Consider the following 40,502-nt stretch of genomic DNA (forward strand, 5'->3'; position numbering starts at 1 on the left):
GCGATCTCGTCGGCGACCTCGGCCTCGACGGCGCGGCGCAGGGTGAGCAGGTCGTCGGCGAGCAGCCGCAGCCGGGCGTCGCGCAGTTCGGCCTGGATGCCCGCGGCGCGTCGGGCGATCTTCGCCTGGCGGCCCAACGGGCCGAGCTGGCGGCGCAGTTCGGAGACCAGGTCCTGGACGCGGTTGAGGTTGGTCTGCATCGCGTCGAGCTTCCGCAGCGCCTTCTCCTTGCGCTTGCGGTGCTTGAGGACGCCGGCCGCCTCCTCGATGAAGGCGCGCCGCCCCATCGGGTCGGCGTGCAGGACGGAGTCGAGCTGGCCCTGGCCGACGATGACGTGCATCTCGCGGCCGATGCCGGAGTCGGAGAGCAGTTCCTGGATGTCGAGCAGTCGGCAGACGGTGCCGTTGAGCGCGTACTCGCTGCCGCCGTTGCGGAACATCGTCCGGGTGATGGTGACTTCGGAGTAGTCGATCGGCAGGGCGCCGTCGGTGTTGTCGATGGTGAGGCTGACCTCGGCGCGGCCGAGCGGGGGGCGCCCGCTGGTGCCCGCGAAGATGACGTCCTCCATCTTGCCGCCGCGCAGCGACTTGGCGCCCTGTTCGCCCATCACCCAGGAGAGCGCGTCGACGACGTTGGACTTGCCGGAGCCGTTGGGGCCGACCACGCAGGTGATGCCGGGTTCGAAGCGCAGGGTGGTCGCCGAGGCGAAGGACTTGAACCCGCGCAGGGTCAGGCTCTTGAGGTGCACCCGACCGTCCTCCTCGCCGCGCCGCCGGCCGCCGCGCCGCGGCCACGCCACCTGCCGTCCCGCTCCGGGACGGCCCGCCGCCTGCGACTGTATCCGGCCGCACCGCCGACGGACTCCAGGCGGTGGTTTGGCCGTGCGGCGGGTCGGGCAGTCTCTGGGCAGCGGACCGGCGTGGACACGACGAAGGGACGTCCGCTCCGGACGTCCCTTGCAGGCTGCCATCCCCTCGCCGGGGGGAAGCTCAGCGCACGACTGCGTCGATCCTGACGGCCGCGAGCGATCAGGTCAGGGCCGGCTCGCGCTGGTCCAGGTCGATGCTGCTGAGCAGCGAGTGCTCGTCGGCGACGGCGGACAGGGCGTCGTTCTCGGCCTGGAGCTTCACGAGCTCGTTCTCCAGGTCCTGGACGCGCTGCTGCAACCGTCGCATCTCGGAGAGCATTCGCGGGTCGGGGCCGCCGACGTACCCGAGAAGCGCCTTTGCCATGATGTGTGGTCCTCCACGCTGAGTGACCGAACCGTGTACGGTGGGTCTTTGGGGGAAGGGATACGCACGCGTCTGCGCGCCGGACGTGCTGGCTGGGCACTACGAGGGCATCCGCTGGTGAGTGACACACTCACAGGCGTGGCCTCGCCGGTTAAACGCAAACCTGTGCGCGGGTTTCCAGCGTCTCACCAAAGACCGTACGGGTCAACACGATCACCGCACGCTACCGCGGCCCTGTCACCTGCATGGCGGGAACCTCACGCCATCGGCCGGGCTAGTGGATCACTACGTCTGCGGAGTCAACCACGAGTGCGCCACGATGGCAACCCCGTGACACCGGCAGTTGCCGGGGGCTCTCCTCCCGCCGGCAACTGCGGTGTGCTCATCGGATCGCGAAGCCCTCGTACCCGTCGCCCACGGCGGTCCAGATCTCGGTGACCCCGCTGACCTGACCAGGCGTTCCGGGCCCGCGCAGCGCGGCGAGCAGGCGCTCGCAGTCGGCGCGCGACCCCTCGGCGACGACCTGGACGCGGCCGTCCCCGAGGTTGCTCGTGTAACCCGTCAGCCCGATCTCCAGGGCCCTGGCCCTGGTCCACCAGCGGAACCCCACCTGCTGGACGCGCCCGCGCACCCAGATGGTGGCGCGGACGGATCGGTGGCTGTCGTGACCTTGCATGTGTCGACCATAGTCGGGCACTTCGGGGGCGCCCGGAACGGGTTTCACGCCCCTTCCACCGACCCTCCCCACCACCGCGCGACCCGTCACCCCACGCTCCCCACCGCACGGCCCGCCCACCGCACGACCGGGCGCACCGCGCGCGCCGCCCACCGCGCGGCCCGCCCTCAGCGGCGCGGCTCGGCCAGCGCGTGCAGCGTCCAGCCCCGGCCGGCCGGGTCCAGCGGGGCGGTGGCGGCGGTGAACAGCTCGGCCGCCCGCCGGTAGGAGAGGCGGCCGCGCCCGGTGAGCGGGCAGCGGTCGGCGGCGGGGGTGCCGGACGGGGCGCGCCGGTCGGTGAGGAACAGCGGGCCCGCGGTGCGCCCGGCCACCAGCAGCGGCAGCAGCCGGGCGGTGCCGCCGCGCCAGTGCAGCGGGGGCTGCCCGGGGGCGGCGCGGGCCTGCCGGTTCGGCAGGTCGAGCCGGTCCACGTCCAGCGCCAGCAGCCGTTCGATCGGTGCGCCGCTCTCCCGGACGAGGTGCCAGAGCACCTTCTCGCGCAGCGGGACCCGCAGGGCGAACACCGCCCGCAGCCGCTCCTCGTCGAGGCTCCCGGCCGGGTCGGCGGGGGTGGTCGGCAGCGGGCGCACCCCCGCGGCCGGGTCGGCGGCCAGCCAGCCGCACGCGCACCACCAGCGCAGGGCGGCCCGCAGCGCGGACAGTTCGCGGTTGGCGGTGCGCGCCCCGACCGCGGCGGCCCGTTCGGCGAACGCGGCGGCGACCCGCTCGGGCGCGTCGGGCCCGTCCAGCAGGGCGAGCGGCAGCACCGGCGGGGCGGCCCGCCGCCGCTCGGCGCCGGTCGGCGGGGTGCGGCCGACCAGCAGCCAGGCCCAGGTGTGCAGGGCGATCCGGTAGACCCGCCGGGAGCCCTCCGCGAGCGGGGCCCCCGCCAGGTAGTGCTCGGCGGCGACGGCGAACTCCACGGGTGTCATACCCGCAGTAAATCCGCTTTCCCATCGAGCCGTCAACATCCGCTCCGACTGCGGTAAATCCACTTATTTACTGCGTCAGATCCCCACCCCTGAAAAATTGATGCCGATCCGCTCAACTTTTCCGGCCGGACCTCTTGCCGGGCGGCCCGGCGACCGGGCAGCCTGCCGGTCATGCCACTGATCCCACGGCGCCTCGCCGTCCTGCGCGGGCGGCCCTTCCGCCTCTTCTTCACCGGGTACGCCGTCTCGCTGTTCGGCTCCTCCACCGCCTCCGTCGCGGTCGCCTTCGCGGTGCTGGACGGCGGGGGCGGCGGCTCCGGGCTCGGCGTGGTGATGGCGGCCCGGATCGTGCCGATCGTGCTGCTGCTGGTGCTCGGCGGGGCGGCCGCGGACCGGCTGGGCCCGCGCCGGACGATGCTCGGCTCGGACGGGCTGCGCTGCGCGACCCAGGCGGCCACCGCCGCGCTGCTGTTCGCCGGGCACGGGACGGTGTGGGCACTGGCGGCGCTGATGGTGCTGTGGGGGCTGGGCGAGGCGGTGTTCCTGCCCGCGCTGGACGCGCTGCTGCCGCGGCTCGTCCCGGCCGCCGAACTGGCCGACGCCAACGCGCTGCTGGGCATCGCCCGCAACGGCGCCGCGGTGGCCGGTCCGGCCCTGGCGGGCCTGCTGACCGCCACCGCCGGACCGGGCTGGGTGCTGCTGCTCGACGCCGCCTCCTACGCGGCGGGCCTGGCGGCGCTGGCCCCGCTGCGCGTCCCGGCCGCCCCCGGCGGCGCCGCCGGGCCCGGGCTGCTGGCCGAACTGCGGGACGGCTGGGGCGAGTTCCGCTCCCGGCGGTGGCTGTGGGCGAGCGTGCTGCAGGGCTGCCTGTTCAACCTGCTGGTGTGGGCGCCGTTCCTGGTGCTGGGCCCGGTGCTGGCCCGCGAGCACCTCGGCGGGGCGGGCGGCTGGGGCGCGGTGATGGGCGCGTACGGGGCGGGCGCGGTGCTGGGCGGGCTGGTGCTGCTCGGGCGGCAGCCGCGGCGGCCGCTGCGCACGGTGCTGGTGGTGACGGCCGGATGGGCGCTGCCCTCCGGGGCGCTGGCGCTCGGCGGTCCGCTGCCGCTGGTGATGGCGGCGGCGGCCGGGGCGGGGGTGACCTCGATCGTCTCCGGCAGCCTGTTCTCCACCCTGGTGCAGCGCCACGTCCCGCCGCGGGCGCTGGGCCGGGTCGGCGCGTACGTGACGCTGGGGGCGTTCGCGTTCGGGCCGGTGGGGCTGGCGCTGGCCGGCCCGCTCGCGGCGGCGGTCGGGGCGCGGACGGTGCTGGGCTGGGGCGCGGCCTGGCAGCTGGCCTCCTGCGCGGCGGTGCTGGCGCTGCTGGGCCGCCGGGAGCCGGTCGTCGCCGCCCCCGGTCCGGCCCCGGAGGTGCGGACGGCCCCCGTGCCGTCCGGGGACGGCGGCCGGGGGCCGTCGGGCGGGTGAGCGGGCGGCGGTCAGCCCCCGAAACCGCCGAAGTCGTCCCCGCCGAAGCCGCCGAAGTCGTCCCCGCCGAAGTCACTGCCGCCACCGTCGAAGCCGCCGCCGTCGAAGTCGCTGCCGCCGCCGTCGAAGTCGCTGCCGCCGCCGTCGGGGTCGAAATCGTCGCCCGGGTACTCGCCACCGCCGGAACCGTGGTCGTCCGCGTAGGCGTAGCCGGGGGTGGCGAGCGCCGAGCCGAGCACGGTGCCGACCAGCAGGCCGGGCAGCAGGCCGCCGCCGAAGTAGCCGCCCGCCCAGGGGCGGTAGGCGGGGCCCGCGTCCCAGTACGGCTGGTGGCCGTCCGCGGTCTCCACGGTGCGGACCTGCGGCTCCCCGCCGCCGGAGATCCGGGCCGCGTCGTCGGCGCAGGCCGGGACGGAGCGCGGGGCGCCACCGGGCGGGGCCCACTGCACGTCGGTGGTGGAGGGGCCGTGCCGCGGGTCGAAGAAGCACGGGACGCGGCGCTCGGGCAGCGGGCGGCCCTCGCGGCGGGCGGCCAGGGTGGCCAGCGCGAACCGGCCCTGCTCCAGCGCCTCGGTCACCGGGCGGACGTCCGCGGGCCGCTCCGCCGCGTCCATGGTCCGCTTGGCGCGGTCGTAGGCGTCCAGCGCGGCGGTGTAGTCGGTGCGCTGGGCGTCGTCCGCGTCGGGGGCGCCGGGGTCGAAGTCGAGCCGGTCGAGCTCCTCGCCGAACGCGGTGATGTCCTCGTCCACCACGGTGCGCAGCTGGGCGAGCTCGGCCCGGGCCTGCTCCTCCCGGCGCTTCCTGGTGCGGCGGACCAGCAGGAGGGCGCCCGCGCCGACCACCGCGACCAGCAGCACCGGGACGAGCACCCAGGCGATCGAGGTGCTGTGCTGCGGGCCGTCGCCCTTGACCTTCTCCGCGGCCCCGTCGACGAACTCGTTCAGGGTGGCGTCGATGTTCCCGCCGTTGGAGCGGTACGCGGCCCCGGCCAGGTTCCGGACCGTGGCCTGGTCCAGCACCTGGGGGCCGGTGGACTGGGCCTGGAACCGGTCGCCGCGCCAGATCGCGTAGACACCGGCGGCGCCGACCTTGGTGCGGAGGTCGACGAACAGGTTCTCCGTCGGGTAGGCGGGGCTGTCGGGCAGCACCGCGACGTAGATCGGCTTGTCGACGTCCTTGAGCTTCTTCGCCAGCGCGGCCGCCTGCTCCGGGGAGAAGCGGCTGCTCATCGACGGGTCGACGTAGAGCTGGACCCGCTTCATGGCGTCGGCCGCGTCGTTCAGGCCGGACGCCGACGCGGGCGCGGACGGCACGAGCGCCATCAGCAGGCCGAGCAGCGCCGACAGGAGGACGGCGGCGGGCCCGGTGGCGCGGGAGCGGCGGAGCACGGTTCTCATGTCCCGACCGTACCGGTCTCCCGCCCGGCGACACGCGCTCCTCCGACCGGACCCCGCTCCCGGTGCCACCCCCTACTCCAGGGCGAGGCGGACCGCCGGAACCCCCGCCGACCGGCCGGAGTTGGCGCCCGGCGTCCCGGTCGGGGCCCCGGAGCGGGCATAGTGGTGACGATCTTCCGCAGTTCCCGGCCCCCGCGCCGCCAAGCCCACCCCGACAGGAGACCCCTGGTGTTCCTCGGCCTCGTCACCGCCGTCGCGGCGTCCGCCTGCTACGGCACCGGGTCGGTGCTGCAGGCCCTCGGCGCCCGCCGCTCCGCCCGGCAGGAGGCGGCCTCCGGCACCGTCACCGAGCACGGCGGGCCGAGCCTGTCCTCGACCGCGAAGGCCGCCGTCACCTGGGAGTTCATCCTCGGCACGGTGCTGGACTTCATCGGCTTCGGCCTGGGCGCGCTGGCCGCCCGGCTGCTGCCGCTGTTCCTGTCGCAGACCATCATCAGCGCCAACCTGGTGATCACGGCGGTGCTGTCGGTGAAGCTGCTGGGCCTGCGGCTGCGCCAGTTGGAGTGGCTGTCGATCGGGATCCTGTGCGGCGCGCTGGTGCTGCTCGCGGTGGCCGCCGGCCCGGAGGGCGGGCACGAGGCGGCCCGGACCTTCCACTGGGCGCTGCTGATCGGCTCCGCGGTGCTGATCGCGGGCGGCTCGCTGGTGGTGCGCCGGCTCGGGGCGGGCGGGGCGATCGTGGCGGGCCTGCTCTCCGGCCTGGGCTTCGGCGCGCTGGGCATCGGCGTGCGGGTCCTGGACGGCGTGCAGCCGTTCGACCTCGGCGCGCTGCTCGCCGACCCCGCGCTGTACGCCGTGCTGGTCGGCGGCCTGGGCGGGATGTACCTGCACACGGTGGCCCTGCAGATCGGCTCGGTGAACGGCGCGACCGCCGCCCTGGTGGTCGGCGAGACCGTCGTCCCCGGCGCGGTGGGCGTGCTCTGGCTGGGCGACTCCTCCCGGGACGGCCTGGGCTGGCTGGCCGCCCTCGGCTTCGTGCTGGCGGTGGTCAGCGCCGTCGGCGTGGCCTACTTCGGCGAGGAGGGCGGCGCGCTGCACGCGGCCGCCGAGGAGGAGAGGGCGCCCGCCGGGAGGCCGAACTGACCGGGCGGCCGTGGAGCGGAGCGCCCGGGGCCGGGCGCGGACGGCCTCAGGCCCGGGGCGGGCGCTGGCAGCCGGGGCAGGAGTAGCTGGAGCGGTTCATCCAGGCGTCCCGGCGCATCGCGGTGCCGCAGCGGCGGCAGGGCTGCCCCTCGCGGCCGTACGCGTCGAGGTCGCGGGAGAAGTAGCCGCTCTCGCCGTTGACGTTGACGTACATCGAGTCGAAGCTCGTCCCGCCGACGGCCAGCGCCGCGGTCATGACGTCCCGGGCGTGGCCGAGGAGTTCGAGCGCGGCGGGGCGGGTGAGGGTGGCGGTGGGGCGGTCGTAGTGCAGGCGGCTGCGCCACAGCGCCTCGTCGGCGTAGATGTTGCCGACGCCGCTGACCAGGGTCTGGTCGAGCAGGGCCCGCTTGACGGTGGTGCGCCGGGCACGCAGCGCGCGGGCGAAGGCGTCGTCGTCGAAGCGGGCGTCGAGCGGGTCGCGGGCGATGTGGGCGAGCGAGACGGGGGTGGCCTCGGGGTCGTCGGCCTCGGCCTCCTCGACGGCCAGGCCGCCGAAGGTGCGCTGGTCGACGAAGCGCAGCTCGGTGCCGCCGTCGGCGAACCGGAGCCGGGCCCGCAGGTGCACGGAGTCGGCCATCTCCGGTTCCTGGACGAGGAGTTGGCCGCTCATGCCGAGGTGTCCGACCATCGAGAGGCCGTCGCCGAGCGGCACCCACAGGTACTTGCCGCGGCGCTGCGGTTCGCCGAGGGTGCGGCCGCGCAGCAGGGCGGCGAACTCGTCGGCGCCGCCGGGCTGGCGGCGCACGGCGCGCGGGTGCAGCACCTGGACGTCGGCGACGGTGCGTCCGGCGGCCCAGCGGGCCAGACCGCGGCGGACGACCTCGACCTCGGGCAGTTCGGGCACGGCGCTCCGCTCAGACCGTCGCGGCGGACTCGCCGACGGCGGCAGCGGGCTGCGCGGCCTCGTTCTCGGCCTTGATGGTGCGCCAGGCGGACTCGGCGGCCTTCTGCTCGGCCTCCTTCTTCGAGCGTCCGCTGCCGGAGCCGTAGTCCTGGCCGGCCACCCGGGCCGCGGCGGTGAAGGTCTTCTCGTGGTCCGGGCCGGACTCGGTGACCACGTACTCGGGGACGCCCAGGCCGACGGCGGCGGTGAGCTCCTGGAGGCTGGTCTTCCAGTCGAGTCCGGCGCCGAGCTGCGCGGATTCCGCGATCAGCGGGTCGAACAGCCGGTGGACGAACTCGGTGGCCGCTTCCAGGCCCTGGTCCAGGTAGATCGCGCCGATCACGGCCTCGACGGTGTCGGCGAGGATCGACGACTTGTCGCGGCCGCCGGTGCCCTCTTCGCCCTTGCCGAGCCGGATGAAGGCACCGAGGTCCAGGCCGCGGCCGACCTCGGCGAGCGCGCGGGAGTTGACCACCGCGGCGCGGAGTTTGGCGAGCGTGCCCTCGGCGACCTCCGGGTGGAGGCGGTAGAGGGTGTCGGTCACCACGAGGCCCAGCACCGAGTCGCCGAGGAACTCCAGGCGCTCGTTGGTGGGCAGCCCGCCGTTCTCGTACGCGTACGAGCGGTGGGTCAGGGCGCGTACCAGAAGGGCGCGCTCGAGCGGGTACCCGAGGCGCCCTTCCAGGACGTCGTATTCGGTCGAGGCCGGCCCACCGCCCTTGCCCCCGTTGGTCCCGGGGTTCGGCTTGCGGGAGGAACTACCAGCTTCCGACATCGATCCGTGCACCCCGCCGATCAGACCGAGAGGACCTGGCGACGGTTGTACGTGCCGCAGCTCGGGCACGCGATGTGCGAGAGCTTCGGCTCGTGGCAGCGGTCGCACGCGACGAGCGCGGGCGCGACGGCCTTCCAGTTGGAACGGCGGTGACGCGTGTTGCTGCGCGACATCTTCCGCTTCGGAACAGCCACGGTAAATCTCCTGGTTCTACGGCGGGGGCCCTCACGGGCACCGCTGTGTCTTATTCCTCGTCACCCTCGTCGCCGGGGGCGGCGGAGAGTCCCTGCAGAGCCGCCCACCGGGGGTCGGCGGCGTCGTGGTGGTGCGCCGGGTCGTCGCTCAGGCGGGCCCCGCACTCGGAGCACAGACCCAGGCAGTCGTCCTGGCACACCGGCTGCAGCGGCAGTGCGAGCACCACCGCGTCACGCAGCACCGGCTGGAGGTCGAACAGGTCGCCCTCCAGGCGGTAAGTCTCGTCCTCGGACTCCTCGTCGAAGTCGTCCCCCGCGACCGCGCGGTGACGCTCCTCGGACTCCGGGTAGTAGTACAGCTCCTGGAAGTCGACCTCCAGGTCGTCCTCCACCGGCTCCAGGCAGCGGGAGCACTCTCCGGTCACGTGGGCCTCGGCGGTGCCGGTGACCAGCACGCCCTCGACCACGGACTCCAGGCGGAGCTCCAGCTTGATCTCGCTCTTCTCGGGAACGCCGATCACGTCCGCGATGCCGAGCTCCGCCGGGGCCTCCAGGGTGCGGGAGACCTTGCGCAGCGAGCCGGGGCGACGTCCGAGCTCGTGCGTGTCGAACACGAGCGGGTCGCGGTGGTCGAGGCGGTTCAAGGTTTCCTGACTTCCTGGTGGCGGCACGCATCCCTGCGTGGCGCGGGTTTCGACGTTCCTGCGGTGCGGCGGCCCGGAAGCGGGCGCGCGGCGAACCCGGCGCGAACAGGCCGGAGCAGTCAGACTACCGGAGAGTCCACGCCGAACCCAACTCGCCCCTCAGCGGCCGCCCAGCTCCCGGAGCCTGGTCATGTCGATCATGCTGGTGTCGAAGAAGCTGGTCTCGTCCAGCCCGCCCTGCTGCTGCGGCAGCTGCGGCTGCTGCTGGGGCTGCTGCGGGTAGCCGTACGGGTCGGCGGGCAGCGGGTTGCCCCACTGGTCGAAGCCCTGCGGCTGCTGGTACTGCGGCTGCTGGTAGTACGGGTCGACCGGCTGCTGGTGCCCGTAGGGCTGGCCGTACGGGTCGGCCTGCGGGGCCGCCGCCGGGTCGTAGCCGCCGCCGTACGCCTCGGCGTACTGCGGGACCTGCGGCTGGGCGTACGGGTCCTCGCCGGGCTGCTGCCAGCCGGCCGCGGCCGGGGTCTGCTCGGGCCAGGACTGCTGCTGCGGGACGTCCCCGTACCAGTTCTGCGGCTGCTGCTCGTGCTCGGGCCCGTCGCCGGCGGCGAAGCCGGCCGCGACCGCCTCGGCGCGGTCCTTGAGCTGCTGGGCCTCGTCGGCGGCGGCCAGGTAGGCGCCCAGCTCGTCGATCGGGGCCTTGCCGAGCAGCTTGTCGCGGCCCTTGCCGACGGCCTCCAGGGTGGCGGAGAGCACCGCCTCCAGGGTGGCCAGCTTCACGTCGACGTACTCGTCGGCCTCCGGGCTGGGGCTGATCCGCGGGCGGAACTCCTCGCCGTCCTCGGCGCCGTCCGCCTCCGGCTCGTACACCCCGGACTCGCCGCGCAGCTTCTGCCGGCCGCGGCCGACCGCGCCGAGCGTCTTGGTGAGCACCACCTCGAAGTTGGCCAGCTTGGAGTCGACGTAGTCGTCGGCCTCGGCCCGCTTGGCCTGCACCTCGGCCCGCGCCTCGGCGAGGATCCGGTCCGCCTCGGCCTGGGCCTGCCGGACCACCTCGGTGTCGGAGATCAGCGAGCCGCGCTCGTCGTGCGCGCCGCGGATGATCCGGTCGGCCTGCTCCCGGGCGTCGGCCACCATCTGCTGGTGGTCGGCCACCACCGACTGGGCCTGGGCGAGTTCCGCGGGCATGGTCTCCCGCAGGTCGCGGAGGAGTCCGGTCAACTCGGCACGGTTGACCACGCAGGACGACGACATCGGCATCGCCTTGGCCTTCTCGACCACGGCGATGATCTCGTCGAGTTTCTGCTGCACGTCCACGGGCGCATTCAGTCTTTCCGTGTGCCGCCGAGGTGCGGCGGAGGCAGTGCCCGGAAGACCGCTGGGTGCGGCCCCGGGGCCGGGAGTACAGACTGTACGGCCACCCACCCCACCGCTCGCAACGCCCTGCTCAGTTGCGCCGTTCGGCGATCCGCTCGACCAGCCGCCGGTGCACCGTGGGGGGCAGCAGGTGCGAGACGTCCCCGCCCAGCGAGGCGACCTCCTTGACCAGGCTGGAGGACAGGAAGCTGTACGTCGGCGAGGTCGGCACGAAGAGCGTCTCCACGCCGGTCAGCCCGTGGTTCATCTGGGCCATCTGCAACTCGTAGTCGAAGTCGCCGGCCGCCCGCAGGCCCTTGATGATCGCCGGGATGCCGCGCTCGCGGCAGAAGTCCACCAGCAGGCCGCTGTGCGACTCCACCTCGATGTTGCCCAGGTGCGCGGTGGTCTCCGCGATCAGGCCGATCCGCTCCTCGATGGAGAACATGCCCTGCTTGTTGCGGTTGATCAGCACCGCGACGTGCACCACGTCGTACAGCTTGGAGGCCCGCTCGATGATGTCGAGGTGTCCGTTGGTGATGGGGTCGAAGGACCCCGGACAGACGGCGCGGCGCATGCGTGAGCTCCCTTGTGGGGCGGGGTGTCCTGCTACGAGTCTTGGTCAGTCCCGTCGGCGGCGCGACCGTACCAGAGCGTGCCCTCGCCGTACCTGCGCGAGCGCAGCCCCTCGAAGCCGTCCGGCCAGGCGAACTCGCCGCCGCGGGTGCTGCGTTCCACGGTGACGAGAACGTCGGCGGACAGCCAGCCCCCCGAGCGGAGTGTGACCAGCATCTCCCGCAGCACGGCGTCCTCCACCGCGTACGGCGGATCCAGGAACACCAGGTCGTACGGCTCGGCCGGGGGCGCGCCCGCGATCACCTTCTCGGCCCGGTCGGCCCGCACCTCGGCGCCAGGCAGGCCCAGCGTCCGGACGTTCTCCCGGACGGTGCGCACCGCGCTCGCGTCCGCCTCCACCAGCAGGGCGTGCGCCGCCCCGCGGGAGAGCGCCTCCAGCCCGACCGCGCCGCTGCCGGCGAACAGGTCGAGCATCCGGGCCCCGGTGACCGGACCGTGCAGCGCCTCGACGGTGGAGAACATCGCCTCCCGCGCCTTGTCGGAGGTCGGACGGGTGTTCCGGCCGGGCGGCACGGCGAGACGGCGGCCTCCGGCACGGCCGGCGATCACGCGAGGCATGGCGAGTCCTTATGACAGCAGGGGCGCGAGGAACTGCGCGCCCGACCATAGCCGACGAAACGGGCACGGCCGGGCGCGCGGCTCCTCACCTCCCCCGCGGACTCACTCGTTGGCGGCGGCGCCCAGCAGCGTCGGCGAGGCGTAGCGCGACCAGGACAGGCAGCCGTCGGGCGGGCAGTACTCGGGGCGGCGCGGGTCGTGGCCGAGCTCGCGCAGCTTGGTGCGGACGGAGTCGGGCGTGCGGCCGTAGCGGGCGGCGATCCGGGCGACGGTCTCGCCGTCGTGGAAGCGGCGGACCAGCTCCTCCTCGTGCTGCGGCACCCAGGGGGCGCCGTGGCCGGGGTAGAGCTCGCGGAGCACGTCCCGGTCGGGGATCGGCTCGGAGACGTCGGCGACGATGGCCAGCGCACGCAGGGCGCGGTTGAGCGCGATGCGCAGCGAGGCGACGTCCTCCACCGGGAGGCGGAGCTTGCCGGAGGCGACCGGGTTGGCGGAGTTGCCCTCGCGCCAGCCGGTCAGGGTGAGGGTGACTTCGCGGTCGTCCTCGCTGGCGACCTCGATCCGGAAGACCTTGTCGCCGAGCGGGAGCTCGTTGAGGTGACGGAATGCCATGCAATGACCCCCAATTCTGGCGCCGGGGACGCGACTTGGGGTGCGCCCCGAACAAGTACATCCTCTCGCGAGGCACTGACAACCGGGGTGTCCGAACGACCGGCCTCAGCCCTTCTCCAGGTACTCCGCGCGGTCCTCGTCGAGCAGGCTCTCCAGGGCGGTGCGCAGCTCCGGGTGGGCCTCCAGCGCGGGGTCGGCGGCGACCAGCCGGGTGGCCTCGGCGCGGGCGGTGGCGATGACCTCCTCGTCCTCCAGCACCGAGAGCACCTTGAGCGAGGACTTCACGCCGGACTGGGCCTGGCCGAGCACGTCGCCCTCGCGGCGCTGTTCGAGGTCGATCCGGGAGAGCGCGAAGCCGTCCAGGGTGCCGGCCACCGCGTCCAGCCGGGCCCGGGCGGCGCTGGCCGCGGGCATGTCGCTGACCAGCAGGCACAGCCCGGGGGCGGAGCCGCGGCCGACCCGGCCGCGCAGCTGGTGCAGCTGGGAGACGCCGAACCGGTCGGCGTCCATGATCACCATGACGGTGGAGTTCGGCACGTTGACGCCGACCTCGATGACGGTGGTGGCGACCAGCACGTCCACCTCACCGGCGGCGAAGCGGCGCATCACGTCGTCCTTGGCCTCGGGCGCCAGCCTGCCGTGCAGGACCTCCACCCGCAGCCCGGCCAGCGGCCCCTCGGCGAGCTTCTCCGCGGTCTCCACCACGGCCAGCGGCGGCCGCCGCTCCTCGCCGTCGGCGCCGCCGACCTCCTCGGGCTCCTCCTTGCGCTTCCTCCTGCCCTTCGCGGGCTCCTCCTCGTCCCCGATCCGCGGGCAGACCACGTACGCCTGGTGGCCCTTGCCGACCTCCTCGCGGACCCGCTCCCAGGCCCGGACGAGGAAGTTGGGCTTCTCCAGGGCCGGGACGACGTGGGTGGAGATCGGCGAGCGGCCGGAGGGCAGCTGGTCCAGGACGGAGGTCTCCAGGTCTCCGAAGACGGTCATCGCGACGGTGCGCGGGATCGGCGTGGCGGTCATCACCAGCAGGTGCGGGGGCTGCTCGCCCTTGGCGCGCAGCGCGTCGCGCTGCTCGACGCCGAAGCGGTGCTGCTCGTCGACCACGACCAGGCCGAGGTCGGCGAACTGCACCCGGTCCTCGATCAGGGCGTGGGTGCCGATGGTGATCCCGGCCTTGCCGGAGGCCATGTCCAGCAGCGCTCCGCGGCGGGCGGCGGCGCCCATCGAGCCGGTCAGCAGCGCGACCCGGGTGCCGATCTCGGAGCCGCCGATCATCCCGGCCTCGGCGAGGTCGCCCATCATCTCGACGATCGAACGGTGGTGCTGCTGGGCCAGCACCTCGGTCGGCGCCAGCAGCACGGCCTGCCCGCCGCTGTCGACCACGGTGAGCATGGCGCGCAGCGCCACCAGGGTCTTGCCCGAGCCGACCTCGCCCTGCAGCAGCCGGTGCATCGGGTGCTCGGTGGCCAGGTCGGCGAAGATCTCGGCGCAGACCCTGCGCTGGCCGTCGGTGAGGGTGAACGGCAGCCGCTCGTCGAAGGCGTCCAGCACCCCGCCGGGGACGGGGCGGCGCGGGACGGCGGGCAGCGCGGAGTCGGCGGCCCGGCGCTGGGCCAGGGCGACCTGCAGGACGAACGCCTCGTCCCAGCGCAGCCGGGCCTGGGCGCGCTCCTTCTCGGCCTGGTCGCGCGGGCGGTGGATCAGCTCCAGCGCCTCGGGCAGCGGGATCAGGCCGTGCTCGGCGCGCAGTTCGGCGGGCAGCGGTTCGCCGACGTCGGCGAGGTGCTTGGTGAGGGCCATCTCCACGCACAGGGCGAGCTTCCAGCTGGGCATCTGGGCGCTGGCCGGGTAGACCGGGATGAGCCGCCCCGCGAACTGCTTCGCCGCCGAGGAGCCCTCCTCGTCGTCGATCAACTGGTAGTCGGGCGAGGCGAGTTGGCGGGTGCGGTTGAACAGGCCGACCTTGCCCGCGAACAGGCCCTGCTGGCCGGGGCGGAGGTCCTTCTGCCGCCAGCCCTGGTTGAAGAACACCAGCGAGAGCTTCGAGCGGCCGTCGGTGACCACCACCTCCAGCCGGTCGCCCTTGCGGCCGCGGAACGGGATCAGCGTGACCTTCTCGATCCGGGCCAGCACCGTGACGTGCTCGTCCACCTCCAGCTCGTCCAGGCTGGTGAGCTGCCCGCGCTCGACGTACCGGCGCGGGTAGTGGTGCAGCAGGTCGCCGACCGTGCGCAGCTTGAGACCGTCGGCCAGCACCTTCGCGGTGCGGTCGCCGACCAGTTCCTTCAGCGGTTCATCGAGAGCGCCCATGGCGTCCCATTTCACACCACCGGACCGACGGCCCGGCTCACTCCACCCCGATGAGCAGCGGGGCGGACTCCTGCCCGCCCCGGTACGCGACGGTGTCGACCTCGGGGCGGGTGCGCCGGGCGTGCGCGATCAGGCGGTCGGCGAGGTCCTCGGGGGCCTCCTCGCCCAGCACCAGGGTGACCAGTTCGCCGCCGGCCGCGATCATCCGGTCGAGCACGGTCAGCGCGGTCTCGGTGAGGTCGGCGCCGATCACCGCGACGTCGCCGTCGATCAGGCCGAGCACGTCGCCCGCCTGGCAGACGCCCGCCATCGTCCAGGACTCGCCCTCGGCGACGGCCAGTTCGGCGTACCGGGTGGCGCCCGCCGCGGAGGTCATCGCCACCACGTCCTCGTCGAAGCGCCGCCCGGCGTCGTGCACGGCCAGCGCCGCCAGGCCCTGCACCGGGGAGCGGGTGGGCAGCACGGCGATCCGCACGCCCTCCTCGCGCAGCTGGTCGGCGGCCGCACCGGCGGCGGGCCGCAGCTCCGGGTCGTTGAGCAGCAGGACGACCTCGCGGGCCCCGCAGCGGTGCACCGCGGCGACCAGCTCGGCGCTCACCGGCGGACGGTCCGGATCGGCCTCCAGCACCACCGACCCGGCCTGCCCGCACAGCTGCGCCAGCCCGCTGCCGGTCACCACGCTGAGCACCGCCCGCCCGTGCGAGACGGTCTCCTCGCGCTCCCCGGCCCGGGCGGCGGCCTCGGCGAAGTGGGTGATCCTGATCCGGTACGGCCGCCCCGCCTCGACGCCCGCCTCGACGGCCGCGCCCGCGTCGTCCACGTGCACGTGCACGTTCCACAGGCCGTCCCCGCCGCCGATCACCAGCGAGTCGCCGAGCCGCCCCAGCCGTTCGCGCAGCAGCGGCAGCTGCTCGTCCCCGGCCTCCAGCAGGTAGATCACCTCGAACGCGGGGTGGCCCGAGCCGGGCGGCCGCTCGTAGCTCTCGCAGCCGTCCACCACCAGCGGGTCGACCTCGCGGCGCAGCGCGACCGGGCCCATCGGCTGCTGCCCGGAGACGGCGTCCACCAGCGCGCCCAGCACCGCGACCAGGCCGCGGCCGCCCGCGTCCACCACGCCCGCCTCGGCCAGCGCCGACAGCTGGTCGGGGGTCAGCAGCAGCGCCTGCCGGGCCGCCCGGTACGCCTCCTGGGCCTGTCCGGTCAGGCCGTCCGCGCCGCCCGCGGCCTTCGCGGCGGCGGCCGCGACCGTCAGCAGGGTGCCCTCCACCGGCTCGGCGACCGCCTGGTACGCGGAGCGGGCGCCGTGGTCGAGCGCACCGGCCAGCTCGCCGCCGTCCGACAGCTCCTCGGCGAAGCCGCGCAGCCACTGCGCCAGGATCACGCCCGAGTTCCCGCGCGCCCCGATCAGCGCGCCGCGGGCGGCGGCGGCCGCGGCGACCGACAGCTCGGGCTCCTCGGCGGCGGCGAACACCGCGTCCAGCGCCTCGGCCGCGGACTCCACCGTCAGGTACAGGTTCGTCCCGGTGTCCCCGTCCGGCACCGGGTACACGTTCAGCGCGTCGATCTCCTCGCGGGCCTGGCCGAGGGCCGCCAGCGCGAGCCGGCACCAGGTGCGGACGGCCGGGGCGTCGAGGGTGTCCAGCACCAGGTCTCCTCCGGATGAACGCCACGGGAACCCGACAGGACGCGGTGGCGAGGGGCGAGGGGCGATTGCTGGCAGGTTATCGGCCCCCGGGGCGCCCTCCGCCGCAGGCTCGTGCCCAGCTCGGGGGAACGATCACCCCGGCGATCGTGGTAGTTTCGTTGAGCGGGAGTCACCGTTGTATGCTCTCCCGGTTGCCTGGAGCACCCCGGGCTAGTGACAAGTACCTGATCTGAAGTCTTGGAGTGACTCCTGTGGCTGCCAACTGTGACGTCTGCGGCAAGGGCCCGGGCTTCGGCAACAGCATCTCCCACTCGCACCGCCGCACCCCCCGTCGTTGGAACCCCAACATCCAGACGGTGCGCGCTGTGATCGGGCGGACGCCGAAGCGGCTCAACGTCTGCACCTCGTGCATCAAGGCCGGTAAGGTCTCGCGCTGACGCGCAGACCGGTACGCCGGTCACCATCTTTTCCCGAAAGCCGACCACACCCCTCCGGGGACTGCGGTCGGCTTTCGGCTTTTCCACCCAGGGCTTCGGGGAAGTCCTCGGCAGACCAGCATGCCCCGTCAGGGGCTCGGGGAACGGCGAGTCCGAGCTGCTGACGGCCGGAGCCCACCGAGGTGTCCGTGCTGCTCCGGGCCGCAGGAACAGAGCCCGGAGCCACCGCACGCACCGCCGGCAGCCCCGGGCCCGCCGCTCCCGGGCCCCTGACGGCTAGCTCCGGGCCTGCCAGAAGTGGTCCACCGGCCCGATGCCGGAACCGAGCGCGAAGCCGTGCGCGATCGCGCCGGTGACGTACGCCTTGGCGCGGGCGACGGCGAGCGGCACCGGGTCGCCGAGGGCGAGCTGCGCGGCGATCGCGCTGGCGAGGGTGCAGCCGGTGCCGTGGGTGTGGCGGTTGTCGTGGCGGGGGGCGCGGTACCAGTGGGCCTCGCCGTCGGGGCCGAGCAGCAGGTCGGCGGCCTCGCCCTCCAGGTGGCCGCCCTTGACCAGGGCCCAGTCGGGCCCGAGCTCGCGCAGGGCCTTCGCGGCGTCGAGCATCCCGTCCTCGCCGGTGACGGTGATCCCGGTGAGCTGGGTCACCTCGTGCAGGTTGGGGGTGGCAAGGGTGGCGACCGGGAGGAGCCGCTCGCGGAGGGTGGTGACGGCGTCCGCGGCGAGCAGGGCGTCGCCGTGCTTGGAGACGCCGACCGGGTCGACGACGACGGGGGCGGGGGCGTCGGCGAGCAGCTCGGCGACGGTCTCGACGAGTTCGACGGAGGCGAGCATGCCGGTCTTGACGGCCTGGACGCCGATGTCGTCGACGACGCTGCGGTACTGGGCGCGGACGGCTTCGGCGGGCAGCTCCCAGTAGCCCTGGACGCCGAGCGAGTTCTGCGCGGTGACGGCGGTGATGACGCTCATGCCGTGGACGCCGAGGGCGAGCATGGCCTTGAGGTCGGCCTGGATGCCCGCACCGCCGCCGCTGTCGGAACCGGCGACGGTGAGGACTCGGGGCGGGGCGGCGGCGAAGGTGCTCATGCGCCCCAACCTACCGACCCCGCCCGGCGGGTCAGAGCACGGCCTCGGATTCCGTCCAGCGGTCCTGCGGGACGGTCTTGAGCTGGACGACGGCGTCGGCGATCGGGGTGAGGTGGATCTCGGTGCCGCGCAGCGCGGTGAAGTGCCCGTAGGCGCCCTTGTGGACGGCTTCGACGGCGTGCCAGCCGAAGCGGGTGGCGAGGACCCGGTCGAGGGCGGTGGGGGTGCCGCCGCGCTGGGTGTGGCCGAGGATGACCGGCCGGGCCTCCTTGCCGAGCAGGTTCTCCAGTTCGACGGCGAGCCGGGTGCCGATGCCGCCGAAGGTCTGGTGGCCGAACTGGTCGACCTGGCCGTGCTCGAAGCGCAGCGTGCCGGGCAGCGGCTGGGCGCCCTCGGCGACGGCGATGATGGCGAACTTCTTGCCGCGCCGGAAGCGCTCCTCGATCATCCGGGCGACGGCCTCGATGTCGAAGGGCTTCTCGGGGATGAGGATGCCGTGGGCGCCGCCGGCCATGCCCGCGGTGAGGGTGATCCAGCCGGTGTGGCGGCCCATCAACTCGACGACCATCACCCGCTGGTGGGACTCGGCGGTGGTCTTGAGCCGGTCGATGGCCTCGGTGGCGACGTGCACGGCGGTGTCGAAGCCGAAGGTGACGTCGGTGGCGTCGATGTCGTTGTCGATGGTCTTGGGGACGGCGACGACGGGCAGTCCGGCGTCGCTGAACAGCTTGGCGGCGGTGAGGGTGCCCTCGCCGCCGATCGCGATCAGTGCGTCGATGCCGAGGTTCGCGGCGAGCTGCTTCGAGTTCTCGACAGCCCAGCGGATCTTCTCGCGCTGCACCCGGGCGGAGCCGAGGACGGTGCCGCCGAGGGTGAGCAGGCCGGTGACGTCCTCGTGCGAGACGGGCCGGGCGCGGCCCTCGATCAGGCCGAGGAAGCCGTCCTCGATGCCGAGGATCTCGTCGCCGTGCACGTCGGTGCCGCGGTGCACGATGGAGCGGATGACCGCGTTGAGGCCGGGGCAGTCGCCGCCGCTGGTGAGAACGCCGATTCGCATGGTGGCTGTGCTCCTGCTCCTGGGGGTGCGCCCCCGCGTACGTAGGTGGACCGGACCGTCGACGCTGTCGGTCCGCCCGACAGTGGCAACCCTACGCGCTCGGGGGCCGTACCAGCCGGTAGCCGTCCGGCCCGGTGGGCGGCTGCTCCGGAGCGGGCTACTGCTCGGCGAAGTGGTCCCAGCCCGCGGTGCGGTCCCAGGGGGCGCCGTCGACGGTGACGGTGCCGCCGCGGCCGGGGCGGGCGGTGCGGACCACCTCGCCGATGACCCGCCAACGGGCGGGCAGCGCCGCGGACTTGGGGAAGGTCGCGACGATCGCGTGGTCCTCGCCGCCGGACAGCACCCACACCAGCGGGTCGACGCCGACCGCCTGCCCGATGTCGGCCATCTGCGCGGGCACGTCGAAGTCGGCGGCGTGCAGGTCGATGTCCACGTCGCTGGCCCGGGCGACGTGGCCGAGGTCGGCGACCAGCCCGTCCGAGACGTCGACCATGGCGGTGGCGCCGAGCTCGCTGGCGGCGGGGCCCGCGTGGTACGGCGGTTCGGGGCGGCGGTGGGCCTCGACGAAGGCGCGCGGGGAGCGGAAGCCGCGCTGCAGGACGGTCAGCCCGGCGGCGGACCAGCCGAGCCAGCCGGTCACCGCGACCACGTCCCCGACCTGCGCGCCGGAGCGCACCACCGGGCGCCGGCCCTGCAGGTCGCCGAGCGCGGTGATGGCCAGCGTGATGGTGTCGCCGCGCACCACGTCGCCGCCGACCACGGTGGCACCGGCCACCTGGCACTCGTCGCGCAGCCCGTCCATCAGCTCGGTGGCCCAGGTGGTGGGCAGGTCGGCGGGGGTGACCAGGCCGAGCAGCAGGGCGGTCGGGACGGCGCCCATCGCGGCGATGTCGGCGAGGTTCTGCGCGGCGCACTTGCGGCCGACGTCGTACGCGGTGGACCAGTCGCGGCGGAAGTGCCGGCCCTCGATGAGCACGTCGGTGGTGGCGACCACCCGGCCGTCGGGCGCCTTGACCACGGCCGCGTCGTCGCCGGGCCCGAGCTCCACCGCCGGGGTCATCGGCAGCCGCGCGGTCAGCTCCCGGATGAGCCCGAACTCGCCGAGTTCGCCCACGGTCCCCTGCATCAGCCCGTCCTCCGCGTTCCCCGTTGTTGTCCGATAGGTGTGCGCCCCGTGTCGTGGGAGCCGCCGCCCCCGCGCGCAGCGTACGCCTTCCGGGGTCTCCCCCGTCCGCCCGGTCGCGCGGTAGCGTTGGTGATCAGACTGCCGGTCGCAACTCCCCCACCCAAGCCGCCTGGAGGTCCACCGTGGTGCAGGCGTACATCCTGATCCAGACCGAGGTGGGCAGGGCCACCGCGGTAGCCGAGTCCATCGCCAAGATCCCCGGGGTGATCACCGCCGAGGACGTGACGGGGCCGTACGACGTGATCGTCCGGGCCGAGGCGGAGTCGATCGACGAGCTGGGCCGCCTGGTGGTGGCCAACGTGCAGCAGGTCGAGGGCATCACCCGCACCCTGACCTGTCCGGTGGTGCGCCTGTAGGACGGCTTACCATCGTGCGGTGGCCACCCGTGACCTGCTGAACCGCCTGCCCGCCCCGGTGCGCTGGCTGGCGCCGCCCGCCGTGCTGCTGGCCTGCACGGCGGGGCTGGTCGCGTCCTGGAGCGGCGATCCGGACGTCACCCCGCCGGTGCCGTCCGCGGAGGCCGCGCAGTACTGCCGGGCGCTGGACGCGGCGCTGCCCGCCGAGGTGCTGGGGCACGCCCGGAAGGACCCCTCCCCGGCCTCCCCGTACACCGCGGCCTGGGCGTCCTCCCCGCGCACCGTGCTGACCTGCGGCGGGGAGCGGCCGGAGTTCCTGGACGACGGCACCCGCACCGGCCCGTGCGTCAACGAGGTGAGCTGGGGCGTGACCGAGGACGGCGACGGCGGCTACCGCTTCGCGACCGGGCTGCGCAAGGCGTACGTGGTGGTGGAGGTCCCGGCGGGCGCGTACGGCAACTACGCGGACCCGCTGGGCTCGCTGGCCGACGCCGTCCGGTCGACCGTCCCGACCTGGGACGGGAAGGCCGACTCGGGCTGCCTGGACGGGACCTCCTGAGCGGCTGAGCCCTAGCGCAGGCCGGTGGAGCGGCGCAGCGCGGCGGTCAGCAGGCGGTCGATCAGCTCGGCGTAGGGGACGCCGGTGGCCTCCCACATCTTGGGGTAGGCCGAGATGGGGGTGAAGCCGGGCATGGTGTTGACCTCGTTGACCATCCAGCGGCCGTCGGGCAGCAGGAAGAAGTCGACCCGGGCCAGGCCCTCGCAGCCGAGGCCCTCGAACACCTCGACGGCCTGGCGGCGGATCTCGTCCTGCTCGGCGGCGGTGAGGTCGGCGGGGATGCGCACCTCGGAGGAGTCGATGTACTTGGCCTCGAAGTCGTAGAACTCGAAGTCGCCGTCGACCAGCACCTCGGCGGCCACCGAGGCGCGCGGACCGTCCTCGAACTCCAGCACGCCGCACTCGATCTCGCGGCCCTCGACGCCCTTCTCCACGATCACCTTGGGGTCGTGGCGGCGGGCCTCCTCGACCGCGGCGTCCAGGTCGGCGAGGTCCTTGACCTTGGTGATGCCGATCGAGGAGCCGGCCCGGCAGGGCTTGACGAACAGCGGCAGGCCGAGCGCGGCGATCCGGCCGCGGGCGGCCTCGCGGCCCGCCTCGGACTCCCACTCGCGCGGCTTGACCACCGTGTACTCGCCCGCGTACAGGCCGAGCGACTCGATGATCCGCTTGGTGAACTCCTTGTCCATGCCGACCGCGGAGGCCAGCACGCCGGAGCCGACGTAGGGCACGCCGGAGAGCTCCAGCAGGCCCTGCAGGGTGCCGTCCTCGCCCCACGGGCCGTGCAGCAGCGGGAGCACCACGTCGACCTCGCCGAGGACCTTCGGCGCGGCGCCGGGCTCGCTCCACACCACCTCGCGGCTGCCGGGGGCCAGGGGCAGCGCGACCTGGCCCTCGGCGGACTCGGCGACCTGGTCGACGTCGGGCATCCGGCCGTCGGTGATGGCCATCCGGGACGGTTCGTCGCCGACCAGGGCCCAGCGGCCCTCGTGGGTGATGCCGATCGGCAGCACCTCGTACTTGCTGCGGTCGATCGAGCGCAGCACGCTGGCGGCGGTGACCACGGACACGCCGTGCTCGGAGCTGCGGCCGCCGAAGACGATCGCGACGCGCGGCTTGGCCGCCTGGTTCGGGGAGGACTGTTCGATGCTCATATCGGCGTTGAGACTACCGTCCGATTCCGGTCAGCGGCGTTCAGGCTTGGCCGAACGGGCCATCAAGCCCTTCAGCACCTCCTGGGGCGGCCGGCCCCTGTGCACCACGTCCACCACGGCCTCGACGATCGGCATGTCCACCCCGTTGCGCCGGGCCAGGTCGAGCACCGACTCGCAGGACTTCACGCCCTCCGCGGTCTGGCTGGTGGCGGCGACGGTCTCGGCCAGCGTCATGCCGCGGCCCAGGTTGGTGCCGAAGGTGTTGTTCCGGGACAGCGGCGAGGAGCAGGTCGCCACCAGGTCGCCCATCCCGGCCAGGCCCGCGAAGGTGTGCGCGTCGGCGCCCAGCACCAGGCCCAACCGGGTGGTCTCGGCCAGCCCGCGGGTGATCAGCGTCGCCTTGGTGTTGTCGCCCAGCCCCATGCCGTTGGCCATGCCGACCGCCAGGCCGATCACGTTCTTCACCGCGCCGCCCAGCTCGCAGCCCACCACGTCGGTGTTGGTGTACGGGCGGAAGTACGGGGTGTGGCAGGCCTTCTGGAAGCGCTTGGCGACCTCCTCGTCGGTGCAGGCCACCACGGTCGCGGCGGGCTGCCGGTTGGCGATCTCGCCGGCCAGGTTCGGGCCCGACACCACCACGACCCGCTCCGGGCCGACCCCGGCGACCTCGGTGATCACCTCGCTCATCCGCTTGACGGTGCCCAGCTCGACGCCCTTCATCAGGCTCACCAGCGCCGTCTGCGGCTCGATCAGCGGCGCCCAGAGCGCGAGGTTGTCGCGCAGCGTCTGGGACGGCACCGAGAGCACCGCGAAGTCCGCCCCGGCCAGCGCCTCGGCGGCGTCGGTGGTGGCCCGGATGCCCGCCGGCAGGGTCAGCTCCGGCAGGTAGTCCCGGTTGACGTGCTCCCGGTCGATCGCCTCGACCAGCTCCGGGCGGCGGCCCCACAGGGTCACCTCGCAGCCCGCGTCGGCCAGGATCATCGCGAAGACGGTGCCCCAGGAACCCGTCCCCATCACCGCGCAGCGGGTCACCGGCCGCCCTCCTCGACGGCGCGCCCGCCCTCGGCCCGGGCCGCGGCGGCCCGTTCCCGGGCGGCCTTGCGCATGTCGTAGCGCTCCTTCGGGGCCTGCTCGCCGCGGATGTCCTCCAGCACGGCGGTGATCGCGGCCATGATGTCGTCGGTGGCGTCCTTCAGCACCTGGGCGGTGATCTCCTGGCCCCGGTAGCGGCTCAGGTCGACCGCGGGGCCCGCCGCGACGACCACCTTGTGCCGCGGGAACAGCCGGTACTTGCCCTTGCCCTTCCCGTACGGCGGGATGATCTCGTGCGCGCCCCAGTGCGCCACCGGGATCACCGGCGCGCCCGTCATCAGCGCGACCCGGGCCGCGCCGCTCTTGCCGGTCATCGGCCAGAGGTCCGGGTCCCGGGTGAGGGTGCCCTCCGGGTAGAACTGCACGCACTGGCCGCCGTTGACCGCGTCGATCGCGGCCCGGAACGCCTCGGCGGCGTCGGTGGACTCCCGGAACACCGGGATCTGGCCGGTCTTGCGGAGCATGAAGCCGATGAACGGCACCGAGAACAGCGAGGACTTGGCGAGGATCCGGGGCGGGCGGCCCGAGTTGTACTGCCAGTGCGCGTAGAACACCGGGTCGATCACCGAGTTGTGGTTCACCGCGGCGATGAACCCGGACTTCTCGGGCAGGTGCTCCCAGCCGCGCCACTCCGCCTTTGCCAGGGCGTTGGTCACCGGCTTCACGAGCACCGCCGCGAAGCGGTACCAGATCCCGTAGTCGGCGTTTCCGAACCTGGCGTTAGAGCGGCGGGCCACCCCTGGCTCCTCTTCACTCGTGCGGCGCCCCGTACTGCGCCGCGGTCTCTCCTCGCCGGGACCGACCAGCGGCTCCGAGGCGCCGACCAGTCTCGCCCGGGAGCCGAGCCTGTGTCGAGCTGCCACCACCGCCACCGGTCGACCGGCCCCGCCCGCCGCCCCGGGCGCCCGGGACACGCTGGCCAGGCCGCCCCGGCCGACGCCACAATGGCGCCGATGACAGAGGACACCGTACGCCCCGCCGCCGTCGGGCCGACCGCCCCGGTCCGGACGCACCCCGCGGGGGCCGGGCTGCGGCTCGGCTGGTCGGTGGTGGTGCCGGTCAAACCGCTCGCCGGGGCGAAGAGCCGGCTCTCCGCGCTGGGCCCGCTGCGGCCCCGGCTCGCCCTCGCGTTCGCGCTCGACACCGTCGCCGCCGCGCTGGCCTGCCCGCTGGTCGGCCGCGTCCTGGTGGTCACCCGGGACGTGCGCGCCGCCGCGGAGCTGCGTGCGCTGGGGGCCGACGTCCTGGACGACGAGCCGGGCGGCCTCAACCCCGCGCTGGCGCACGGAGCCGCGACCGCCCACCGGCGCCACCCCCGCTCCCCCGTCACCACCCTCTCCGCGGACCTGCCCGCGCTCCGGCCCGCCGAGCTCGCCCGGGTGCTGGCCGCGGTGCCCGCGCACGGCCGGGCCTTCCTCGCCGACGCCCCCGGCACCGGCACCGTGCTGCTCGCCGGACCGCCCGGCGAACCGCTGCACCCCGCCTTCGGACCGGGCTCCCGGGACGCCCACCTGGCGGGCGGCGCCACCGAGCTGCTGCTCCCCGACGCCCCCTCCGTCCGCCGTGACGTCGACACCCCCGCGGACCTGGCCGCCGCCCGCCTGCTCGGCCTCGGCCCGGCCACCGCGGCCCTGCTCCGAAGCCCTATGCTGGCCCCCATGCAGGCCACCGCGTTCACGTACGACCCGACGACCCGCTCCGGCTCGGTCCTGCTCGACGACGGCACGCCCGTCCCCTTCGACGCACCGGCCTTCGACGCCGGCGGCCTGCGGCTGCTCCGGGCCGGTCAGCGGGTGCGGATCCGCACCACCGGCGAGGGCGCCGACCGCCGGGTGGTCTTCCTCACCCTGCAGACCTTCCCGGACCCGGAAGCCGACTGACCTCCCCTCAGGCGCTCCACCGCCCCGGCTCCGGCCCGAACCGGCCGCCGCGGCCGCCCAGCCCCTCCAGCCGCAGCGCGGTGACCTCCGGCGAGTCGACCAACGCGAGCGGGGCGGCCACCCGTTGGGGCCGCCCGCCGCCGCCGGGCAGCACCCGGATCAGCCGCGTCCGGCCGAGCAGCGCGAAGCCGAGCTGCAACCGGCCGTCCCGCGCCAGGAAGGCCTCGGTGCGCTCGACCGCGCCGGGGCCGAGGAAGTAGCGGTAGGCCTCGTACTGCGTCCAGCCCAGCGGCAGGGTGTTGAGCGTCTGCCAGAGCGAGGACAGCGCGGTGGCGAGGGCGGGGAAGGAGGTCGGCTCGGTGATCCCCTCGATGCCGACGGTGTAACCGGGCGGCGTGCTCTTCACGGTGGCTCCTGGGGTGGGTCGAATTCGGCCCAGACGGTGTGGGTGCGCGCGCGGTAGCGGTGTCCGTAGCGGTCGGCCCGGGCGAGGACCTGTAGGACCGTCATGTGGTCGTGCTCCTCCGGCTCCCCGGGGAGCTCGGCCTCCACCCGGTAACCGCCCCCGGGCAGCTGGATGATCCTGGCTTCGGCCCCCGTGGCCGCAGCGAGCCTGGACGCAAGGTCGAACACCCTCGTGCTTCGCACGCCACGCCGCTCCCCGAAGTTGACCGGTCACTCACTGTGAAACTAAGTCATTAGATTCCACCTGATGCATTAGATTGTCAAGCTGATTCGCCCGCCCTGCCGCCCGCCGGCAGGTCTCGCCCTCGCCGGGAGGCACCAGATGCCCTCACAGGACCCGCCGTACCTCCGCATCGCGGACCACCTGCGCCGCCGGGTGACGGCCGGGGAGTGGGCGGTCGGCGAGCGGCTGCCGTCCCGGGCGAAGCTGGCCGAGAGCTACGGCGTGGGGCCGAACGTGCTGCAGCGGGCGCAGGAGGTGCTCATCGGCGAGGGCCTGCTGGAGGGCCGGACCGGCTCGGGCACCTACGTCCGCGAGCCGGTCCCCCGGCTGCCGCTGGTGCGCACCCGGGCGCCCGGCGAGTTCCCCGGCGAACCGGCGCCGGAGGGCGAGTGGGAGTCGGAGACCTGGGCCCTCACCCCCGCCCCGGAGGCGGTGGCCCACCGCCTGCGGATCGAGCCCGGCGACCTGACGGCGCACACCCGGTACGAGTTCAAGCTGGACCACAGGGTCCTCCAACTCGCCGAGTCCTGGGAGCCGATGGCCGTCACCGCCGGCACCCCGGCGACCCTCCCCCGCTACGGCCCGTGGCACCGCCGGAGCGTGGTGGAGCGGATGGCCCGGATCGGGGTGCGGGTGGTGCGTGCGCTGGAGCGGCCGCGCCCCGCCCGGGCGACGCCGGAGCAGGCCGCGCTGCTGGGGATCTCCACCGGCGACGCGCTGACCGTGATCGAACGGACCTACCTGGACGACTCCGGACGGCCGGTGGAGACCGCGGATCTGGTGATTCCGGATTCCCGCTGGGAGATCTGCTACGAGCTCCCGGTGGACGGCCCGGAGTAATTCCCGGCCGGTCCCGCGCTTTTCCCCCGGCCCGGCGGCGGGGTGACGGCGCGTCGCCCCGATGCCCCGTCAACCCGGCGCGGCCCCGTCCGTCCGCGCCCCGGGGCGGACGGAATCCGCACCGGCCCGTTCGGCCGAACGGGTGACGGAGGCTCAACCGGACCGCCCCGGGCCGGGAACGGAGAAGGCCGCGCCGGTCCGCCCCGGGGAGGTCCCGGGCGGGCCGACGCGGCCGGTGCCCCGGTGCCGGACGGGCCGGCGCCGGGTGCGGGCGACTACTTGGCGGTGGACTTGCGCGCGGTGGTGGTCTTCCGCGTGGCGGTCTTCTTCGCCGGAGCGGTCTTCTTGGCGGTGGCGGTGGCCTTCTTGGCGGCCGCCGCGGTGGTGGTCTTCTTCGCCGCGGTGGTCGCCTTCTTGGTGGCGGCCGCGCTGGTCTTCTTGGCCACCGCGGTCTTGGCGGTGGTGGCCTTCTTGACCGCGGTCTTGGCCGGGGCCGCCTTCTTGGCCGCGGTGGTCGCGGTCTTCTTGGCGGCGGTCTTCTTGGTCGCGGTGCTGCCCGCGGCGGCGGCGCGCTTGGTCGCGGCGCGCTTGGCGGCCGGGGTGGCGGCCACGCCGGACTTGCCCGGGGTGAGCGAGCCCTTGGGCGCCTTCTTGACCGACGGGCCCTCCTTCGGCAGCTTCTTGCTGCCGGAGACGAGGTCCTTGAAGCCCTGGCCGGGGCGGAACCGCGGAACCGCGGTCTTCTTGACCTTGACCCGCTCGCCGGTCTGCGGGTTACGGGCGAAGCGCGCCGAGCGCTCCACCTTCTCGAAGGTGCCGAAACCGGTGACCGAGACGCGGTCACCCGCCACGACGGCACGCACCATGGTGTCGAGCACTGCGTCGACGGCCTCTGCGGCAGCCTTGCGACCGCCCAGCTGCTCGGCCACCGCTTCGACAAGCTGAGCCTTGTTCACGTCTTCCCCTTCGGAAACGGGCGCCGGATGATTCCATCCGTTCTTTTCGCACGTTAGGTATGTATCTGCGGACTTTCAATTACCAAACGCGTGAATCACCCTAGTGTCGCAATGGATTTGCGCATGGAGGTGCTCACCGGGGAGGCATCCGCCCCTCGTCGAGGTCCTGCACAAAGCGACTCAACCGCCGTGCCGCCTCCGGGAGATCGCGCTTCGCGGTCTCGGTGACGATCAGCAGTTGTCGGGTGAGAGCGGTCTTTGCGTCCGTCGACACGTTCAGCGCGTGAACGCGGGCGTGGGCTTGCTTCAACCGCTCGGCCACCAGTGCGTAGAGCAGGGTGACTTCCGAGTCGGCAGCACCGTCCTGACCGTCCCCGGACGCCGGTTGGCCGTCCTGGCACGGGGGTTCGGGACTGTGGTGCATGCAACGATTGTGCCATCTGTGCGGAGTTGCGCTACACCAGGGTCTATTCCCGGCTGACGAACTCCCCTGCGAACAACGAAGACCCGCCCCGGAGGGGGGCGGGTCTTCGTTGTCGGTCCGTCAGAAAGCGGTGCCTCAGGCGACCGGCTGGGTCCGCGGCTTGTAGGACGGCCGCTTCGCCTCGAACGCGGCGATGTCGCCCTCGTTCTGCAGGGTGATGCTGATGTCGTCCAGGCCGTTCAGCAGCCGCCAGCGCACGTTGTCGTCCAGCTCGAACGGGGCGGTGACGCCCTCGGCCCGGACCTCGCGGGCCTCCAGGTCGACGGTGATCTCGGCGGTCGGGTCGGCCTCGGTCAGCGCCCAGAGCCGCTCCACGGTCTCCTGCGGCAGGACCACCGTCAGCAGGCCGTTCTTCAGCGAGTTCCCGCGGAAGATGTCGGCGAACCGGGAGGAGATGACGGCCTGGAAGCCGTAGTTCTGCAGCGCCCAGACGGCGTGCTCGCGGGACGAGCCGGTGCCGAACTCGGGGCCGGCCACCAGGACGGTGGCGCCCTTGCGCTCGGGCTGGTTCAGGACGAAGGACTCGTCCTTACGCCAGGCCTCGAACAGGCCGTCCTCGAAGCCGGAGCGGGTGACCTTCTTCAGCCAGTGCGCCGGGATGATCTGGTCGGTGTCCACGTTCGAACGGCGCAGCGGGACGGCGCGGCCGGTGTGGGTGGTGAACTTCTCCATGGCTCAGACCTCCACGGCCACGTTGTCGGTCAGGTCCGCGGGGGCGGCCAGACGGCCCACCAGCGCGGTGGCGGCGGCCACCTGGGGGGAGACCAGGTGGGTGCGGCCGCCCTTGCCCTGGCGGCCCTCGAAGTTGCGGTTCGAGGTGGAGGCGCAGCGCTCGCCCGGGGCCAGCTGGTCCGGGTTCATGCCCAGGCACATCGAGCAGCCCGCGTGCCGCCACTCGGCGCCTGCGGCGGTGAAGACCTTGTCCAGGCCCTCCTCCACGGCCTGCAGGGCGACCCGGACCGAGCCCGGGACGACCAGCATGCGCACGCCCTCGGCGATCCGCCGGCCGTCCAGGATGGCCGCGGCGGCCCGCAGGTCCTCGATCCGGCCGTTGGTGCAGGAGCCGACGAACACGGCGTCGACCTTGACCTCGCGCAGCGGGGTGCCGGCCTCCAGGCCCATGTACTTCAGGGCGTTCTCGGCGGCGATCCGCTCCTGCGGGTCCGCGAAGTCCGCCGGGTCCGGCACGTTCGCGCCCAGCGGCGCGCCCTGGCCCGGGTTGGTGCCCCAGGTGACGAACGGGGTCAGCTCGGCCGCGTCGATGAACACCTCGGCGTCGAAGACCGCGTCCTCGTCGGTGGCCAGGGTCTCCCAGTAGGCGACCGCGGCGTCCCAGTCCTCGCCCTGCGGGGCGTGCGGGCGGCCCTGCAGGTAGTCGAAGGTGGTGCGGTCCGGGGCGATCATGCCGGCCCGGGCGCCCGCCTCGATGGACATGTTGCAGATCGTCATCCGGGCCTCCATGGAGAGGCTGCGGATCGCCGAACCGCGGTACTCCAGGACGTAGCCCTGGCCGCCGCCGGTGCCGATCTTCGCGATCACGGCCAGGATCAGGTCCTTGGCGGTGACGCCCTCGGGCAGCTCCCCCTCGACCGTGATCGCCATGGTCTTGAACGGGGCCAGCGGCAGGGTCTGGGTGGCCAGCACGTGCTCGACCTGGCTGGTGCCGATGCCGAAGGCCAGCGCGCCGAAGGCGCCGTGGGTGGAGGTGTGCGAGTCGCCGCAGACCACGGTCATGCCCGGCTGGGTCAGGCCCAGCTGCGGGCCGACCACGTGGACCACGCCCTGCTCGACGTCGCCCAGCGAGTGGATGCGCACGCCGAACTCCTCGGCGTTCTTGCGCAGCGTCTCCAGCTGGACCCGGGAGACCGGGTCGGCGATCGGCTTGTCGATGTCCAGGGTCGGGGTGTTGTGGTCCTCGGTCGCGATCGTCAGATCGGTCCGGCGCACCGGGCGCCCGGCCAGCCGGAGGCCGTCGAACGCCTGCGGGCTGGTCACCTCGTGCAGCAGGTGCAGGTCGATGTAGAGCAGGTCGGGCTCGCCCTCGGCGCGCCGGACGACGTGGTCGTCCCAGACCTTCTCTGCGAGTGTCCGTCCCATCGGATTCCCTCCAGCCGGCCGCTCTGCCGGCCTTCTCGTGATCGTCGAGGTCTTGTCCCGTGCCGCCCTGTGAGGCTCGCTTGGAGTCGCGACCTGCACGCCGGACCGTCCAGGATCCGGACACCCTGGTGGAGTGCCGTCCTGGGTGTCTCCCGGGCTGCTGACTCCAAGAGTGGCGCTTTTCTCGGAAGATTGAACTTGCGTCTCGCTGATTGAGACTGCAGTATCGAGACATGGACAACACTAGCGGCGTCGGCGTTCTCGACAAGGCCGCTCTGGTGCTCAGCGCACTGGAGTCGGGCCCCGCCACGTTGGCGGGGCTGGTCGCCGCCACCGGTCTGGCACGGCCCACGGCCCACCGACTCGCCGTCGCACTCGAACACCACCGCCTCGTCACCCGCGACATGCAGGGCCGCTTCATCCTCGGCCCCCGCCTCGCCGAACTCTCCGCCGCCGCGGGCGAGGACCGCCTGCTGGCCGCCGCCGGCCCGGTCCTCACCCACCTGCGGGACGTGACGGGCGAGAGCGCCCAGCTCTACCGCCGCCAGGGCGAGATGCGGATCTGCGTGGCCGCCGCCGAGCGCCTCTCCGGCCTGCGCGACACCGTGCCGGTCGGCTCCACCCTCCCGATGAAGGCCGGCTCCGCCGCCCAGGTCCTGCTCGCCTGGGAGGAGCCCGAGCGCCTGCACCGCGGCCTCCAGGGCGCCCGCTTCACCGCCACCGCCCTCAGCGGCGTCCGCCGCCGCGGCTGGGCGCAGTCCATCGGCGAGCGCGAGCCCGGCGTCGCCTCGGTCTCCGCCCCCGTCCGCGGTCCCTCCAACCGCGTCGTCGCCGCCGTCTCCGTCTCCGGGCCCATCGAGCGCCTCACCCGCCACCCCGGCCGGATGCACGCCCAGGCCATCATCGAAGCCGCGAACCGCCTCACCGAGGCCCTCCGTCGCACCTGAACGACCCCGTGGCACCACGATGCCCTCCCGCCCGACGGCGGGAGGGCATCGCCGCATCGGGGCGGGGAGGAGAGGGGGGAAGGCCGCGCGCACGCGGGGGTGGAGGTGCCGGCTCCCGGGGGGACGCACGGGAGGCGGGTGGACGGGGGCGGACATGCAAAAAGCCCCGGTTTCCCGGAGCTCGTGCAGTGAGTTTCTTGGCTGGGGTACCAGGACTCGAACCTAGACTAAATGAACCAGAATCACTCGTGCTGCCAATTACACCATACCCCAAAAGTACCCCCGACCGGATTCGAACCGGCGCTACCGCCTTGAGAGGGCGGCGTGCTAGGCCACTACACAACGGGGGCCCGAATGAGTGAGTACCCCCGACCGGATTCGAACCGGCGCTACCGCCTTGAGAGGGCGGCGTGCTAGGCCACTACACAACGGGGGCGGGACTCATTCGCTTTGCAATTGTCAAGAATTGCGTACCCCCGACCGGATTCGAACCGGCGCTACCGCCTTGAGAGGGCGGCGTGCTAGGCCACTACACAACGGGGGCTCACTGCAGATGTGCTGCGCTGGGGTACCAGGACTCGAACCTAGACTAACTGAACCAGAATCAGTCGTGCTGCCAATTACACCATACCCCACCAGAGTTCAACCCCTCTGCGGGGTCTTCCTCGGTGTCTTGCGCCTCCCTGCCCGGGCGGCGCAGAAAGAACATTACCCGACGCCCCGCCCCGCTCCAAAATCGATAACCGCAGGCAGCGCGCCGGACACCTGCGGGCCAGGTCAGCGACACGGCCAGCAGGTGCCGGGAGGGGGCCCGGGAGGCGGCTCAGGAGGCCGGGAGGAGCTCCAGGGCGGCGCGCAGGCGACGGAGCGTCTCCTCGCGGCCGAGCAGTTCCATGGACTCGAACAGCGGCGGGGAGACCCGGCGGCCGGTGACCGCGACCCGCAGCGGGGTGAAGGCGAACTTGGGCTTGATGCCCAGGCCGTCGACCAGGGCCTCGCGCAGGGCGGCCTGGATCGGGTCGGGGGTGAAGTCGGGCAGCGCGGTGAGCGCCCGGACCGAGGCCTCCAGGACCGGACGGGCGTCCGCGGTGAGGGCCTTGGCGGCGTCCTCGGGGTCGACGGTGAAGTCGGCGGGGTCGACGAACAGGAAGCCGGCCATGGTGACGATCTCGGAGAGGACGACCATCCGCTCCTGGGTGAGCGGCGCGACCTTGGCGAGCAGGTCGAGCTGCTCGGCGGTGGGCTCGGCCGGGAGCAGGCCGGGGGCCTGCAGGTAGGGCACCAGGCGCCTGACGAACTCCTCGGGGGCGAGGCGGCGGACGTGCTCGGCGTTGATGTGCTCGGCCTTCTTGAGGTCGAAGCGGGCCGGGTTGCCGTTGACGTCGTCGATGTCGAAGGCGGCGACCATCTCGTCGATGTCGAAGATGTCGCGGTCCTCGGCGAGCGACCAGCCCAGCAGGGCCAGGTAGTTGAGCAGGCCCTCGGGGAGGAAGCCGCGCTCGCGGTAGAGGTTGAGCGAGGCCTGCGGGTCGCGCTTGGAGAGCTTCTTGTTGCCCTCGCCCATCACGTACGGCAGGTGGCCGAACTGCGGGGTGGTGCCGTTGCCGACGCCGATCTCGGCGAGGGCGGCGTAGAGGGCGATCTGACGGGGCGTCGAGGAGAGCAGGTCCTCGCCGCGCAGGACGTGGGTGATCTCCATCAGGGCGTCGTCGACCGGGTTGACCAGGGTGTACAGCGGGGCGCCGTTGGCCCGGACGATGCCGTAGTCGGGGACGTCCTTCGGGTCGAAGGAGATCGGGCCGCGCACCAGGTCGTCGAAGGCGAGGGTGGTGTCGGGCATCCGGAAGCGGAGGATCGACGGGCGGCCCTCCGCCTCGTAGGCGGCCCGCTGCTCGGCCGTCAGGTCGCGGCAGTGGCCGTCGTAGCCGGAGGGCCGGCCGGCGGCGCGGGCGGCCTCGCGGCGGGCGTCGAGCTCCTCGGTGGTGCAGTAGCAGGGGTAGGCGTGGCCGGCCTCGCGCAGGCGCTTCGCGACGTCCGCGTAGACGTCCATCCGCTGCGACTGGCGGTAGGGGGCGTGCGGGCCGCCGACCTCGGGGCCCTCGTTCCAGTCGAAGCCGAGCCAGCGCATGGCGTCGAGCAGCTGCTGGTACGACTCCTCGGAGTCGCGGGCCGCGTCGGTGTCCTCGATGCGGAAGACCAGGGTGCCGCCGTTGTGCCGGGCGTAGGCCCAGTTGAACAGGGCGGTGCGGACCAGGCCGACGTGCGGGTTGCCGGTCGGGGAGGGGCAGAAGCGGACCCGGACGGCGGGGTTCTTCTTCTCTGACACGCTTGCTGCTTCCTTCATCGCTTGACGACCTTGTTGGAGAGGGTGCCGATGCCTTCGACGGAGACGGCGACCTCGTCGCCGACGCTCAGCGGGCCGACGCCCGCGGGGGTGCCGGTGAGGATGACGTCGCCGGGGAGCAGCGTCATCGCCTCGGAGACGTGCACGATCAGCTCGGCGACCGAGCGGACCATCTGGGAGGTGCGGCCGGCCTGGCGGAGCTCGCCGTTGACGGTGCAGGTGACGGCCAGGTCGGCGGGGTCGAGGTCGGTCTCGATCCAGGGGCCGAGCGGGCAGGAGGTGTCGAAGCCCTTGGCGCGGGCCCACTGGCCCTCGCGCTGCTGCACGTCGCGGGCGGTGACGTCGTTGGCGCAGGTGTAGCCGAAGACCACCTCGGGGACGCGCTCCAGCGGCACCTCGCGGCACATCCGGCCGATCACCACGGCGAGTTCGGCCTCGTGCTGCACGTCCGAGGAGAACGGCGGGTAGGCGATCGACTCGGTGGGGCCGATGACGGCGGTGGAGGGCTTGAAGAACGTCAGCGGGACGGCGGGGACCTCGTTGCCCAGCTCGGCGGCGTGCGCGGCGTAGTTCCGGCCGACGGCGACGATCTTGCTGGGGAGCATCGGGGCCAGCAGCCGGACGTCCTGCAGGCGGTGGGTCTCGCCGGTCGGCTGGGGGGTGCCGAAGGGGTGCCCGGCCAGGGTGTGGACCACCAGCGAGTCGGGTTGCGCGGCATCCCCCTCGATGATTCCGAAGGAGACCGAGCCCGCCGCGGGGCTCCCTTCGCGGACGGAGAACCTGGCGATACGCACAGCCCTGCAACCTCTCGGTTCGTCGGCCGTCCGGACGCTCCCGGACGGCTGCCGAGCCCGCAGTACCGGGCCCGGCTGGTGCCACCAGGTTATCGAGGCGGGGGTCAGTCCCGCGGCAGGCGGGGGGCCGGGGCGGTCATCAGGACCGTGCGGCGCGGGTTGGCCGTGCTGGCGGGGAGCTCGGTGGCGTACGCCCGCCGGGTGCGGCCGGACGCGAAGCCCGGGAGCTGGGAGAAGTCCGCGACGGAGGCCAGGGTGGTGCGGCGCGGGTTGGCCGTGGAACGGGTGGCCTCGGTGGTCGTCTCGGACATTTGCGTCAGCACCCTTGTTTCGCTCGAACGGACTTTTGCACGGGCCCGCCGCTGGGCAGGCTCCGATCAACCCTGTCAGGTTAGGGAGCCCATTCCACAGCGGCCGTGACCAAAGCTACACATCGAGCTGTGATTTTGCTCACAATTACCGGAGCAAAGGGCGCGTAGGCGGCGATTCGGGACCAATGGCGAAATCCACCATTGCGGATATCCCGGACATTCCACGCACAACCCGATCTTCCCGTTCGTTGACCGGGTCATGTCGAGTGTCCGAAAAGGACCGTATTCCGGGGCGGATGCGCCACGCAACGTGAGGCCCCGCGCGCGGAGGGTGGCCCAGGACACCGTGTCGTAACGGCCCTTGTTGGACTTCCCCCGCTGTGCTGGAATGCCACGGAAAAACTCGACACCGCCCTATCTCCGCCCGGCGGGGAAGGGCGCCCGGTCCAGAGGTTGCGACGCCAGTGCAGGGACGTTTCAAGAGGGGCAGCGGCGCCGCGGGTGACCCGGAGTCGCGCGAGCCCGTGGCCGGCCCCCACCAGGCGGCACCGGCGACGACGGGCCACGGAGAGCGGCCGTACGGCGCTCCCGCCGAGCCCGCCGCCGAGAGCGGTGCGCAGGGCGCGAACGCCGCGCCGCAGGAACGGGTCGACGACAGGTCGGCCGACAAGAAGAGCAAGCGGGCCAGGCTCCGCGGCACGCTCACCCGCCGCCGCGCGACCGGCCTGAGCCGCTTCGCCATGCGCAACTGGCGAATCCGCACCCGCCTGATCGCCCTGCTCTTCCTGCCCGTGATCGTGGCGCTCGTCCTCGGCGGCCTGCGCGTGCAGAGCTCGATGGAGAACTCCCGCGAGCTCTCCCAGATGAGCGACCTGGCCGAGCTGGCCCGGAGCGCGACCGACCTGGCCCACGCCCTGCAGACCGAGCGCGACATCTCCGCCGGTCCGCTGGCGGCCGGCGGCACCGCGGCCGCCGACAAGGAGATCACCAAGGCGCAGAGCGACACCAACGCGCTCTCCAAGAAGTTCACCGCCGCGGCCGACAAGTTCGACAACCTCGACCTGGCCGGTTCCAAGACCCTGCTGCTGCAGGTCCGCCGCGACCTCAACAGCCTCTCCGGCGCCCGCACCGGCGCGTTCCGGGACCCGAAGAACATCCAGGCGACGATCACCAACTACGACGCGATCATCGTCGACCTGCTCGGCGCCACCCAGGACATCGCGGTCACCTCGAACTCCTCCGAGCTGATCACGGCCACCCGCTCGCTGTACCAGTTCTCGCTGTCCAAGGAGTACACCTCCATGCAGCGTGCGCTGATCTCCGCGGCGCTGGCCAACCCCGCGGGCCCCGACCTCTCCTCGTCCGACGAGACCTTCGGCATCCGGCTGATGAACTCCGAGGACAACGCCACCCAGAACTTCACCGCGATCTACGGCGAGGGCGCGGCCCGCTCGCTGCGCTCCGCGATGAGCTTCAACAAGGTGATCGCCGAGGCCGACCGGTTCTCCAAGGCCGTCCTCACCCCCAACGGCATCAAGCAGACCGACGACGTCAGCTACCAGCAGTGGTACGAGGAGGCCACGGCCAAGATCACCGCCCAGCGGGCGATCGAGACCACCCTGCTGGCGAACCTGAACGGCAAGGCCCAGAAGCTCCAGTCCGACGCCGACACCGAGTCGGTGATCAACGCCTCGCTGGTCGCCCTGGTGCTCGTCGTCGCCATCGCCGGCGCCGCCCTGGTGGCCCGCTCGATGGTGCGCTCGCTGACCCGCCTGCAGACCTCCGCCGAGGACGTCGCCGAGCGCCGCCTGCCGGAGCTGGTCAAGACCCTCTCCGAGAGCGACCCGCAGGACGTCGACGTCACCGTCGAGCCGGTCGGCGTCGACTCCGCCGACGAGATCGGCCACGTGGCGCACGCGTTCGACATGGTGCACCGCGAGGCGGTCCGCCTGGCCGCCGAGCAGGCGCTGCTGCGCGGCAACATCAACGCGATGTTCACCAACCTCTCGCGCCGCAGCCAGGGCCTGATCCAGCGCCAGCTGTCGCTGATCTCCGAGCTGGAGAGCCGCGAGGCGGACCCGGACCAGCTGGCCTCGCTGTTCAAGCTCGACCACCTCGCGACCCGCATGCGCCGCAACGGCGAGAACCTCCTCGTCCTCGCGGGCGAGGACCCGGGCCGCCGCTGGACCCGCCCCGTCCCGCTGGTCGACGTGCTGCGCGCCGCCGCCTCCGAGGTGGAGCAGTACGAGCGCGTCGAGCTCGCCTCGGTGCCCACCGCCGAGGTGGCCGGCCGCGTCGTCAACGACCTCGTCCACCTGCTCGCCGAGCTGCTGGAGAACGCCACCTCGTTCTCCTCCCCGCAGACCCGGGTCCGGGTCACCGGCCACGCCCTGCCGGACGGCCGGGTGCTGATCGAGATCCACGACACCGGCATCGGCCTCTCCCCCGACGACCTCGCCGACATCAACGAGCGCCTCGCGAACCCGCCGGTCGTGGACGTCTCCGTCTCCCGCCGGATGGGCCTGTTCGTGGTCGGCCGGCTGTCCCTGCGGCACGGCATCCGGATCCAGCTCCGCCCGTCCGACTCCGGCGGCACCACCGCGCTGGTCATGCTGCCGGTCGACGTCACCAACTCCGCCGAGCGGCGCGGCAACCGGCCCGGTGCGGGCGCCGGTGCCGGTGCCGGTGCGGGCCAGCCCGGCGGCAAGCAGCAGCGCGGCCTGGCGCCGACGCCGCGCCAGCAGGGCCGTCCCGGGGGCGACCTGCCCGGCGGCGGGCGCACCGCGCTCGGCCAGGCGGGCCCGAACGACCCCGCGGGCCGTCCGCAGCTGGGCCAGGGCCCGGGCGGCGGCAGCCCCGACCTGTTCTCCCCCGCCGGGTCCTCCGGCCCGTCCGCGCCGCGGCGCGTGCCGGGCGGTCCCGGGGGTCAGGGCGCGCCCGGCGGCCAGCCGGGCGACGGCGGGTTCGGCCCGGGCGGCGCGTTCGGCACCGGCCCGGCCCAGGGCGGCCGCTCCGGTGGGCTGCCGACCCGTTCGGCGGGCCAGTCGCTGCGCGAGAACCCGGTGGCGCCGGGCGGACCGGGGCCGTCGGCCCCGGCCGGTCCGGGTGCGGGTGCGCCGGGCGCGGGCGGGCTGCCGCCCCGCCGGGTGCCGGGTGCCTCGGGTGCGCCGGGCCTGCAGGGCGGTCCGGGCGGCGGTCTGCCGCCGCGGCGTCCGCAGCCGGGCCAGCAGGGGCAGCCGGGCCAGCCGCCGCAGGGCGGTCCGCAGGGGCCGCGCCGTCCGCAGGGCCCGCAGGCTCCGCAGGGCGGTCCGCAGCAGGGCCAGCAGCAGCGTCCGTTCGGCGAGCCGACCCAGCACGGGCGGGCCGAGCAGCCGCAGCGGCGTCCGCTGCCGCAACAGCCGGGCGCGCCGATCGAGGCGGCGCCGGGCGACCAGTCCGGCCTGTTCGGGCGGCCGCGGTTCGAGGCGTCCGACATCGACCCGCGCGACCCGCTGGGCCTCGGCCTGGTGGAGCCGGTGCTGCCGGACCCGGTCGGCCAGGGCGTCCCGCCGCTGCCGCCGCAGGCCCAGCAGCAGCCGCCGCAGCAGCAGTTCGCGGAGCGTCCGCAGCCGATGGCGCTGCCGACCGCCGGTGAGCGGCCGGCCGGTCCGGTGCAGGGCCAGGAGCAGCTCCGGTCGCGTCCGTACCAGCCGCAGCGTCCCGGCACCTCCGCGCCGGGCTTCGTCCAGCAGTCCCCGCAGCAGGCGCCGCAGGCCGAGCGGCAGCGTCCGCAGGGCCAGCCCGGTCAGCCGGGCCAGGGCCTGCCGCCGCGTCCGACCGGTCCGCAGGGCGGTGCGCCGCAGGGTGCCCCGCAGCAGCGTCCGGCCGGTCCGCAGGGCCAGCCGGGCCAGCCCGGCCAGGGCCGTCCGTTCCCCGGCCAGGGGCAGGGCCCGGGCCAGGGGCAGCGTCCGGCGGCGCCGTTCGGCGGTGCTCCGGCGGGCGGCGCGGTGGACCCGCAGGGCGATCCGGACGCGCCGTGGCGCCCGTCGGCGAACGACGAGCGCTGGCGGCGGGCCGAGCAGATGCGCGAGCCGCAGACCAACGGCCTGACCACCTCGGGGCTGCCTCGCCGCACCCCGCAGGCCAACCTGGTCTCCGGCAGCGCCGAGGCCAGCCCGCTGACCGGACCCCAGGTCTCGCGCAGCCCGGAGGAGGTGCGCGGTCGGCTGACCAACCTGCGCCGCGGCATCCAGCAGGGCCGCCAGGCGGGCACGCAGCAGTCGGGCTTCGGCGGTCCCGGGTCGCAGCAGCGGCCTGGCTTCGACTTCGGCGGGACGTCCGAGGGCTACCGGGGAGCCCGGGGCGGGCGGTCCGACGTCGATGGCAACAACGGCTTCGGCCCCGAGCACCAGGAGCGTTGAGTTGATCCAGATGAGCCAGGCCGCACAGAACCTGAACTGGCTGATCACCAATTTCGTGGACAACACCCCCGGGGTGTCCCACACGGTGGTGGTCTCCGCCGACGGTCTGCTGCTGTGCATGTCCGAGGGCTTCCCCCGGGACCGCGCCGACCAGCTGGCCGCCGTCGCCTCCGGCCTCACCTCGCTGACCTCGGGCGCGAGCCGGATCTTCGAGGGCGGCGAGGTCAACCAGACCGTCGTGGAGATGGAGCGCGGCTTCCTGTTCCTGATGGCGATCAGCGACGGTTCCGCGCTCGCGGTCCTCGCCTCGCCGGACTCCGACATCGGCCTGATCGGTTACGAGATGGCCCTGTTGGTCGACCGGGCCGGCGCGGTGCTCACGCCGGCCCTGCGGGCCGAGCTCCAGGGCAGTCTCCTGCACTGACGGTCGGGTCCGACCCGTCCCGACTCCTTCGCACCACCCTCACCGTGCCGGACCCTCACCCGACCCCGGGTCCGGCACTTCACCCCAGGTCTTCGCCGTACGGTGGCTGACAGCCCGTCAGTCAACGGCCCAGCGGGCTCCGGCCGCGAACGACTGCAGCACAAGGAGGACGCATGACCCCGCCCCCGACACCCGCCGGCGCGTACGGCAACGGGTACGGAAACGGCTACGGCGGCCAGCAGGCCGGCGGGTACGGCGGCCAGCAGTCGGACGGCTACGAGCAGCAGCCGCTGGTCCGCCCGTACGCGATGACCGGCGGACGCACCCGGCCCCGCTACCAGTTGGCCATCGAGGCGCTGATCTCGACCACCGGCACCGCCGCTCCGGGCGGGCTGCTCCCCGAGCACGCCCGCATCGTGTCGCTGTGCCGCGAGGTCAAGTCGGTCGCCGAGATCTCCGCGCTGGCAGGTGTCCCGCTCGGGGTCGCCCGCATCCTCGTTGCAGACCTGGCGGAAGCCGGTCTGGTCGCCATCCACCAGCCCGCCGCCGCGGGCGAGTCGGGCGGTACGCCTGACGTCACGCTGCTCGAAAGGGTCCTCAGTGGACTTCGCAAGCTCTAACGCGGCCGCCGCCCCCAGCCGCGCCACCACCTCCGCCAAGATCGTCGTCGCGGGCGGCTTCGGCGTGGGCAAGACGACGCTCGTCGGCGCGGTCTCCGAGATCAACCCCCTGCGTACCGAAGCCGTCATGACCTCGGCCTCCGCCGGCATCGACGACCTCAGCCACGTCTCCGGCAAGACGACCACCACCGTCGCCATGGACTTCGGCCGCATCACCCTCGACGAGGACCTCATCCTCTACC

42 protein-coding genes and 5 tRNA genes (1 of these 47 only partly in view) are annotated in these 40,502 nt (G+C 73.6%); 12 read left to right on the forward strand and 35 right to left on the reverse strand.

Annotated elements, in window-relative coordinates; all coding sequences use genetic code 11:
• From smc to QSK52_RS32375, 4 genes are all read right to left on the reverse strand, one after another.
• Positions 1 to 749, reverse strand: the 5' portion of a protein-coding gene (gene smc / locus QSK52_RS32360) for a chromosome segregation protein SMC (protein ID WP_285739799.1). It extends 2,890 nt beyond the left edge of the window; 749 of the gene's 3,639 nt are visible here — the first part of the coding sequence; its start codon is at positions 747 to 749; its stop codon lies off the left edge, out of view.
• A 280-nt stretch (positions 750 to 1,029) separates the two neighbouring features.
• Positions 1,030 to 1,233 (reverse strand): hypothetical protein, encoded by a 204-nt coding sequence (locus QSK52_RS32365; protein ID WP_030458828.1) that lies wholly within the window; start codon positions 1,231 to 1,233, stop codon positions 1,030 to 1,032.
• A 382-nt stretch (positions 1,234 to 1,615) separates the two neighbouring features.
• Positions 1,616 to 1,909: an acylphosphatase gene (locus QSK52_RS32370; protein ID WP_033215215.1), complete on the reverse strand. Its 294-nt coding sequence runs from the start codon at positions 1,907 to 1,909 to the stop codon at positions 1,616 to 1,618.
• Positions 1,910 to 2,076: 167 nt separating this feature from the next.
• Positions 2,077 to 2,880, reverse strand: a complete 804-nt coding sequence (locus tag QSK52_RS32375; protein ID WP_285739800.1) for a hypothetical protein — start codon at positions 2,878 to 2,880, stop codon at positions 2,077 to 2,079.
• Positions 2,881 to 3,051: 171 nt separating this feature from the next.
• Between QSK52_RS32375 and QSK52_RS32380 the strand changes: the two genes are divergently transcribed.
• Complete coding sequence (locus QSK52_RS32380) at positions 3,052 to 4,344, forward strand: MFS transporter (RefSeq protein WP_285739801.1); 1,293 nt, start codon at positions 3,052 to 3,054, stop codon at positions 4,342 to 4,344.
• 11 nt (positions 4,345 to 4,355) lie between these two features.
• Here QSK52_RS32380 and QSK52_RS32385 read toward each other — a convergent pair whose 3' ends face one another.
• Positions 4,356 to 5,741 carry a hypothetical protein gene (locus QSK52_RS32385; RefSeq protein ID WP_285739802.1) on the reverse strand — a complete coding sequence of 462 codons (1,386 nt, stop codon included), beginning with the start codon at positions 5,739 to 5,741 and terminating at the stop codon, positions 4,356 to 4,358.
• A 228-nt stretch (positions 5,742 to 5,969) separates the two neighbouring features.
• On the opposite strand from QSK52_RS32385, the gene QSK52_RS32390 reads away from it, so the two are divergent.
• Positions 5,970 to 6,884 carry a hypothetical protein gene (locus QSK52_RS32390; RefSeq protein WP_285739803.1) on the forward strand — a complete coding sequence of 305 codons (915 nt, stop codon included), beginning with the start codon at positions 5,970 to 5,972 and terminating at the stop codon, positions 6,882 to 6,884.
• A gap of 46 nt (positions 6,885 to 6,930) precedes the next feature.
• Here the strand turns inward: QSK52_RS32390 and mutM are convergent, their stop codons facing one another.
• The 10 genes from mutM to QSK52_RS32440 form a co-directional block, all read right to left on the reverse strand.
• A complete protein-coding gene (gene mutM / locus QSK52_RS32395; RefSeq protein ID WP_285739804.1) occupies positions 6,931 to 7,788 on the reverse strand; it encodes a bifunctional DNA-formamidopyrimidine glycosylase/DNA-(apurinic or apyrimidinic site) lyase in 858 nt (285 codons plus the stop codon).
• A gap of 10 nt (positions 7,789 to 7,798) precedes the next feature.
• The gene (rnc, locus tag QSK52_RS32400; protein WP_285739805.1) at positions 7,799 to 8,602 is read right to left on the reverse strand and encodes a ribonuclease III; all 804 of its coding nucleotides are present in this window, start codon (positions 8,600 to 8,602) and stop codon (positions 7,799 to 7,801) included.
• A 20-nt stretch (positions 8,603 to 8,622) separates the two neighbouring features.
• Positions 8,623 to 8,796, reverse strand: a complete 174-nt coding sequence (gene rpmF / locus QSK52_RS32405) for a 50S ribosomal protein L32 (RefSeq protein WP_097236113.1) — start codon at positions 8,794 to 8,796, stop codon at positions 8,623 to 8,625.
• A gap of 50 nt (positions 8,797 to 8,846) precedes the next feature.
• Complete coding sequence (locus QSK52_RS32410) at positions 8,847 to 9,440, reverse strand: YceD family protein (protein WP_285739806.1); 594 nt, start codon at positions 9,438 to 9,440, stop codon at positions 8,847 to 8,849.
• 159 nt (positions 9,441 to 9,599) lie between these two features.
• Positions 9,600 to 10,754 (reverse strand): ATP synthase F0 subunit B, encoded by a 1,155-nt coding sequence (locus QSK52_RS32415; protein ID WP_285739807.1) that lies wholly within the window; start codon positions 10,752 to 10,754, stop codon positions 9,600 to 9,602.
• A 130-nt stretch (positions 10,755 to 10,884) separates the two neighbouring features.
• Complete coding sequence (gene coaD, locus QSK52_RS32420) at positions 10,885 to 11,370, reverse strand: pantetheine-phosphate adenylyltransferase (RefSeq protein WP_285739808.1); 486 nt, start codon at positions 11,368 to 11,370, stop codon at positions 10,885 to 10,887.
• 32 nt (positions 11,371 to 11,402) lie between these two features.
• The gene (rsmD, locus tag QSK52_RS32425; protein ID WP_285739809.1) at positions 11,403 to 11,987 is read right to left on the reverse strand and encodes a 16S rRNA (guanine(966)-N(2))-methyltransferase RsmD; all 585 of its coding nucleotides are present in this window, start codon (positions 11,985 to 11,987) and stop codon (positions 11,403 to 11,405) included.
• Positions 11,988 to 12,089: 102 nt separating this feature from the next.
• The gene (locus QSK52_RS32430; RefSeq protein ID WP_285739810.1) at positions 12,090 to 12,599 is read right to left on the reverse strand and encodes a hypothetical protein; all 510 of its coding nucleotides are present in this window, start codon (positions 12,597 to 12,599) and stop codon (positions 12,090 to 12,092) included.
• Between the two features lie 105 nt (positions 12,600 to 12,704).
• Positions 12,705 to 14,906: an ATP-dependent DNA helicase RecG gene (gene recG / locus QSK52_RS32435; protein WP_285739811.1), complete on the reverse strand. Its 2,202-nt coding sequence runs from the start codon at positions 14,904 to 14,906 to the stop codon at positions 12,705 to 12,707.
• A 37-nt stretch (positions 14,907 to 14,943) separates the two neighbouring features.
• Complete coding sequence (locus QSK52_RS32440; protein WP_285739812.1) at positions 14,944 to 16,551, reverse strand: DAK2 domain-containing protein; 1,608 nt, start codon at positions 16,549 to 16,551, stop codon at positions 14,944 to 14,946.
• Between the two features lie 251 nt (positions 16,552 to 16,802).
• On the opposite strand from QSK52_RS32440, the gene rpmB reads away from it, so the two are divergent.
• Positions 16,803 to 16,988: a 50S ribosomal protein L28 gene (rpmB, locus tag QSK52_RS32445; RefSeq protein ID WP_014138233.1), complete on the forward strand. Its 186-nt coding sequence runs from the start codon at positions 16,803 to 16,805 to the stop codon at positions 16,986 to 16,988.
• A 276-nt stretch (positions 16,989 to 17,264) separates the two neighbouring features.
• Here rpmB and thiD read toward each other — a convergent pair whose 3' ends face one another.
• From thiD to QSK52_RS32460, 3 genes are all read right to left on the reverse strand, one after another.
• Positions 17,265 to 18,071, reverse strand: coding sequence for a bifunctional hydroxymethylpyrimidine kinase/phosphomethylpyrimidine kinase (gene thiD / locus QSK52_RS32450; RefSeq protein WP_285739813.1), 807 nt, complete (start codon positions 18,069 to 18,071; stop codon positions 17,265 to 17,267).
• A 31-nt stretch (positions 18,072 to 18,102) separates the two neighbouring features.
• The gene (locus QSK52_RS32455; RefSeq protein WP_285739814.1) at positions 18,103 to 19,128 is read right to left on the reverse strand and encodes a 6-phosphofructokinase; all 1,026 of its coding nucleotides are present in this window, start codon (positions 19,126 to 19,128) and stop codon (positions 18,103 to 18,105) included.
• A 157-nt stretch (positions 19,129 to 19,285) separates the two neighbouring features.
• Positions 19,286 to 20,254 carry a thiamine-phosphate kinase gene (locus tag QSK52_RS32460; RefSeq protein WP_285739815.1) on the reverse strand — a complete coding sequence of 323 codons (969 nt, stop codon included), beginning with the start codon at positions 20,252 to 20,254 and terminating at the stop codon, positions 19,286 to 19,288.
• A gap of 182 nt (positions 20,255 to 20,436) precedes the next feature.
• Between QSK52_RS32460 and QSK52_RS32465 the strand changes: the two genes are divergently transcribed.
• Together QSK52_RS32465 and QSK52_RS32470 are read left to right on the forward strand one after the other, a co-directional pair.
• Positions 20,437 to 20,670: an Lrp/AsnC family transcriptional regulator gene (locus QSK52_RS32465; RefSeq protein WP_285739816.1), complete on the forward strand. Its 234-nt coding sequence runs from the start codon at positions 20,437 to 20,439 to the stop codon at positions 20,668 to 20,670.
• Positions 20,671 to 20,689: 19 nt separating this feature from the next.
• Positions 20,690 to 21,229, forward strand: coding sequence for a DUF3515 domain-containing protein (locus QSK52_RS32470; RefSeq protein WP_285739817.1), 540 nt, complete (start codon positions 20,690 to 20,692; stop codon positions 21,227 to 21,229).
• Positions 21,230 to 21,240: 11 nt separating this feature from the next.
• Here QSK52_RS32470 and QSK52_RS32475 read toward each other — a convergent pair whose 3' ends face one another.
• From QSK52_RS32475 to QSK52_RS32485, 3 genes are read right to left on the reverse strand one after another with little or no spacing between them, the layout of a single operon-like run.
• Entirely contained in the window at positions 21,241 to 22,383 is a 1,143-nt protein-coding gene (locus QSK52_RS32475; RefSeq protein ID WP_285739818.1) for a D-alanine--D-alanine ligase family protein, read from the reverse strand.
• Positions 22,384 to 22,413: 30 nt separating this feature from the next.
• Positions 22,414 to 23,397, reverse strand: a complete 984-nt coding sequence (locus QSK52_RS32480) for an NAD(P)H-dependent glycerol-3-phosphate dehydrogenase (protein ID WP_285739834.1) — start codon at positions 23,395 to 23,397, stop codon at positions 22,414 to 22,416.
• Positions 23,398 to 23,411: 14 nt separating this feature from the next.
• Entirely contained in the window at positions 23,412 to 24,212 is an 801-nt protein-coding gene (locus tag QSK52_RS32485) for a lysophospholipid acyltransferase family protein (RefSeq protein ID WP_285739819.1), read from the reverse strand.
• A 216-nt stretch (positions 24,213 to 24,428) separates the two neighbouring features.
• Here QSK52_RS32485 and cofC point away from each other — a divergent pair, with 216 nt between their 5' ends.
• The gene (cofC, locus tag QSK52_RS32490; RefSeq protein WP_435053417.1) at positions 24,429 to 25,355 is read left to right on the forward strand and encodes a 2-phospho-L-lactate guanylyltransferase; all 927 of its coding nucleotides are present in this window, start codon (positions 24,429 to 24,431) and stop codon (positions 25,353 to 25,355) included.
• A gap of 7 nt (positions 25,356 to 25,362) precedes the next feature.
• Here cofC and QSK52_RS32495 read toward each other — a convergent pair whose 3' ends face one another.
• The gene (locus QSK52_RS32495) at positions 25,363 to 25,761 is read right to left on the reverse strand and encodes a hypothetical protein (RefSeq protein WP_285739820.1); all 399 of its coding nucleotides are present in this window, start codon (positions 25,759 to 25,761) and stop codon (positions 25,363 to 25,365) included.
• The gene (locus tag QSK52_RS32500) at positions 25,758 to 26,003 is read right to left on the reverse strand and encodes a hypothetical protein (protein ID WP_285739821.1); all 246 of its coding nucleotides are present in this window, start codon (positions 26,001 to 26,003) and stop codon (positions 25,758 to 25,760) included. Before QSK52_RS32500 ends, QSK52_RS32495 begins: the two co-directional genes overlap by 4 nt.
• Positions 26,004 to 26,142: 139 nt before the next feature.
• Here QSK52_RS32500 and QSK52_RS32505 point away from each other — a divergent pair, with 139 nt between their 5' ends.
• Complete coding sequence (locus QSK52_RS32505; protein WP_285739822.1) at positions 26,143 to 26,883, forward strand: GntR family transcriptional regulator; 741 nt, start codon at positions 26,143 to 26,145, stop codon at positions 26,881 to 26,883.
• Positions 26,884 to 27,158: 275 nt separating this feature from the next.
• On the opposite strand, the gene QSK52_RS32510 is transcribed toward QSK52_RS32505, so the two are convergent.
• The 4 genes from QSK52_RS32510 to leuC form a co-directional block, all read right to left on the reverse strand.
• Complete coding sequence (locus QSK52_RS32510) at positions 27,159 to 27,839, reverse strand: HU family DNA-binding protein (RefSeq protein ID WP_285739823.1); 681 nt, start codon at positions 27,837 to 27,839, stop codon at positions 27,159 to 27,161.
• A 133-nt stretch (positions 27,840 to 27,972) separates the two neighbouring features.
• Positions 27,973 to 28,263, reverse strand: coding sequence for a hypothetical protein (locus QSK52_RS32515; protein ID WP_388034580.1), 291 nt, complete (start codon positions 28,261 to 28,263; stop codon positions 27,973 to 27,975).
• Positions 28,264 to 28,398: 135 nt separating this feature from the next.
• Positions 28,399 to 28,995 (reverse strand): 3-isopropylmalate dehydratase small subunit, encoded by a 597-nt coding sequence (leuD, locus tag QSK52_RS32520; protein WP_285739824.1) that lies wholly within the window; start codon positions 28,993 to 28,995, stop codon positions 28,399 to 28,401.
• A 3-nt stretch (positions 28,996 to 28,998) separates the two neighbouring features.
• Complete coding sequence (leuC, locus tag QSK52_RS32525; RefSeq protein ID WP_285739825.1) at positions 28,999 to 30,420, reverse strand: 3-isopropylmalate dehydratase large subunit; 1,422 nt, start codon at positions 30,418 to 30,420, stop codon at positions 28,999 to 29,001.
• A 233-nt stretch (positions 30,421 to 30,653) separates the two neighbouring features.
• On the opposite strand from leuC, the gene ndgR reads away from it, so the two are divergent.
• Positions 30,654 to 31,367, forward strand: coding sequence for an IclR family transcriptional regulator NdgR (gene ndgR / locus QSK52_RS32530; protein WP_285739826.1), 714 nt, complete (start codon positions 30,654 to 30,656; stop codon positions 31,365 to 31,367).
• A gap of 198 nt (positions 31,368 to 31,565) precedes the next feature.
• Here ndgR and QSK52_RS32535 read toward each other — a convergent pair.
• The 8 genes from QSK52_RS32535 to QSK52_RS32570 all read right to left on the reverse strand — a co-directional run bounded on the left by QSK52_RS32535 (position 31,566) and on the right by QSK52_RS32570 (position 34,816).
• Positions 31,566 to 31,640, reverse strand: a tRNA-Gln gene (locus QSK52_RS32535).
• 4 nt (positions 31,641 to 31,644) lie between these two features.
• Positions 31,645 to 31,717: transfer RNA gene (locus QSK52_RS32540), tRNA-Glu, on the reverse strand.
• A gap of 13 nt (positions 31,718 to 31,730) precedes the next feature.
• Positions 31,731 to 31,803 (reverse strand) — tRNA-Glu (locus tag QSK52_RS32545).
• 35 nt (positions 31,804 to 31,838) lie between these two features.
• Positions 31,839 to 31,911: transfer RNA gene (locus QSK52_RS32550), tRNA-Glu, on the reverse strand.
• Between the two features lie 19 nt (positions 31,912 to 31,930).
• Positions 31,931 to 32,002: transfer RNA gene (locus QSK52_RS32555), tRNA-Gln, on the reverse strand.
• Between the two features lie 188 nt (positions 32,003 to 32,190).
• Complete coding sequence (gene gltX, locus QSK52_RS32560; protein ID WP_285739827.1) at positions 32,191 to 33,711, reverse strand: glutamate--tRNA ligase; 1,521 nt, start codon at positions 33,709 to 33,711, stop codon at positions 32,191 to 32,193.
• Positions 33,708 to 34,505, reverse strand: a complete 798-nt coding sequence (locus tag QSK52_RS32565) for a fumarylacetoacetate hydrolase family protein (protein ID WP_285739828.1) — start codon at positions 34,503 to 34,505, stop codon at positions 33,708 to 33,710. The genes gltX and QSK52_RS32565 overlap by 4 nt, the downstream gene beginning before the upstream one ends.
• 104 nt (positions 34,506 to 34,609) lie before the next feature.
• A complete protein-coding gene (locus tag QSK52_RS32570; protein ID WP_285739829.1) occupies positions 34,610 to 34,816 on the reverse strand; it encodes a hypothetical protein in 207 nt (68 codons plus the stop codon).
• Between the two features lie 524 nt (positions 34,817 to 35,340).
• On the opposite strand from QSK52_RS32570, the gene QSK52_RS32575 reads away from it, so the two are divergent.
• From QSK52_RS32575 to QSK52_RS32590, 4 genes are all read left to right on the forward strand, one after another.
• On the forward strand, positions 35,341 to 39,216 hold the full coding sequence (locus tag QSK52_RS32575; protein ID WP_352230340.1) for a sensor histidine kinase: 3,876 nt from the start codon (positions 35,341 to 35,343) through the stop codon (positions 39,214 to 39,216).
• 10 nt (positions 39,217 to 39,226) lie between these two features.
• Positions 39,227 to 39,640 (forward strand): roadblock/LC7 domain-containing protein, encoded by a 414-nt coding sequence (locus tag QSK52_RS32580; RefSeq protein WP_285679288.1) that lies wholly within the window; start codon positions 39,227 to 39,229, stop codon positions 39,638 to 39,640.
• 173 nt (positions 39,641 to 39,813) lie between these two features.
• The gene (locus tag QSK52_RS32585) at positions 39,814 to 40,260 is read left to right on the forward strand and encodes a DUF742 domain-containing protein (RefSeq protein WP_176190137.1); all 447 of its coding nucleotides are present in this window, start codon (positions 39,814 to 39,816) and stop codon (positions 40,258 to 40,260) included.
• Positions 40,241 to 40,502 (forward strand): ATP/GTP-binding protein (locus tag QSK52_RS32590; RefSeq protein ID WP_285739830.1); only part of this gene is annotated, 262 nt, incomplete at its 3' end. The genes QSK52_RS32585 and QSK52_RS32590, both read left to right, overlap by 20 nt.

Origin of the sequence: Kitasatospora phosalacinea (genome assembly GCF_030268885.1) — a bacterium.
In the GTDB taxonomy this organism is placed as follows: Bacteria; Actinomycetota; Actinomycetes; order Streptomycetales; family Streptomycetaceae; genus Kitasatospora; species Kitasatospora phosalacinea_C.

What these genes read in the sequence shown, in the direction of transcription:
- QSK52_RS32365 (WP_030458828.1), bottom strand. Translation starts at nt 1,233, where the DNA reads ATGGCAAAGGCGCTTCTCGGGTACGTCGGCGGCCCCGACCCGCGAATG.
- QSK52_RS32370 (WP_033215215.1), bottom strand. Translation starts at nt 1,909, where the DNA reads ATGCAAGGTCACGACAGCCACCGATCCGTCCGCGCCACCATCTGGGTG.
- QSK52_RS32375 (WP_285739800.1), bottom strand. Translation starts at nt 2,880, where the DNA reads ATGACACCCGTGGAGTTCGCCGTCGCCGCCGAGCACTACCTGGCGGGG.
- QSK52_RS32380 (WP_285739801.1), top strand. Translation starts at nt 3,052, where the DNA reads ATGCCACTGATCCCACGGCGCCTCGCCGTCCTGCGCGGGCGGCCCTTC.
- QSK52_RS32385 (WP_285739802.1), bottom strand. Translation starts at nt 5,741, where the DNA reads ATGAGAACCGTGCTCCGCCGCTCCCGCGCCACCGGGCCCGCCGCCGTC.
- rnc (WP_285739805.1), bottom strand. Translation starts at nt 8,602, where the DNA reads ATGTCGGAAGCTGGTAGTTCCTCCCGCAAGCCGAACCCCGGGACCAAC.
- coaD (WP_285739808.1), bottom strand. Translation starts at nt 11,370, where the DNA reads ATGCGCCGCGCCGTCTGTCCGGGGTCCTTCGACCCCATCACCAACGGA.
- rsmD (WP_285739809.1), bottom strand. Translation starts at nt 11,987, where the DNA reads ATGCCTCGCGTGATCGCCGGCCGTGCCGGAGGCCGCCGTCTCGCCGTG.
- QSK52_RS32430 (WP_285739810.1), bottom strand. Translation starts at nt 12,599, where the DNA reads ATGGCATTCCGTCACCTCAACGAGCTCCCGCTCGGCGACAAGGTCTTC.
- recG (WP_285739811.1), bottom strand. Translation starts at nt 14,906, where the DNA reads ATGGGCGCTCTCGATGAACCGCTGAAGGAACTGGTCGGCGACCGCACC.
- thiD (WP_285739813.1), bottom strand. Translation starts at nt 18,071, where the DNA reads ATGAGCACCTTCGCCGCCGCCCCGCCCCGAGTCCTCACCGTCGCCGGT.
- QSK52_RS32455 (WP_285739814.1), bottom strand. Translation starts at nt 19,128, where the DNA reads ATGCGAATCGGCGTTCTCACCAGCGGCGGCGACTGCCCCGGCCTCAAC.
- QSK52_RS32460 (WP_285739815.1), bottom strand. Translation starts at nt 20,254, where the DNA reads ATGCAGGGGACCGTGGGCGAACTCGGCGAGTTCGGGCTCATCCGGGAG.
- QSK52_RS32475 (WP_285739818.1), bottom strand. Translation starts at nt 22,383, where the DNA reads ATGAGCATCGAACAGTCCTCCCCGAACCAGGCGGCCAAGCCGCGCGTC.
- QSK52_RS32480 (WP_285739834.1), bottom strand. Translation starts at nt 23,397, where the DNA reads ATGGGGACGGGTTCCTGGGGCACCGTCTTCGCGATGATCCTGGCCGAC.
- cofC (WP_435053417.1), top strand. Translation starts at nt 24,429, where the DNA reads ATGACAGAGGACACCGTACGCCCCGCCGCCGTCGGGCCGACCGCCCCG.
- QSK52_RS32505 (WP_285739822.1), top strand. Translation starts at nt 26,143, where the DNA reads ATGCCCTCACAGGACCCGCCGTACCTCCGCATCGCGGACCACCTGCGC.
- QSK52_RS32515 (WP_388034580.1), bottom strand. Translation starts at nt 28,263, where the DNA reads ATGCACCACAGTCCCGAACCCCCGTGCCAGGACGGCCAACCGGCGTCC.
- leuD (WP_285739824.1), bottom strand. Translation starts at nt 28,995, where the DNA reads ATGGAGAAGTTCACCACCCACACCGGCCGCGCCGTCCCGCTGCGCCGT.
- leuC (WP_285739825.1), bottom strand. Translation starts at nt 30,420, where the DNA reads ATGGGACGGACACTCGCAGAGAAGGTCTGGGACGACCACGTCGTCCGG.
- ndgR (WP_285739826.1), top strand. Translation starts at nt 30,654, where the DNA reads ATGGACAACACTAGCGGCGTCGGCGTTCTCGACAAGGCCGCTCTGGTG.
- gltX (WP_285739827.1), bottom strand. Translation starts at nt 33,711, where the DNA reads ATGAAGGAAGCAGCAAGCGTGTCAGAGAAGAAGAACCCCGCCGTCCGG.
- QSK52_RS32570 (WP_285739829.1), bottom strand. Translation starts at nt 34,816, where the DNA reads ATGTCCGAGACGACCACCGAGGCCACCCGTTCCACGGCCAACCCGCGC.
- QSK52_RS32580 (WP_285679288.1), top strand. Translation starts at nt 39,227, where the DNA reads ATGAGCCAGGCCGCACAGAACCTGAACTGGCTGATCACCAATTTCGTG.
- QSK52_RS32585 (WP_176190137.1), top strand. Translation starts at nt 39,814, where the DNA reads ATGACCCCGCCCCCGACACCCGCCGGCGCGTACGGCAACGGGTACGGA.